The 57,671-nt window shown below is 71.2% G+C and carries 46 protein-coding genes and 4 pseudogenes; 29 read left to right on the forward strand and 21 right to left on the reverse strand.

The window, feature by feature from the left end:
• The 4 genes from ABZ876_RS31415 to ABZ876_RS31430 form a co-directional block, all read left to right on the forward strand.
• Positions 1–1,241: GAF domain-containing protein (locus ABZ876_RS31415; protein ID WP_361788315.1), on the forward strand; the 1,241-nt coding region annotated here is incomplete at its 5' end.
• Between the two features lie 353 nt (positions 1,242–1,594).
• Positions 1,595–4,288 carry a GNAT family N-acetyltransferase gene (locus ABZ876_RS31420; protein WP_361788317.1) on the forward strand — a complete coding sequence of 898 codons (2,694 nt, stop codon included), beginning with the start codon at positions 1,595–1,597 and terminating at the stop codon, positions 4,286–4,288.
• Between the two features lie 13 nt (positions 4,289–4,301).
• Positions 4,302–5,036 carry a CBS domain-containing protein gene (locus ABZ876_RS31425; protein WP_361788319.1) on the forward strand — a complete coding sequence of 245 codons (735 nt, stop codon included), beginning with the start codon at positions 4,302–4,304 and terminating at the stop codon, positions 5,034–5,036.
• A gap of 16 nt (positions 5,037–5,052) precedes the next feature.
• A complete protein-coding gene (locus ABZ876_RS31430; RefSeq protein ID WP_361788321.1) occupies positions 5,053–5,727 on the forward strand; it encodes a pyridoxamine 5'-phosphate oxidase family protein in 675 nt (224 codons plus the stop codon).
• A 46-nt stretch (positions 5,728–5,773) separates the two neighbouring features.
• Here the strand turns inward: ABZ876_RS31430 and ppdK are convergent, their stop codons facing one another.
• A complete protein-coding gene (ppdK, locus tag ABZ876_RS31435; RefSeq protein WP_361788322.1) occupies positions 5,774–8,461 on the reverse strand; it encodes a pyruvate, phosphate dikinase in 2,688 nt (895 codons plus the stop codon).
• Positions 8,462–8,854: 393 nt separating this feature from the next.
• Between ppdK and ABZ876_RS31440 the strand changes: the two genes are divergently transcribed.
• Both ABZ876_RS31440 and ABZ876_RS31445 read left to right on the forward strand, forming a co-directional pair.
• A complete protein-coding gene (locus ABZ876_RS31440; protein WP_361788324.1) occupies positions 8,855–11,224 on the forward strand; it encodes a glycosyl hydrolase family 65 protein in 2,370 nt (789 codons plus the stop codon).
• A gap of 208 nt (positions 11,225–11,432) precedes the next feature.
• Entirely contained in the window at positions 11,433–12,530 is a 1,098-nt protein-coding gene (locus ABZ876_RS31445) for a hypothetical protein (RefSeq protein ID WP_361788326.1), read from the forward strand.
• 50 nt (positions 12,531–12,580) lie between these two features.
• On the opposite strand, the gene ABZ876_RS31450 is transcribed toward ABZ876_RS31445, so the two are convergent.
• From ABZ876_RS31450 to ABZ876_RS31470, 5 genes are all read right to left on the reverse strand, one after another.
• Positions 12,581–14,059, reverse strand: coding sequence for an AAA family ATPase (locus ABZ876_RS31450; protein WP_361788458.1), 1,479 nt, complete (start codon positions 14,057–14,059; stop codon positions 12,581–12,583).
• 103 nt (positions 14,060–14,162) lie between these two features.
• Entirely contained in the window at positions 14,163–15,026 is an 864-nt protein-coding gene (locus tag ABZ876_RS31455) for a universal stress protein (protein WP_361788460.1), read from the reverse strand.
• Between the two features lie 12 nt (positions 15,027–15,038).
• Complete coding sequence (locus ABZ876_RS31460; protein WP_361788328.1) at positions 15,039–15,713, reverse strand: CBS domain-containing protein; 675 nt, start codon at positions 15,711–15,713, stop codon at positions 15,039–15,041.
• A 70-nt stretch (positions 15,714–15,783) separates the two neighbouring features.
• On the reverse strand, positions 15,784–17,619 hold the full coding sequence (locus ABZ876_RS31465) for a glycoside hydrolase family 15 protein (protein ID WP_361788330.1): 1,836 nt from the start codon (positions 17,617–17,619) through the stop codon (positions 15,784–15,786).
• Positions 17,620–17,810: 191 nt separating this feature from the next.
• Positions 17,811–18,590: a DeoR/GlpR family DNA-binding transcription regulator gene (locus ABZ876_RS31470; RefSeq protein ID WP_361788332.1), complete on the reverse strand. Its 780-nt coding sequence runs from the start codon at positions 18,588–18,590 to the stop codon at positions 17,811–17,813.
• Between the two features lie 152 nt (positions 18,591–18,742).
• On the opposite strand from ABZ876_RS31470, the gene ABZ876_RS31475 reads away from it, so the two are divergent.
• Positions 18,743–19,717, forward strand: a complete 975-nt coding sequence (locus ABZ876_RS31475) for a sugar isomerase (protein ID WP_361788334.1) — start codon at positions 18,743–18,745, stop codon at positions 19,715–19,717.
• Positions 19,718–19,729: 12 nt separating this feature from the next.
• Entirely contained in the window at positions 19,730–20,614 is an 885-nt protein-coding gene (locus ABZ876_RS31480; protein WP_361788336.1) for a ketose-bisphosphate aldolase, read from the forward strand.
• Between the two features lie 132 nt (positions 20,615–20,746).
• Here the strand turns inward: ABZ876_RS31480 and ABZ876_RS31485 are convergent, their stop codons facing one another.
• Positions 20,747–21,889, reverse strand: a complete 1,143-nt coding sequence (locus tag ABZ876_RS31485; protein ID WP_361788338.1) for a methyltransferase — start codon at positions 21,887–21,889, stop codon at positions 20,747–20,749.
• Positions 21,890–22,119: 230 nt separating this feature from the next.
• Between ABZ876_RS31485 and ABZ876_RS31490 the strand changes: the two genes are divergently transcribed.
• The 3 genes from ABZ876_RS31490 (at position 22,120) to ABZ876_RS31500 (ending at position 24,839) form a co-directional block, all read left to right on the forward strand.
• The gene (locus tag ABZ876_RS31490; protein ID WP_361788340.1) at positions 22,120–22,809 is read left to right on the forward strand and encodes an alpha-ketoglutarate-dependent dioxygenase AlkB; all 690 of its coding nucleotides are present in this window, start codon (positions 22,120–22,122) and stop codon (positions 22,807–22,809) included.
• Positions 22,806–24,050, forward strand: a complete 1,245-nt coding sequence (locus tag ABZ876_RS31495; RefSeq protein ID WP_361788342.1) for an ROK family protein — start codon at positions 22,806–22,808, stop codon at positions 24,048–24,050. The genes ABZ876_RS31490 and ABZ876_RS31495 overlap by 4 nt, the downstream gene beginning before the upstream one ends.
• Positions 24,051–24,335: 285 nt before the next feature.
• Positions 24,336–24,839 (forward strand): hypothetical protein, encoded by a 504-nt coding sequence (locus ABZ876_RS31500; protein ID WP_361788462.1) that lies wholly within the window; start codon positions 24,336–24,338, stop codon positions 24,837–24,839.
• A gap of 321 nt (positions 24,840–25,160) precedes the next feature.
• Here the strand turns inward: ABZ876_RS31500 and ABZ876_RS31505 are convergent.
• Both ABZ876_RS31505 and ABZ876_RS31510 read right to left on the reverse strand, forming a co-directional pair.
• Positions 25,161–25,746 (reverse strand): annotated as a pseudogene (locus ABZ876_RS31505) (DUF4865 family protein).
• Between the two features lie 15 nt (positions 25,747–25,761).
• Positions 25,762–26,111: pseudogene (locus ABZ876_RS31510) on the reverse strand (TetR/AcrR family transcriptional regulator); the annotation flags it as partial.
• A 153-nt stretch (positions 26,112–26,264) separates the two neighbouring features.
• On the opposite strand from ABZ876_RS31510, the gene ABZ876_RS31515 reads away from it, so the two are divergent.
• Positions 26,265–26,552: an SHOCT domain-containing protein gene (locus tag ABZ876_RS31515; protein ID WP_361788464.1), complete on the forward strand. Its 288-nt coding sequence runs from the start codon at positions 26,265–26,267 to the stop codon at positions 26,550–26,552.
• 145 nt (positions 26,553–26,697) lie between these two features.
• On the opposite strand, the gene ABZ876_RS31520 is transcribed toward ABZ876_RS31515, so the two are convergent.
• Entirely contained in the window at positions 26,698–27,222 is a 525-nt protein-coding gene (locus ABZ876_RS31520) for an ATP-binding protein (RefSeq protein WP_361788344.1), read from the reverse strand.
• Positions 27,223–27,463: 241 nt separating this feature from the next.
• Positions 27,464–27,787, reverse strand: a complete 324-nt coding sequence (locus ABZ876_RS31525; RefSeq protein ID WP_361788346.1) for a hypothetical protein — start codon at positions 27,785–27,787, stop codon at positions 27,464–27,466.
• Positions 27,788–28,193: 406 nt separating this feature from the next.
• Here ABZ876_RS31525 and ABZ876_RS31530 point away from each other — a divergent pair, with 406 nt between their 5' ends.
• Positions 28,194–29,318, forward strand: a complete 1,125-nt coding sequence (locus ABZ876_RS31530; protein WP_361788348.1) for a PLP-dependent cysteine synthase family protein — start codon at positions 28,194–28,196, stop codon at positions 29,316–29,318.
• On the opposite strand, the gene ABZ876_RS31535 is transcribed toward ABZ876_RS31530, so the two are convergent.
• A complete protein-coding gene (locus tag ABZ876_RS31535) occupies positions 29,286–29,804 on the reverse strand; it encodes an SRPBCC family protein (protein WP_361788350.1) in 519 nt (172 codons plus the stop codon). The two genes, ABZ876_RS31530 and ABZ876_RS31535, sit on opposite strands and share 33 nt — an antisense overlap.
• An 81-nt stretch (positions 29,805–29,885) precedes the next feature.
• Positions 29,886–30,734, reverse strand: a complete 849-nt coding sequence (locus ABZ876_RS31540) for a DeoR/GlpR family DNA-binding transcription regulator (protein WP_361788352.1) — start codon at positions 30,732–30,734, stop codon at positions 29,886–29,888.
• Positions 30,735–31,184: 450 nt separating this feature from the next.
• Here ABZ876_RS31540 and ABZ876_RS31545 point away from each other — a divergent pair, with 450 nt between their 5' ends.
• On the forward strand, positions 31,185–33,560 hold the full coding sequence (locus ABZ876_RS31545) for a hypothetical protein (protein ID WP_361788466.1): 2,376 nt from the start codon (positions 31,185–31,187) through the stop codon (positions 33,558–33,560).
• Here the strand turns inward: ABZ876_RS31545 and ABZ876_RS31550 are convergent.
• From ABZ876_RS31550 to ABZ876_RS31565, 4 genes are all read right to left on the reverse strand, one after another.
• Entirely contained in the window at positions 33,530–35,971 is a 2,442-nt protein-coding gene (locus ABZ876_RS31550) for a right-handed parallel beta-helix repeat-containing protein (protein WP_361788354.1), read from the reverse strand. The two genes, ABZ876_RS31545 and ABZ876_RS31550, sit on opposite strands and share 31 nt — an antisense overlap.
• Positions 35,972–36,094: 123 nt before the next feature.
• Positions 36,095–36,700: a hypothetical protein gene (locus ABZ876_RS31555; RefSeq protein WP_361788356.1), complete on the reverse strand. Its 606-nt coding sequence runs from the start codon at positions 36,698–36,700 to the stop codon at positions 36,095–36,097.
• A 201-nt stretch (positions 36,701–36,901) separates the two neighbouring features.
• Complete coding sequence (locus ABZ876_RS31560) at positions 36,902–37,729, reverse strand: MOSC N-terminal beta barrel domain-containing protein (protein ID WP_361788358.1); 828 nt, start codon at positions 37,727–37,729, stop codon at positions 36,902–36,904.
• Between the two features lie 48 nt (positions 37,730–37,777).
• Complete coding sequence (locus ABZ876_RS31565) at positions 37,778–38,221, reverse strand: DUF6643 family protein (RefSeq protein ID WP_361788360.1); 444 nt, start codon at positions 38,219–38,221, stop codon at positions 37,778–37,780.
• A 297-nt stretch (positions 38,222–38,518) separates the two neighbouring features.
• Here ABZ876_RS31565 and ABZ876_RS31570 point away from each other — a divergent pair, with 297 nt between their 5' ends.
• Positions 38,519–39,937, forward strand: coding sequence for a TerD family protein (locus ABZ876_RS31570; protein ID WP_361788362.1), 1,419 nt, complete (start codon positions 38,519–38,521; stop codon positions 39,935–39,937).
• Positions 39,938–39,967: 30 nt separating this feature from the next.
• Here ABZ876_RS31570 and ABZ876_RS31575 read toward each other — a convergent pair whose 3' ends face one another.
• Positions 39,968–41,143 carry a glycosyltransferase gene (locus tag ABZ876_RS31575; protein WP_361788364.1) on the reverse strand — a complete coding sequence of 392 codons (1,176 nt, stop codon included), beginning with the start codon at positions 41,141–41,143 and terminating at the stop codon, positions 39,968–39,970.
• A 57-nt stretch (positions 41,144–41,200) separates the two neighbouring features.
• Between ABZ876_RS31575 and ABZ876_RS31580 the strand changes: the two genes are divergently transcribed.
• Both ABZ876_RS31580 and ABZ876_RS31585 read left to right on the forward strand, forming a co-directional pair.
• Entirely contained in the window at positions 41,201–41,986 is a 786-nt protein-coding gene (locus ABZ876_RS31580) for an aspartate/glutamate racemase family protein (RefSeq protein WP_361788366.1), read from the forward strand.
• Between the two features lie 100 nt (positions 41,987–42,086).
• Entirely contained in the window at positions 42,087–42,632 is a 546-nt protein-coding gene (locus tag ABZ876_RS31585; protein ID WP_361788368.1) for a hypothetical protein, read from the forward strand.
• Between the two features lie 91 nt (positions 42,633–42,723).
• On the opposite strand, the gene ABZ876_RS31590 is transcribed toward ABZ876_RS31585, so the two are convergent.
• Complete coding sequence (locus ABZ876_RS31590) at positions 42,724–43,818, reverse strand: O-antigen ligase family protein (RefSeq protein ID WP_361788370.1); 1,095 nt, start codon at positions 43,816–43,818, stop codon at positions 42,724–42,726.
• A gap of 230 nt (positions 43,819–44,048) precedes the next feature.
• Between ABZ876_RS31590 and lnt the strand changes: the two genes are divergently transcribed.
• The 4 genes from lnt to ABZ876_RS31610 all read left to right on the forward strand — a co-directional run bounded on the left by lnt (position 44,049) and on the right by ABZ876_RS31610 (position 49,048).
• Positions 44,049–45,710, forward strand: coding sequence for an apolipoprotein N-acyltransferase (gene lnt, locus ABZ876_RS31595; RefSeq protein ID WP_361788372.1), 1,662 nt, complete (start codon positions 44,049–44,051; stop codon positions 45,708–45,710).
• Positions 45,711–45,719: 9 nt separating this feature from the next.
• Positions 45,720–46,199, forward strand: a complete 480-nt coding sequence (locus ABZ876_RS31600) for an NUDIX domain-containing protein (protein ID WP_361788374.1) — start codon at positions 45,720–45,722, stop codon at positions 46,197–46,199.
• A 54-nt stretch (positions 46,200–46,253) separates the two neighbouring features.
• Positions 46,254–47,054 carry a 3-hydroxybutyrate dehydrogenase gene (locus ABZ876_RS31605; protein WP_361788376.1) on the forward strand — a complete coding sequence of 267 codons (801 nt, stop codon included), beginning with the start codon at positions 46,254–46,256 and terminating at the stop codon, positions 47,052–47,054.
• Positions 47,055–47,122: 68 nt separating this feature from the next.
• Entirely contained in the window at positions 47,123–49,048 is a 1,926-nt protein-coding gene (locus tag ABZ876_RS31610; protein WP_361788378.1) for a GAF domain-containing protein, read from the forward strand.
• Between the two features lie 129 nt (positions 49,049–49,177).
• Here ABZ876_RS31610 and ABZ876_RS31615 read toward each other — a convergent pair whose 3' ends face one another.
• Complete coding sequence (locus tag ABZ876_RS31615; protein ID WP_361788380.1) at positions 49,178–50,566, reverse strand: MFS transporter; 1,389 nt, start codon at positions 50,564–50,566, stop codon at positions 49,178–49,180.
• A gap of 605 nt (positions 50,567–51,171) precedes the next feature.
• Between ABZ876_RS31615 and ABZ876_RS31620 the strand changes: the two are divergent.
• Positions 51,172–51,273 (forward strand): annotated as a pseudogene (locus ABZ876_RS31620) (sensor histidine kinase); the annotation flags it as partial.
• A gap of 170 nt (positions 51,274–51,443) precedes the next feature.
• Here ABZ876_RS31620 and ABZ876_RS31625 read toward each other — a convergent pair.
• On the reverse strand, positions 51,444–52,652 hold the full coding sequence (locus ABZ876_RS31625; RefSeq protein ID WP_361788382.1) for a PP2C family protein-serine/threonine phosphatase: 1,209 nt from the start codon (positions 52,650–52,652) through the stop codon (positions 51,444–51,446).
• Between the two features lie 511 nt (positions 52,653–53,163).
• Between ABZ876_RS31625 and ABZ876_RS31630 the strand changes: the two genes are divergently transcribed.
• The 7 genes and pseudogenes from ABZ876_RS31630 (at position 53,164) to ABZ876_RS31660 (ending at position 57,612) form a co-directional block, all read left to right on the forward strand.
• Positions 53,164–53,448, forward strand: a complete 285-nt coding sequence (locus ABZ876_RS31630) for a GlsB/YeaQ/YmgE family stress response membrane protein (protein ID WP_361788467.1) — start codon at positions 53,164–53,166, stop codon at positions 53,446–53,448.
• 239 nt (positions 53,449–53,687) lie between these two features.
• The gene (locus ABZ876_RS31635; protein WP_361788384.1) at positions 53,688–53,918 is read left to right on the forward strand and encodes a hypothetical protein; all 231 of its coding nucleotides are present in this window, start codon (positions 53,688–53,690) and stop codon (positions 53,916–53,918) included.
• Positions 53,876–54,112, forward strand: a pseudogene (locus ABZ876_RS31640) (ATP-binding protein); the annotation flags it as partial. The gene ABZ876_RS31635 and the pseudogene ABZ876_RS31640, both read left to right, overlap by 43 nt.
• A gap of 649 nt (positions 54,113–54,761) precedes the next feature.
• A complete protein-coding gene (locus ABZ876_RS31645) occupies positions 54,762–54,965 on the forward strand; it encodes a cold-shock protein (RefSeq protein ID WP_006136369.1) in 204 nt (67 codons plus the stop codon).
• A 344-nt stretch (positions 54,966–55,309) separates the two neighbouring features.
• On the forward strand, positions 55,310–56,803 hold the full coding sequence (locus ABZ876_RS31650; protein WP_361788386.1) for a DEAD/DEAH box helicase: 1,494 nt from the start codon (positions 55,310–55,312) through the stop codon (positions 56,801–56,803).
• Between the two features lie 45 nt (positions 56,804–56,848).
• On the forward strand, positions 56,849–57,253 hold the full coding sequence (locus ABZ876_RS31655; protein ID WP_361788388.1) for a CBS domain-containing protein: 405 nt from the start codon (positions 56,849–56,851) through the stop codon (positions 57,251–57,253).
• 50 nt (positions 57,254–57,303) lie between these two features.
• A complete protein-coding gene (locus tag ABZ876_RS31660) occupies positions 57,304–57,612 on the forward strand; it encodes an SCO5918 family protein (protein ID WP_361788390.1) in 309 nt (102 codons plus the stop codon).
• Positions 57,613–57,671 lie beyond the last annotated feature (59 nt).

Raw genomic sequence — 57,671 nt, forward strand, 5'->3', positions numbered from 1 at the left:
GCGGCGCCGCGGAGTTCGACGCCGAGGACGAGGCGGTGCTGTCCACCCTGGCGGTGGCCGCGGGCGTCGCCGTCGAGAACGCCCGGCTCTACGAGAAGACGCGGCTGCGCGAGCGCTGGTTGAAGGTCAGCTCCCAGGTGACCAATGCGCTGCTGTCCGGTGCTCCGGGTGAGGACGTGCTGGAGCTGATGGTCGAGCAGGCTCAGCACATCGTCTCGGCCGATGTGGGGATGATCGCCGAGCGGGTGTCCGGGGAGGACGTGCTACGGCCGCCGCTCGCGGTCGGCCTCGGGGCGGAGCGGCGGCGCGGCCTCGTGGCGTGCGGGCAGGACGGTTTCGTGAAAGCGGTTCTGAGTGCTGCGGCGCCGGTGGTCAGCGCCGACATCCAGAAGGACGTGAGGATCAACCGGGACTCGGGATTGTGGGCCGGGCTCGGGCCTGTGATCGGTGTGCCGCTGGGCGCGGGCGGCAAATCCCTCGGGGTGCTGCTGCTCGGGCGCACGGCGGGCCGCACCCCGTTCACGGACACCGACGCCGGTCCGCTGCTCGGGTTCGCGGGGCAGGCCGCGCTCGCGCTGGAGCTGGCCGAGCGCCGTCGGGAAGCGGAACATATCGCGCTGCTGCAGGACCACGAGCGGATCGCCCGCGATCTGCACGACCTCGCCATCCAGCGGCTGTTCGCGGCCGGTATGACGCTGCAGAGCACCCAGCGCTTCGTCGACCACCCCGAGGCCGCCGAACGGCTGTCGCGGACCGTCGACGACCTCGACGAGACGATCAAGATCATTCGGTCGACCATCTTCGGGCTGCGGATACCCGGTGGTGCGGCGAAGGAGGGAGCCGGCCTGCGCAGACGAGTGTCCGAGACGGTCATGGCGTCGGCCGCCTCCCTGGGCTTCACGCCCGCGCTGCGCATCGAGGGACTCGTGGACACCGATGTCCCCGACGACGTCGCCGACCAGGTGATCGCCGTCCTCGGCGAGGCCCTGAGCAACACGGCCCGACACGCCTGGGCACGCTCCGCGGATGTCTGTCTGCGTTGCGAGCTGGGGGAGGTGACACTCATGGTCACCGACGACGGCTGCGGGATTCCTGAGGGTGCCGTGCGTAGTGGGCTGAAGAACATGGAAGAACGGGCGCTCGCGCTGGGCGGCACGCTGACCGTCGGGGGACACCGTGGGGGCGGCGGCACGCGGCTGGTGTGGCGTGTTCCCGTGCGTGCAGGGCAGGGGCATGGGTGACGGTTCGGCCCCCGGTGATCAGCCCCTTTTCTCCGACGGACAGACCCCCTTGCCGAGTTCCGTGCCGGTCGGCACCGCCCCGATCAGCGCGTGCGTCGCCGCATGCGTCGCCACTACTTCCCCGTCGGCTCTGCCGCCCGCCCACCGCTGCTGCGACAAGAACCTCCTGGCCGCGCGCCCCACTTCCTGTTCAAGGCAGGGGATCCCGCACCGTGCTTCTGAGGACCCCGCGCGCGACCGCCATCCGATTTCAGGGCCGACCGGCCCCCCGTCCCGTCCCGGACAGCCCATGTGATCACCGTCACGGCAGTCGGATGCTCGAAAGAGTCGAGAGGGCTCGGAGGCGACACGCGATGACGGACGACACGCTCAGCTGCCCCCCGGTCCACGCTCTGCTCGCGGACGGTACCACCGTGTGCATCCGGCCCGTGCAACCGGGCGATCACAAGCGGTTGCGGGAGTTCTACGCCGAGATGTCACCGGAAAACCTTCGGCTGCGGTTCTTCGCTGTGAGCCCGAGTTCCGCCGCCATGGCCGCCGACCGTGCGTGCGCCCCGGCACGTCCCGGCTACCGGGCACTGCTGGCCGAGGCCCAGGGCCGGGTGCTGGGCCTGGCCGACTACGACACAGGGGACGACAAGGACACGGCCGAGGTCTCCATCGCGGTCGCCGACGGACTGCACCACCGCGGTGTCGGCACCCTGCTCATCGAGCATCTTGTCTCGTCGGCACGCACGGAGGGCATCACCACGTTCGAGGCCGACGCGCTCAGCGAGAACCGCGACATGCTCCGGCTCTTCGCCGACCTCGGCCTGTGCACCAGGCGCCACTTCGAGGGGCCCGAGGTCCACTGCACCATCGCACTCGACGAGGACGACACCTACCTCTCGGCCGTGGAGGCACGAGGCAAGGCCGCCGACGTCGCCAGCCTGGAGCCACTGCTGAGGCCGCACGCGGTCGCCGTCGTCGGCGCGGGCCGCAAACCGGGATCGGTGGGGAGGGCCATCCTGCACCACCTGCACGCGGGCGGCTTCACACGACGCCTCTACGCGGTGAACCCGAAGATCACCTCGATCCTGGGCGTGCCCTCGTACTCCTCGGTCCCCGCATTGCCCCAGCCCCCCGACCTCGTGGTCGTGGCTGTGCCCGCCGCCGCCGTCCCGGCCACCGCCGAGGAGTGCGGCAAGGCGGGCGTCAGGGCACTCGTTGTCGTCACCGCCGGCCTCGACCGCCCCCAGGCCCAGAGCCTGATGACCGCATGCCGTACGTACGGCATGCGCCTCGTGGGCCCCAACTGCCTCGGCATCTCCAACACCGATCCCGAGCTGCGCATGGATGCCACCTTCGCTGCCGACCACCCACGCGTCGGCACCGCAGGCGTGGCCGTGCAGTCCGGCGGCGTGGGGATCGCGCTGCTCGACGGTCTGTCCCGGCTGGGCATCGGCGTCTCGTCGTTCGCATCCCTCGGTGACAAATACGACGTCAGCGGCAACGACATGCTCCAGTGGTGGGAGAGCGACGGCCGCACCGACCTGGCCCTGCTGCACCTGGAGTCCTTCGGCAACCCGCGGGCGTTCTCCCGCACCGCCCGGCGCGTCACCCGTCGCATGCCTGTTCTGACCGTCGACGCGGGCCGCACCGACGCGGGCCGCCGCGCCGCCGCCTCGCACACCGCGGCGGCCGCCACCCGTACCATGACCCGGCAGGCGCTGTTCACCCAGGCCGGCATCACCGCCACGCGATCCGTTGGCGAACTCCTCGAGACCGCGGCCTTCCTGCACTCCCGGCCGCTCCCCGCCGGGACGCGCGTCGTGATCGTCGCCAATGCGGGCGGTGTCGGGGTCCTGGCGGCCGACGCCTGCGTCGAGGCCGGGCTTGCCCTGCCGGCGCTCACCCCCGAGGCCATCGACGACCTGCTTGCCGTGCTGCCCCACGGTGCCGCGGCGGGGAACCCCGTCGACACCACCGCCGCCGTCTCCGAAGACCAGCTTCGGGCCTGCTTGGGCCGGATCCTGCGATTCCCGGACATCGACGCCGTGCTGGTGGCACTCGTACCCACGGCGGTCGCCGCGGCGACCGGCGAGGACCTGACCCGCGCCCTCACCGGTGGCACTGGACACCGGGGGCGACCGGTCGTCGCGGTACGCCTCGAACAGGACCTGCCGGTGAAGCTGCTGCCCGCCACCGTCGGCGGACCCGTTCCTTCGTACGCCGACCCCCAGGGGGCGGCACGGGCCCTGGCCCACGCCGCCCGCCGAGCGGCCTGGCTCGCCCGGCCCATGGGGACCGTCCCGGCCCTCGCCGGAATCGACACCCCGCATGCCCACGAGATCGCCGACGCCTACCTCGAGACCCGTGCGGACGGAGGCTGGCTCGAACCGCGCACCTGCGCCGAGCTGCTGGCCTGCTACGGCATCCCCCAACTTACCTGGGCCTGGGCCGAGACGGAGGACGACGCCGTGATCGCCGCGAAGCGGCTGCGCGGACCCGACGGCCGGATCGTCATGAAGGCCCACTGCCCGGGCCTGCTGCACAAGAGCGAGCAGCATGCCGTCCACCTCGATCTCCAGGGTGACGAGCAAGTACGCGCCGCCTTCCGGGACTTCGAAACACGGTTCGCGGGCCGGATGACCGGTGTGGTCGTCCAACCGCTCGCGGCTCGCGGCATCGAGCTGTTCGCCGGTGTCGTCCAGGACGAGGTGTTCGGCCCTCTCGTCCTCTTCGGTCTCGGCGGCACCGCGACCGAGGTGCTCGCCGACCACGCTGCCCGCCTCGCCCCGCTCACCGACCAGGACGTCCACGACCTGATCACGGCACCCCGCTGCGCTCGGCTCCTGTTCGGTGTGCACGGGGGCGGACCCGTCGACCTGGAAGCTCTGGAGCAACTGCTCCTGCGTGTATCCGGCATGGCGAGCGATCTGCCGCAGCTCGCGGAGGCCGACTTCAACCCCGTCCTTGCCGCGCCGACCGGGGTCACCGTGCTCGACGCACGCGTACGCCTGCTTCCCCGCAGGCACCAGGACCCGTATCTGCGCCGACTCCGCTGAGGAGGGAACGGACATGAAACACAACAAGGTCGGCTCCGTGATGACCATGGATGTCGTCCGCGCCGAGTACCGCACTCCATTCAAGGAGGTCGCGCGGCTCCTTTCGGACCGCCGGATCAGCGGACTGCCCGTCGTGGACGACGACGACAAGGTCATCGGCGTCATCTCCGAGACGGACCTGGTGACCAGGCAGTCGGAAGCCCTGGACGCGCACGAGCCCAGGCCCCGCTTCCGGCTCGCCGGGCTGACGTCCAGTGCACGGCGACAGGCTGCGAAGTCCAGGGCCTTCACCGCCGGTCAGGTGATGACCGCGCCGCCCGTCACCGTGCACGCCGAGGAGACCATCGCCGAAGCCGCACGGACCATGGTGCAGCGGCATGTGGAGCGGCTGCCTGTACTGGATGAGGAGGAGCGGCTCGTCGGCATCGTCACCCGCCGGGACCTGCTCCAGGTCTTTCTGCGGCCCGACACGGAGATCCGTGGCGAGGTGATCGAGGAAGTGCTGACCCGTACGCTTAGGCTGCCGCCCAGGACCATCGATGTCTTCGTGGCTGAAGGCGTGGTCACCCTCACCGGCCGGCTGGAACGAAAGAGCGAGACGGAGATCGCCGTCTCCATGACCAGGCAGATCGACGGCGTGGTCACGGTGATCGACCAGCTCACCTGCCGTTTCGACGACTCCCGCCTGCCGGCCGGCGAGCGGCCACCGTACGGCATCGCCGATGACCGGCTGCGCAGACCATCATGAGCGGAGGTGACGGGCCATGGCCGCACAGGCCGCATCGAACACCGGGGGAGAGCGTCCTACGGGCGACCTCGGCCGCCGCATCGCCCTGCGCCGAGAGGAACTCGGCCTGACCCGAGAGGACGCGGCCGAACGGGCCGGTATGGCTTCCAGCTACCTCCAGTACCTGGAGGAGCAGCCCACCGCCGCGCCCGGCGCGGCCTCCCTCCTCAGGCTGGCCGGGGCACTCGGGACCACCGTCCGGGACCTCTCCGGCGGCGACGTCGATCTTCCACCCGGCCTCGGGCAGGCGGGCCGACGCCCGAAGTTCACGGAACTGACCGCGCAGGAATGCCGCGACCTGCTCTCGACGCACGGTGTGGGAAGACTCGCGATGCACACCGCCTCGGGACCGGTGATCGTCCCCGTGAACTACAGTGTCGTCCAGGGGACGCTGGTCTTCAGGACGCGCCCCCACGCGGTACCCGCGCAGGCCGCGGGCGCTCAAGTGGCCTTCGAGGTCGACCATCTCGACGAAGCCCTGAGCCAGGGCTGGAGCGTCCTGGTGAGCGGCCACGCCCAAGCCGTGACGGATCCCGAGACCGTACGCCGGCTGGAGGAACAGGCGTACAGCACGCCCTGGGCGGGCGGACAGCGCGAGTTGTGGATCCGCATCGAGCCGCTCGGTATCACCGGGCGCCGGATCACCGTGTGACGAGACCGACCGCTCCCCGTAGCCCGGTGGGGGCCCGGGGTGCCGCTCACCGGCTGTCCCCGGCCTCGATCCCCGACAACGCTGCCCGGCCGGCCTCCAGGCGGGCCACCGGGACGCGGAACGGCGAGCAGGAGACATAGTCCAGTCCGGCGGCGTCGAAGAAGTGCACGGACTCGGGATCGCCGCCGTGTTCACCGCAGACTCCGATCTTCAGGCCGGGACGTGCCGCACGGCCCTCGGTCACCGCAATCCGGACCAGTCGGCCCACGCCCTCACGGTCGATCCTCTCGAACGGGGACGTGGCGAAGACTCCCCTGTCGAGATAGGCGGAGAAGAACGCCGCCTCCACATCGTCGCGGGAGAAACCCCATGTGGTCTGGGTCAGGTCGTTCGTGCCGAAGGAGAAGAACTCCGCCTCTTCGGCGATCCGGCCGGCCGTGAGGGCCGCCCGGGGCAACTCGATCATGGTGCCGACGGGGCACCGCACGGGGAGGCCGTATTCCTTGGAGACGTCGGCCAGCACATGCTCCACCTCCTCGCGGGCGAGCCGGAGTTCCTCCACGGCGCCGACCAACGGCACCATGATCTCCGCTTTCGGAGTCCCGCCCGCCCTTGTGCGTTCCACGATCGCCTCGGCGACGGCTCGTACCTGCATCGCGACCAGACCCGGGACCACCAGGCCGAGGCGCACACCGCGCAGGCCGAGCATCGGATTCTCCTCGTGCATGCGGTTCACCGCGTCGAGTACTTCCGCATCGTGTGGGTCCGGCTCGTTGCCGGCGACTTCGGCGGAGGCGATGCGGACGGCCAGCTCGGTGCGGTCGGGCAGGAACTCGTGCAGCGGCGGGTCCAGCAGGCGGATGGTGACGGGCAGGCCGTCCATCGCCTCCAGAATGCCGGTGAAGTCCCGTCGCTGGAGGGGCAGCAGCGCCTCCAGCGCGTGGGCCCGCTCGTCGCCCGTGCGGGCCAGGATCATCTCCTCGACCAGCTTCCGGCGCTCACCGAGGAACATGTGTTCGGTGCGGCACAGCCCGATGCCCTGCGCCCCGAAGCGGCGGGCACGGGCAGCGTCCTCGGGTGTATCCGCGTTGGCCCGCACCTCCAACCTCCGTACGGCGTCGGCCTGCCGCAGGGCGCGGGCCACCGCGTCGACCACCCCGGCCGATCGCTCACCGGTCTCCAGGTACCGCATGACCGCCGAGTCGATCAGCGGGGCCGCGCCGGAGTAGACGGCGCCGGTGGAGCCGTCCACCGAGATCACCGTTCCCTCCTCGACCACGGTGCCGTCGCCGGTGGTGAAGCGTCGGCTCTCGGTGTCCACGGAGAGTTTCTCGGCACCGCACACGCAGACCCTGCCCATGCCACGGGCGACAACGGCCGCATGACTCGTCTTGCCGCCCCGGCTGGTCAGCACGGCCTGGGCGGCGACCATGCCGGGCAGGTCTTCCGGGGTCGTCTCCTGGCGTACGAGGACGACGCTCTCGCCCGCCGCAGCACGTCGGCCGGCCTCCACGGAGCCGAAGACCGCCGCGCCGACGGCGGCGCCCGGCGAGGCCGGGATCCCATGCGCGAGCGCCTCGCCGGTCGCGGAGGTGTCGAAGCGCGGGAACATCAACTGCGCGAGCCCGTCCCCGTTCACCCGCGCCAGGCCCTCGCCGGGGGTGATGAGGCCCCCGTCGACCAGTTCGGCGGCGATGGCGAACGCCGCCTCGGCGGTGCGCTTGCCCACCCGGGTCTGCAGCATCCACAGGGTGCCGCGCTCGATGGTGAACTCGATGTCGCACAGATCGCGGTAGTGCCTCTCCAGGGTCCGCATGTGGTCGCGCAGCTGCGCGAACGAGGGCGGGTCCAGGCCCTCCAGGTCGGCCAGGGGCACGGGGTTCCGGACGCCGGAGACGACGTCCTCACCCTGTGCGTTGGGCAGGTAGTCGCCGTACAGGCCCTGCCGTCCGGTGGCCGGGTCGCGGGTGAAGGCGACCCCGCTCCCGGAGTCGGCGCCCAGATTGCCGAAGACCATGCGCTGCACGGTGACCGCGGTGCCCAGGTCGTCGGGGATGTGTTCACGCCGCCTGTACAGGCGGGCGCGTCCGGCGTTCCAGGACCGGAAGACCGCGAGGATCGCCCGGCGCAGCTGTTCGGCGGGGGATTGCGGGAAGGGCTCTCCGGTCTCCTGCCGGATCAGGCTCTTGTAGTTGTTCACGAGCGAGGCGAGATCGCTCGCGTCCAGACGCAGATCGTCCGGGGCGTTGCGCGCTTTCTTGAGGAGCGTCATGGCCTCCTCGAAGAAAGCGGTGTCGACACCCATGACCGTACTGCCGAACATTTGTACAAGTCGGCGGTACGAGTCCCAGGCGAAGCGTTCACTCCCGGACGTCTTGGCCAGACCCAGGACGGAGTTGTCGTTCAGGCCGATGTCGAGGACTGTCTCCATCATGCCGGGCATCGAGAAGCGCGCACCTGAGCGTACGGACAGCAGGAGCGGGTCGTCGGGCTGCCCCAGCAGGCGCCCGGCGGCGGCCTCCACGGTCGCCAGATGGCGGGAGACCTCCTCGGACATACCGTCCGGCTCGGTGCCGGTGGACAGAAAGGTTCGGCAGGCGTCCGTGGTGATGACGAATCCCGGTGGCACCGGCAGGCCCAGTCGGACCATCTCCGCGAGGTTCGCACCCTTGCCGCCGAGCAGGTCCGCCTTGCCACGGTCCCCCTCCGAGAAGTCGTACACATAACGTGCCATGACGCGGCTCCTCGGCTCCATGGGCAGGTGCCTTCCCAGCGTCGGACGCGGGCGGGCCGCGTGACAGGTGCTGGATGTCCCGGCGCGGGGGCCGATCGGCCTTACAAGCAACCTCTCGGCGGCCTGCGAACACGGTGCGTCCTCAGGGACTGAACCCTGCGGCCTTGCAGGCGGATGGACAGGCCCCCGCCAGGCGTCACCGAACGCCCTTTCCCGATGCCGTCGTGGCTGCTGAGGAACGAGGGCGGGGCCAGCCGATGGTACTGCCAGACACCCGGCTCGCCCTCGTCCGTCGGCGTGGATCGCGCGGCGGCCCGGGATCCGGCGCGAGACTGGTGCCGGTGCCGACGTCGTCGTACGCCCCGGAGGACCGCTCGTGGGAGGAGCGCCGCAGTGACGGGCTGGACCTGGCAGTACGAGGGCTACGAGCCCGTCGAGGAACGCCTGCGGGAGTCCCTGTGCACGCTGGGCAACGGCTACTTCGCCACGCGCGGAGCCCTTCCCGAGTGCCCCGCGGACGAGGTGCACTACCCCGGCACCTACGTGGCCGGCTGCTACAACAGGCTCACCTCACTCGTGGCGGGCCGCCGGGTCGAGAACGAGGACATGGTCAACCTTCCCAACTGGCTGCCGCTGCGCTTCCGCCTCCCCGGGCAGCCGTGGCTCACCCCGGACACGGGGACCGTGCTCGACCACGGTCAGGTCCTGCACCTGTCCACGGGCCTGCTGGAACGTCGCACCCGGTACGGGCTCGGCGACGGGCGCGCGCTGTCGGTGCGCCAGCAGCGCCTGGTGCATATGGCCGACCCCCATGTCGCGGCCCTGCGTACCGAGTTCACGGCCGAGGGGTGCGCCGTCGCACTGGAGGTCGAGGCCGCACTGGACGGCGGTGTCACCAATGCCGGCGTGGCGCGGTACCGGGACCTGGACGGCCGCCACCTCACCCATGTGCACACCGGTACCGACGCCGCGGACACGGTCTGGCTGCGCTGTCGTACGCGCACCTCCGACATCCGGATCGGCCTGGCCGGCAGGCTGACCGCCGACGTGCCCGTCGTCACGGGGCATCCGTTCCCCCGCGTCGTCCAGAGCCTGCGTCTCGATCTGGCGCCCGACCTGACCGTCACCGTCGACAAGACCGTCGCCCTGCACACCTCCCGCGACCCGGCGATCAGCGACCCACTCCAGGCCGTGATCGACCGTGTCCGCCAGGCCCCCGGCTTCGAAGCGCTGCTGGAAAGCCATCGCACCGCCTGGCGCCTGCTGTGGCGGCGGGCCGACCTCGAGATCCCCGGGGAGGCCGGAGGGGTGCTGCGGCTGCACCTCTTCCACGTCCTGCAGACCCTCTCGCCGCACACCGCCGACCTGGACGTGGGCGTGCCCGCGCGGGGCCTGCACGGAGAGGCCTACCGCGGGCACGTCTTCTGGGACGAGCTGTTCGTGCTGCCGTACCTCAACCTGCACTTCCCCGAGGTCTCCCGTGCGCTGCTCCACTACCGCCACCGCCGCCTGGACCGCGCCCGGGCCGCCGCCCGCGCGATCGGCCGACGGGGGGCGCTGTACCCGTGGCAGAGCGGCAGCGACGGACGCGAGGAGACCCCGGAGCTGCACCTCAACCCTCGCTCCGGGCGCTGGCTGCCGGACCGCACCCGGCTCCAGCGGCATGTCGGCTCCGCCGTCGCGTACAACGTGTGGCAGTACTGCGAGGCCAGCGGCGACGACGAGTTCCTGCACACCAAGGGCGCCGAGATGCTTCTGCAGACCGCCCGGTTCTGGGCGGACTCGGCCACCTACGACAACACCCTCGGGCGGCACCGCGTCCGCGGCGTGGTCGGCCCGGACGAGTACCACGACGCCTACCCCGGCGCGTCCGAGCCCGGCCTGGACGACAACGCGTACACCAACGTCACCGCTGTCTGGGTACTGACCCGCACCCTGGAGCTGCTGCGCGCCCTGCCCGAACCCCGGCGCCTCGAACTCGTCGAGCGCACCGGCCTGGACGGCGGCGAACTCGACCGCTGGGAGGAGATCTCCCGCACGCTCCACGTGCCGTTCCACGACGACGTCATCAGCCAGTTCGAGGGCTACGGAGACCTCGCCGAGCTCGACTGGGACGGCTACCGGAAGCGCTACGGCGACATCCGGCGTCTCGACCGGATCCTGGAGGCGGAGGGCGACTCCGTCAACCGCTACCGGGCGTCCAAGCAGGCGGACGTGCTGATGCTGGGCTATCTGTTCGCACCGTCCGAGCTCCAGGCCCTCTTCCGGCGCCTGGGCCACAGGCTCGACGACGAGATCTGGCGCCGCACCGTCGACTACTACCTCGCCCGCACCAGCCACGGGTCCACACTCAGCGGCCTGGTCCACGGCTGGGTTCTGGCCCGGGCCCGGCGCGCCGAGGCGTGGGCGTTCTGCCTGGAGACCCTGCGGGGCGACATCGCCGACGTGCAGGGCGGCACCACCGGGGAGGGCATCCACCTCGGTGCCATGGCGGGCACCCTGGACCTCGTCCAGCGAGGACTGACCGGGCTCGAGACCCGGTCCGGAGCGCTGTGGCTCGATCCCGTGCCGCTGCCGGAGCTGTCGTCGTACGGGTTCTCCATCCGGTACCAGGGGCACTGGGGAGTGAGGCTGCGGCTGGAACGGGGCCGTCTGGAGATCGCGGTACCGTCGTCCGACCGGTCTCCCATCGACATCCGGCTGCCGGACCGCGCCGTGCGGCTCCAGCCTGGGGAGACGGGCCGGCTGGTCGTCCCGGAGTGACGGCGGCCATCGAAGAGGCCGGGCTTCCGACCGGCACCGCTGACTTGAGCAGGTTGCGGCGGAGTCGCCCGGTCGGGCGGGGAAGTGCACCATGGGAAGTAATCGGAGCGCACTCCTCGCGGAGGTGAACGGCGACGACCCTGTCCGCAGGCATCATGAGAGCGCGGCCTCCCGCCCCGAGACGCCGGCACCGTGCGCGGGAGTGACCATGAGACTTTCGTTTCTGGAACCTCTGTACAAACAGCCGGGCCCCTTCGCGTCGGTCTACCTGGACACTTCTCGCGATATCCAGGATCCCGACGCCGCCGTGGAACTGCGCTGGCGGCATCTGCGGGACGCTCTGATGTCCGAAGGAGCGGATCAGGACTCCATCAGCACGGTGGCGCGTATGGTGGGCTGCGACACGGACGTCCCCGGCACCCACGGGCAGGCCGTGTTCACGGCACACGGCCGGCTGGCCCTGATGGATGAGCTGCCCGCCCCTCCCGCACGGGACACGGCACGCTTCGGAACGCTGCCGGACACCATGCCGATGGTCGTCCAGCACGCGCCCGGTATCCCGTACCTGGCGGTCCACGTCCACTACGGCGGCCGCCACTCCACGGACGCCACCGGCACCGTGCGCATCGACGCCGAGGCCGGCATCTGGCCCCTGACCAAGGTCATGTCGGGGTACCGCCTGTACGAGGAGGTCCCCGTGTCCGACTGGCTATACGCCGCCGAGGTCATCGGCCGGGAACTGGAGGGCCACGCACGGCGCATCGACGGCGAAGCGGTGGTCGTCGCCGGAGACGTCTGGGCCCGCGGCATCCTCGTCAACCGACTCCCCGCCTTCCTGCAAGGCCAGGTCACCACGGTCGAAGGCGCCGGTGAGTCCCAGCCTGGGCGGGCGCTGCTCGAGCACCGGCTCGAAGGTCTCTTCGGCGGGCGCATGGCGGCGCACGACCGGGCCCTGCTGGACGCTTTCCTCGCACAGCAGGCACGCGACGGAGCGTCGGCCGAGGGCCTCTCCGCTGCCGTATCGGCCTTGCAGCGTGGTCGCGTCAAGGCCCTGTTCCTCAACAACCATCCCGAGTCGACGCTGCGACTGTGGGTCGGTCCGGAACCGGGACAACTCTCCCTCACCGAACAGGAACTGCGCTCCTACGGCGCCCAGGACGTCCGCGAGGAACGCGCCGACGCGGCCCTGACCCGTGCCCTGGTCGGCACGAAGGCCGAACTGGTCGTGGTGCCCGAGCAGCAGCTGCGGCTGCGCGAGGGCGTGGGCGTACTGCTGCGCTACGCCGACCCCACGACCCACAGTTGAACAGCCTGCCGCGGAACAGTGCGCCTTCGGCCAGCGGTGAGCAACCCGGCTCAGTCCGGCTCCATCCGGGGGCGGCGGAAGATCGGGAGCTGGCCGGTGCTCCACGGGCGTACGACCGCCAGTGCCTGGACGACCGCGGATTCCAGAGGGCCACTGGTGTCGATCGCGACAGCCTCCGCCCACGCCGGCTCCTTGGCCGCCATGGCGGTGGCCACGTCGCGGTCGGCGTCCGACGCCCCCGGGGCGCGGGTGGTCAGGCGGGCCGCCGATACATCGCCGGGCACCTGGCAGTGCAGGGCCACCAGATCGGCGCTGGTCCGCTCGGCCATGCGCAGGGCGGATTCGCGCTGTCCCGCGTCGGACCAGGTGGCGTCCAGCACCACCGACTCGCCGCAGGCAAGCAGGGCCGATGCGCGGTCGAGCAGGGCCTCGTAGGTCCTGGCGGTCCATTCGGCCGAGTAAAGGCCCTCGCCGTACCCGGCCGCCGCGGACTGCTCCGCCGGGATGCCTGCCAGTTCCTTGCGGAGGCGGTCGCTGCTGAGCAGCGTGACACCCAGGCGATCGGCCAGTGCTCCGGAGAGGGTGGACTTGCCGCTACCCGGCAGCCCGCCCACGAGCGTCACGCCGACGGCGGAGGCGCGCAGATGGCGCAGAGCCGTCGCGACCAGCCGACGTGACGCCGCCTCCGCGCCGGGTGCGCCCTGCAGTGCCTGGATCAGGGAGACCTTTGCGCGGACGAACGCGCGGTAGGCGACGTAGTGGTGCCACAGGGACGGCGGTGCCGGATCGCCGGAGTACTCGCTGTACTCGGCGAGGAAGAACGCCGCGGCCTCCGGTGCTCCCAGCTGTTCCAGGTCCATGGCCAGGAACGCCGCGTCGTCGAGGCCGTCGACGTAGCGCAGAAGGTCGTCGAACTCCAGACAGTCGAGGATGCGGGGCCCGTCGTCGAGGCAGAACACGTCCTCGGCGAGCAGGTCCCCGTGCCCGTCCACGATCCGCCCCTGCTCGATACGGCTGTCGAACAGCTGCTTGCGTCCGGCCAGATAGCGGCGAACGAGCCGTTCGACCTCCTCCACGCCCTCGGGCACGGATCGGTCGTCGGCCGTCAACGCGTGGACCTGCGCGAAGCCGGCCTCCCACCGCGAGGACAGCGCGTCCCTGGTCCCTTGCTCATCGACCTCCCGGCTGCGAGCTGCGCCTGCGTGGCATGCGGCCAGCTGCCGGGCCACGGCCCGCACGACGTCTTCGATCCCCGCACGTTCCCGCACCAGCAGGGACAGGCGCCGGTCCGCCGGCATACGGCGCATCACCACGATGGGCTCGGACGTCTCCCGGTCCGGGCTGCGGATCTCTCCCAGGCCCAGGTAGACGTCGGGCGCGAAGCGGCGGTTGAGCTCTATTTCGCGCTCACACGCGGCCAGGCGAGCCGCCACGGTGGAGTAGTCCAGGAATCCCAGATCGACCGGTTTCTTGATCTTGTAGGCGCGGTCACCGGCGAAGAACACGGTCGCGGTGTGGGTCTCGCGCACCTCGGCGCGCGGAAGCGAAGGAGCGTGAACCCCGGTACCCGACCGCAGCACCGAGGCGTCCGAGGCATGCACCGACATCCCCGGCTCTCCGTGGTGGCCCGGGTCAGTCATGGGGTACGACGGCGACAGCGCAGCGCGCATGATGGATGGCGGCCTGGGTCACGGGGCCCAGGTGCGGTGCGAGGGCGGGACGGTGCCTCCGTCGGCCGAGCACCGGCACTCCGGCGCCCTCGCCCGCGCGTACAGCGGCCTTGGCGGGGCTTTCCAGAGCGATGCTCTCGATGACCTCGACACGCTGGAACCTCTCGTGCCAGGGGCGGAGCGCCTGGCTGAGCTGATGCAGTCCGTCCTGCGTGATCTCCTCGGTGACGGCGTGGTCTACCCCCCAGGGCAGGTGCGCATGCAGGGGCACGCTTCGGCCGTGGACGGCCACAAGGGCCACGTTCCTCGCCGCTATGGTGGCGAAGGCGAATGCGAGCAGTCCGTCGCACGATCCGTGCAGTTTCACCATCACGCGGCCCGAGGGGGCGGGCGGAGTGCCCTCTTCCCGGATATCGGCACGGACCAGCACCACCGGTCGCTCGCACCGTGCCACGACGGGCATGCTGATGTCGCCGAGGAAGTAGCTCTCGACGGGCTCCAGCCCACGTGAACCGAGCACGGTCATCTCGGACTCCGATGCCGCTTGGAGCAGTGCGTGCCGGGCGTCGTCGGCGACCAGGCTGTCGACGACGGTGAGGCTCGGATGGCATGGAGAAAGCTTCGCCCGCGCGTCTTGCACCAGTCGCTTCGCCCAGTAGTTCTGATCGACCTCACAGGGGAGGCTGGTGGGTTCGGGCGCCAGCAGCGGCCAGGCGTGCAGCAGATACAGCGTGAGGTTACGCCGCTCGGCTTCGTCGGTGGCCCAGTGCGCGGCGGCGAGGCTCTCGGGCGAGCCGTCGAGGCCCACCGTGACGACTTGCCCCACGGTCACTGCCTCCTAGGCGCCGGTGGGAGACGGCCGGGAATCGCCGGTCCGGTACGCGATGTGCTCGGACACCGAGACCACGCCGTCAACACTCCTGCACAATCGTTCGAGGATGGGGATCAAGCTCTTGGACTCGACGGATCCGCCGAGGGCGACCTGACCCTCACGTACGTCGACGGTCACCTCCGAGGCGGCGGGGCCCAGCGTGCCCTCCAGCACGTCCTGCGTGATCTCGTCGCGGATGGCCTCGTCCCGTCGCAGGAAGATGCGCAGCAGGTCCGCGCGGCTGACGATGCCCACGAGCCGGTCCGCCTCGTCCACCACGGGAAGCCTCTTCACCTTCTGCACCTCCATGAGGCGAGCCGCCTCGACCACGTTCCACTCCGGACGCGCGCACACCGCGGGTGCCGACATGAGTTCCTCGGCCCTGGCGACCTCGGCCTTGGCCCGCTCCCACGCCTCCAGGTGCGGAATGGGTGCCAGGCCGGACGGGTCGGCCTGCTCCGCGGACTTGCGGAGCAGGTCGGCCTCCGACACCACGCCCATCGGGCGGTCCAGGTCGTCCACCACCGGCACGGCGGTGACATCGTTCTCCGCCAGCAGCTTGACGATCTCCTTGAACGGCATGTCGCGCCGAGCCCGGACGACCGCCCGGGTCATGAGCTCCGCGACCGTTCGATGGTGCATGTCCGGGCTCCCTTCCATCCATGCCGGCCAGTCGTTTCCACAAGCCCACCGTGCTTCGAAGACGGCGGGCTCAGCCCAGGGCCCGGTCCAGGATGAACGCCGCGCTGATCAGCGCGAAGTGCGTGAACGCCTGCGGGAAGTTGCCCTGCTGCTCACCGGTGTGGCTGATCTCCTCGGCGTACAGGCCTACGTGGTTGGCATAGGTGAGCATCTTCTCGAAGGCCAGCCGCGCCTCGTCGAGGCGGCCGGCCCGCACCAGCGCCTCGACGTACCAGAACGAGCAGATGGAGAACGTGCCCTCGTCGCCGCGCAGGCCGTCGGGGCTCGCCTGTGGGTCGTAGCGGTAGACCAGCGAGTCGGACACCAGGTCCTGGGTGAGGGTGTCCAGTGTGGACAGCCACTTGGGATCGGTGGGCGCGATGAACTTGGCCAGCGGCATCATCAGCAGGGCCGCGTCGAGCACGTCGCCGTCCTCGTGCTGGACGAAGGCCCGGCGTTCGTCGGACCAGCCGCGCTGCATGATCCGCCGGTAGATCGTGTCCCGGCACTGCCGCCAGCGGGGCAGCTCGGCGGGCAGGCCACGGTGGTTGGCGAGCCGGATGGCCCGTTCGATCGCCACCCAGCACATGAGCCGCGAGTACAGGAAGTTCTTACGGCCGCCGCGGGTCTCCCAGATGCCCTCGTCGGGCCGGTCCCAGTGGTCGCAGACCCAGTTCACCAGGGCGCAGACCTGGTCCCACTGGTCGCTGGAGATGGGCTGGGCCCACTTGTCGTAGAGGTAGATGGAGTCGATGAGGGCCCCGTAGATGTCGAGCTGGAGCTGGCCGGCGGCGGCGTTGCCCACACGCACCGGTGCGGATCCCTGGTGGCCGTCCAGATGGTCGAGTTCGCGCTCGGGCAGGTCGGTACGGCCGTCGATCCCGTACATGATCTGCAGCGGTCCGGACGGCCCGCCGTCGCCGGGAATGACGTGCCGGGTCACGAAGGTCATGAACGCCTCGGCCTCGCCGGTGAAGCCCAGCCGGAGCAGCGCGTAGACGCAGAAGGCAGCGTCCCGAACCCAGACGTAGCGGTAGTCCCAGTTGCGTTCGCCGCCGAGTTGCTCGGGCAGGCTGGTGGTCGGGGCGGCGACGATCGCGCCGGTCGGAGCGTAGGTGAGCAGCTTCAGGGTGAGGGCGGAGCGGTGCACCATCTCGCGCCACCGGCCGCGGTAGCGGGAGGCGGACAGCCAGTGCCGCCAGTACGCAACGGTGCCGGCAAACTGCCTCTCCGCCTCCAGGTGCGCGCAGATAAGCGGAGGCAGCGACTCACCGAGCTGGTCCAGCGCGAACACGGCGGACTCTCCCTCGGCGAGCTTGAAGTCCGCCCATACGTCGCGGTCGTCGCCCTCCAGGGGGATGGTGGCGGTCAGGGCCAGCGTCAGGCTTTCGGACTCGAAGACGGCCACGTCGCCGAGCAGACGGAGGACGTGCGGCTCGGCGCCGTACCCGAACCGCGGGGCGACCCGTACCCGGAACGGGATGGAACCGCGCACGCACAGCACCCGCCGGATCAGCCGGTGGCGCTCGGTCTCGACACATCCCTCGCCGACGGGCATGAAGTCCTGTACCTCCCCGACGCCGTCCTCGGTGAAGAACCGCGTGATCAGCACATTGGTGTCGGGAAAGTAGAACTGCTTGGTCCGGCCGGGCACCGTCGCCGTCAGCTCGAAGGACCCGCCCCTGTCCGCGTCCAGGATCGACGCGAACACGCTCGGGCAGTCGAACGCCGGGCAGCAGTACCAGTCGATGGTGCCGTTGGTGCCCACCAGGGCGACGGTGCGGAGGTCACCGATGAGCCCGTGGTCGGCGATCGGCAGGTACCGGGAGCCTCCGGGAGCGTATACATCACGCGGTGTCTCGGCCATCACAGCCTCCCTGAGCACCCGGCACGCCCGACTGCAGGTCCCAGCTTAGGCGCGGGGGAGGGAGGGGGCATGGGGAGCGAAGCGGGCGGGTGCGTGGTCCTGCGCCGGGCCCGTCAGGGCGGGTACGTGGTCCTTCGCCGGGCCCGTCAGGGCGGGTACGTGGTCCTTCGCCGGGCCCGTCCGGGCGTGCGTCAGACCGTCACCACGTGCACACCCGCCTCCTCGAACCGCCGCACCACGTCCACTCCCACCGCGGTGTCGGTGACCAGCGTGTCCACCGACTCCACCCCGCAGATCCACGCGAATGCGCGCTGCCCCAGCTTGCTGGAGTCCGCCGCGACGACCACACGTTCGGCACGCTCGCACAGCAGCCGGTTGATCGCGGCCTCCGCCTCGTCGTGCGCCGCCGCGCCATGCGTGACGTCGAGGGCCACCACACCGAGCACGGCCACGTCCAGGGTGATCCGGCCGAGCACCCCGTCCGCGAGCGGGCCGATCAGCTCGTACGACTGCGGGCGCGCGACCCCGCCCGTCACCACGATCTTGAACTGTGGCCGCACGGCCAGTTCGTTCGCGATGTTCAGTGCGTTGGTGACCACGGTCAGCGCGGGGGAGCCCGTCGCCAGGTCGCCGCGCACCGCCAGGGCGCGAGCCACCTCCGTGGTCGTCGTGCCGCCGGTGAGGCCCACCGCCTCCCCGGGCGCGATCAGACGCGCCACCGCCTGGGCGATGCGCTGCTTCTCCGATGCGCGGCGGGCCGTCTTGTAGCGCAGTGGCAGCTCGTAGGAGACGCCGTGCACCACGGCGCCGCCCCGTGTGCGCACCAGCATCTGCTGCTCCGCGAGCTGGTCGAAGTCGCGGCGGATGGTCGCGGCGGACACCCGCAGTTCGGTCGCGGCTTCCTCGACATCCAGCCGGCCCCGCTCGACGAGCAGCTCCAGCAGCGCTTTCCAGCGGGCGTCGCGCGACATCCGCGTGTCTCCGTTCCCCGGCCTTCGTTCCTCGGCCGCTGCCGTGACCCTAGCGCACCTCACCCTCCGTCCGAATGCTTGATTCTGCTTGAAAGTTGACTATATCTTGCAGAAAATCGCACAGTGTTCGTGCGCCTCTGGAAGGGGTGGCCATGACCTATGTCGAGGACGAGCTGAGCAGTCAGCCCGAGTGCTGGACCCGCGCCGCCGTGGAGGCGGCGGCGCACAAAGGGGCGCTGCCGGCGGCGGGGGAGCGGGTCGCGATCGTGGGATGCGGGACGTCGTTGTTCATGGCGCAGTCCGCCGCCGCCTTGCGCGAGCGGTCCGGACAGGGCGAGACGGACGCCTTCGCCGCCTCCGAGTTCCCCCACGGTCGTCCCTACGACCGGATCGTCGCCCTCACCCGGTCCGGCACCACCACCGAGGTGCTCGACCTCCTCGGCCGGCTCCGGGGGCGGACCCGGACCACCGCGGTCACCGCCGACCCCCGCACGCCCGTGGCGGAGTCCGCCGACGACGTGGTCGTGCTCGGCTTCGCCGACGAGCGGTCCGTCGTCCAGACCCGCTTCGCCACCACCGCGCTCACCCTGCTACGGGCCCACCTCGGCCTGCACACGGACGCCGTGGCCGCCGACGCCCGTACCGCACTCGAGACCCCGCTGCCCGAGGGGCTGGCCGACTGCACACAGTTCACCTTCCTGGGCCGCGGCTGGACGGTCGGGCTGGCGAGCGAGGCCGGACTCAAGATGCGTGAGGCCGCACGGGCGTGGACGGAGGCCTATCCGGCGATGGAGTACCGGCACGGCCCCATCAGCATCACCACACACGGCACCGCCACCTGGATGCTCGGCGAGGCGCCCGAGGGGCTGGCCCGTCAGGTGCGGGACACGGGCGGACTGTGGGTGGCCGGCGAACTCGACCCGCTCGCCGAACTCGTCCGCGTCCAGCGGCTCGCCGTCGCCGTCGCCGCCGCCCGGGGGTTCGACCCCGACCGGCCGCGCCATCTGACCCGCTCGGTGATCCTCACCCCGAGCGCGAGTCCAAGCCCAAGCCCAAGCCCAAATCCGGGTCCGGGTCCGGGCGCGACTCCCGGTCAGAGCCCGGGCCCCGAGCAGCGGTCCCGGTGAGAAGGAGGAGCCGTGCCCCTCGCAGCCACCGGTGAGCTGATCGCCGCTGCCGCCGCGGCCCGCCGTGCGGTGCCCGCGTTCAACATCATCACCCTCGAGCACGTCGAGGCCGTCATCGCGGGAGCCGAGCACGTGGACGCCCCGGTCGTGCTCCAGGTCAGCGAGAACGCGGTCAAGTTCCGCTACGGACGTCTGCTCCCCCTCGCCCGTGCCGCCGCCGAGGCCGCCGCGCGCGCCGCCGTGCCCGTCGCCCTCCACCTCGACCACGTCCACAGCGACGGCCTGCTCCGGCAGGCGCCCGGTGCCGGGTTCAGCTCCGTGATGTACGACGCGGCCCGGCTGCCGTACGAGCAGAACCTCGCCGCCACCCGTGCCGCCGCCGACTGGGCGCATGCCCAAGGGCTGTGGATCGAGGCTGAGTTGGGGCAGGTCGGCGGCAAGAGCGGTGAGCCGCCGCCCGACCCGCACGCTCCCGGCGCCCGGACCGACCCCGGCGAGGCCGCCGCCTTCGTGGCCGACTCCGGCGTCGACGCCCTCGCCGTCGCCGTCGGCAGTACACACGCGATGACCGCGCGTACGGCCGCGCTCGACCACGGCCTGCTCAAGCGGCTGAGCGCCGCGCTGGACGTACCCCTCGTCCTGCACGGCTCCTCCGGGCTGCCCGACCACGAGCTGAAGGCGGCCGTCGCGGGCGGCATCGCGAAGGTCAACATCGGTACCGCGCTGAACGTCGCGATGACCGGCGCGATCCGGCAGTTCCTCGCCGCGCATCCCGAGGCGGCCGACTCGCGCCGCTATCTCGGCGTGGGAAGGGAGGCGATGGTCCGGACCGTGGCCCGCCTGATCACCGTGCTCGGGGACGGCGGCGAGCAATCACCCGCGGACGAGTCCCGATGAGCACCGTCGGGGGGTTCCACTGGTGCGCGAGACGGGCATCCACCTCGGGGGCGTCGGCCGCATGCGCCGCCGCGGGACGGCACACGCCCTCCATCCGCCGCGCCGCGCCCGGCGCGGGAGCCGGCGGCTCCGCTACTTCCTGAGGGCCCTCAGAACCACGAACTTCGCATCGCTCGCGACGACTTCGCTGTTGCCGAAGAGACGGCGCAGTTTCACGTGGTAGCCCAGATGGCGATTGCCGATCACCCACAGCTCGCCACCCGGCCGCAACGCGCGCCGCGCCCCGGTGAACATGCGCCACGCGGTGGCGTCCGTCGTCGCCTGATGGGAGTGGAACGGAGGGTTGTTGAGAACCAGGTCCACGCTTCCGGCGGGCACCCCGGACAGGCCGTCTCCCACCCGGAACTCCGCCTTCCCCTGCGCGTTGTCCCGGTACGTCGCCTCCGCCGAGGCCACCGCCTGGTACGACTCGTCGACGAACAGCACCTCGGCTCCGGGGTCGCGCAGGGCGGCCGCCAGACCGACCACTCCGTTGCCGCAGCCGAGGTCCACGATGCGCTCGGCGCCCCGGCCGTGCGGAAGGTGCCCGAGGAAGAACCGGGTCCCGATGTCGAGGCGGTCGGCGCAGAAGACACCGGCGTGGTTGGTGACGGTCCGGCCGGACAACGCGCCGATTCCGTCGGGGAGTCGATACCGGTACGGCCACGGGTTGGTGCCCCGTTCGAGTGCCGGGTCGGGGGTGCAGAAGATCAGCCGGGCCTTCTGCTCGGCGAGCGAGGTACGGGTCGGGCCGAGGATCCGCTCGAACAGCTCCAGCGTCGAGGTGTGGATCTCCTTGACCATGCCGGTGCCCACGACCACCGTGCCCTCGTGCACACCGGGGGCCAGCCGGTGCAGCTGGTCCTCCAGCAGCGCGAGGCTCTTCGGGATCCGCACGAGCAGGACGTCGATCCGGGACGGCGGGGCGTCCTGCGTCGTCAGGAGCCGTACGGCGTCCGTGCCGACGCCGTTGCGGGCGAGATTCGCGCGGGTCGCCCCGCGGGCCAGGAACGAGTCGCTGATCTGCGTCGGGCGGTGCGCGGCGAGCGCGGTGGTGAGCGCGCCCCACCGGTCGCCGAACACCACGACCCCAGCGTCGAGCGCGGTGCCGCTCGCCGCGAGGTGCCGCAGCAGATACGCGTCGGCCGCGTCCCAGGCGCGCAGCCGGTCGCGGGGATCCTCGGGGAAGCGGGTCAGCGTGTACGCGCCCCACGGCGTGGTCATACGGTCGTTCATCGTGCGTCCAGGCTAGCGGAGCCGCAGCTCAGCGCCTGTCCCCGGCCGCCACTTGACGTCCGTCGTCGGCCGCCCGACGTCCGTCTTCGGCCGCCGCCTGCGGAGTCGTCGCCCACTGCCGAGGATCCGCGGCCGGGTCGCGGACCCCGGTGGCCGGAACCGTGGACCCGGCTCTCGCCCGAGGCCCTCGCGCGGCTCCGCCCCCTGGCCGGATACGTGATGATGGGGCCATGGACGCCGAGCTGTTCCCGCGAAGCCGCGTACAGGTCGCACTCGGCGCGGTCCACGTGCCCGACTGGCTGGACGCGAACCGGCAGCACCGGCTCCTCGAAGCCTGCCGGGAGTGGGCCCGGCCGCCCGCGGGACTGCGGACCGTGCGCACCCCCGGCGGTGGCACCATGACCTCCCGCCAGGTCTGTCTCGGCCTGCACTGGTACCCGAACGGCTACGCCCGCACCGTCGTCGACGGCGACGGCGCCCCCGTCAAACCCCTCCCGGACTGGCTTGCGACGCTGGCCCGCGAGGGGGTGGAGGCCGCCCTCGGGCCTGGGGAGGTGCCGCCGGAACCCTACGACATCGCCCTGATCAACTACTACGACGCGGACGCCCGCATGGGCATGCACCGCGACAGCGACGAGAAGTCCCCTGCCCCCGTGGTGTCGCTGAGCCTCGGCGACACCTGTGTGTTCCGCTTCGGCAACACCGAGAGCAGGGCGCGCCCCTACACGGACGTGGAACTGCACAGCGGAGACCTGTTCGTCTTCGGAGGCCCGGCGCGGTTCGCGTACCACGGAGTGCCGCGGGTGCGCCCGGGCACGGCACCGCCCTCGCTCGGGCTGACGGGCCGGCTGAACATCACGCTGAGGGTCGGCGGCTTCGGGCCGAAGCCGGAGCGGATCATGGGAGACTCGCCCTCATGACTGGCAAGGCGGCCCCCCGGACGGCAGGGGAAGGGAACACACGGACGCGGCTGGACCGGGGGCGCGGTGCGCTCGGCCCCGCGCTGGAACTGGTGCACACCGGACGTGCGCCGACGCGTGCCGTGCTCACCGCCGAGCTGGGCGTCACCCGTGCCACCGCCGGCGCGGTGGCCGCCGAACTTGAGGCACTCGGTCTGATCCGGGTCGACGCGCATCCGGGCGCCGCCGCCGGTGCGCAGGGCCGGCCCTCGCACCGGCTCGAGGTCGCCGAGGACGGGCCCGTGGCACTCGCCGCACAGGTGCACGCTGACGGCTTCCGGGCCGCGCTCGTCGGGCTCGGCGGCCGGATCGTCGCGACCGCGCCCGGCTGCGAGACCATCGACGCCGACCCGGCGAAGGTGCTCGGCTCGGTGGTCGAGGCGGGCGCCGAGCTGCTGCGCGAGACCGGTCGGCGCTGTGTGGGCGCGGGGCTCGCCGTGCCGTCCGCGGTCGCCGAACCGGAGGGGCTCGCGCTCAACCCGCTGCACCTGGCCTGGCCGGCGGGCGCACCCGTCCGGGAGATCTTCGCCGAGCAGGTGCGCGCCGCGGGCATCACCGGGCCCGCCTTCGCCGCCAACGACGTCAATCTCGCGGCGCTGGCCGAACACCGGCACGGCGCGGGCCGCGGCTCCCGGGACCTGTTGTGCGTGGCCACCGGCCACCGGGGCGTGGGCGGTGCGCTGGTGCTCGACGGGCGGCTGCACACCGGTAGTTCGGGCCTCGCGCTGGAGGTGGGGCACCTCACCGTCAACCCCGAGGGCCGTCCCTGCCACTGCGGCAGTCGCGGCTGTCTGGACGTGGAGGCGGATCCGCTGGCCTTCCTGACGGCGGCCGGCCGCGATCCGGGCCCCGAGGTGTCACTGCTCCAACAGGCCAACGATCTGATCCATGACGGGCATCCCACCGATCCGGCCGTCCGTACCGCCGTCGAGGTCCTGATCGACCGGCTCGGCCTCGGGCTCGCCGGGCTGGTCAACATCCTCAACCCGGACCGGATCATCCTCGGCGGACTGCACCGCACGCTGCTCGACGCCGACCCGGAGCGGCTGCGCGCCGTCGTCGCCGACCGCAGCCTGTGGGGCCGCAGCGGCGGCGTTCCCATCCTCCCGTGCACGCTCGACCACAACAGCCTGGTGGGGGCGGCCGAGCTGGCGTGGCAGCCGGTGCTCGACGACCCGCCGGCAGCACTGGCCGGGCTCTGAGAGGTCATCGCCTTCGGGGAGTCCGCGAGGCGACGGAACCTGGCCCACACTCCGGCCTTGGTAATTCGCCTGCCATAGACCCGGCCCGGGCAATTGCAACCGGCCCGGGCCGGGTTGCCTGGTGTATGCAACTATGCGAGATACATCCGATTCAGCAGAGTTGACCTCGCGTAAGAACCGTCCGTCGATGCAAAGTTCACCATTGCGTATACATGACCCCACTGGTAGCGTCGTCCTCGCTCTGACCAAGCGATTTCTGAATACTGGGGGAACGACTTCGTGAACATGCGAAGCAAAGGGATTTCCGCCGTCATCGCCTGCGCCATGACCGGCGCAATATGCGGCATCGGCGCGAACACGGCATACGCGGCTGCGGAGGAAAACGGGGAAAGCGTGGCGGCCACGCGGGCGGCAGCGGACGTGCAACTCCGCGCCGGAGCCGATGAAATCTGCGCAGTCCTGGGAATCGGCAGTGGCGCCGCAGGCCTTACCAAGGCGCTGGCCAAGGGAGCGTCGTGGGTGGGAATCGGCGCCAGCATCGGGTGCTACCTGTACACGAAGGCGAAGCAGGTAACGCCTCGGGAAAAGCAGGCGGCCATGATCAAGGCGTACAACGAATACCAGCGAAAGAGTGATCTCAAGAAGCTCGAGGCACTCGGTTATTACTGCCACAAAAAGAGCAGTGGCGGTGGTGGCGGCGGCGATGTCGCGCCCGTTGACCCGAGGATAGGCTACCGGGATATCAAAATGAAAGGCGTGACGTACAAGTGCACCGCCACCGGGGACTGACCGGCCGCGGCCCGGGTTATGGAGAGCGATTCCTGTTCGCCATAGCACTGGCCGTGGTGAGCCTTCTGTGGATCACACAGGACATGGCCGCATGGGCGACAGCGCTGTGTGGCGCCGGTGCCGTCGTAGGGGTGTCAGGGATGCTCTACTTCGGATGGCGCTTCATTCGCTCACGCGGGGTTTCGCAATGAGCGGCGCGCCGGACGGCTTGCGCGAGGGGTGCGGCTGATCCTCCGCAAGGAGGGGCCGCACCCCCATGCCCGCAAACAGCCGGCTCACCGGCCGGGCCACGCACGTCCCCGAGGGCTGTACGGACACACGTCACCACTGCCGCCCGCGGGGCAGGCGGGCTCTCCCCGGTGCCGACACATGCAGCACCTGGAAGACGTCACCCGGACGCCTCGGGCGCCTCGCGGTCCCAGAGCGAGAAGTGGACCACTTCCCAGCCCTGTGTGTCGATGGCCGCCGCCGCGAGCACCGCGCCGTCCGCCGCGGCCAGCCGCCGGGTCTCGCGCACCAGGTCCTCCACGGTCCCGGACAGTGGCAGGCCGTCAGGGACCCGCCGGCGGCTGCGCACGGCGACCACGGCGGGTGAGCCCGCGGCGACCCCCTCTTCGTACGCCAGCCCCGCCCACTGCCGGACCAGCGGCCGCCCGAAGTCGTCGGCGAGCCCTTGGAAGGCGCCTGCCCACAGGAAGGTGTTCATGCCCTCCACGGTGTTCCAGAGGCAGAACGGCGCGTACTGGTTGACCGGCGAGCCGTGCAGCCCGCGCTCTCGCATCAGGTACGCCTTGAAGCCGAGGCCGTCCCAGTCGTCCAACAGGTGCCCGACGCGGGACACTCGGCCGCGGACGATGTCCATGTCGTAGTCGGCGGGCAGGGTCAGCTCGTACCGCATGGGGTGCATCGAGTCCTGGCTCCTTCAGGAGGTCGGCCGGAGGAGGGAGAGCAGACCCCGGATCCCTGTGTCGAAGGCCGCCGACGAGCCCGACGCGCGGGCCAGTACATAGCCGCCCTGAACGGTCGCGAGGGTCGTCGCCGCGATCTCCCCGGCGTCCAGGGACCGCGCGAACTGGCCCTGTTCTTGCCCTCTTCGACGAGCTGGGCGAGCTGTTCGCGCAGCCAGTCCAGCGTCTCGTCGACGGGCTCCCGCAGAGCGTCACTGGCGATCACTTCGGGATCCATCGTCAGACGGCCGACGGGGCAGCCGCGCAACACGTCGCGCTCGCGCCGCAGATACGCCTCGATGCGCTCGTAGGGGGTCCCGGGACCGGCGAACACGGCGTGGGCACCTCAGAAGCATCTGCAGAGTGGCGAGTACTCCCCGCGGGGTACGCGCACTGCCGCCGGCCGTACGACGACCCGGGGCCCCTCCCCGCGGGAGCCTCGAGGCATCACCGAGAAACCATCGAGGAGATGACCGAGATGCAGACACTGGCTCACGCAGACGGCGTCCCCGGCCCCTGGATCCTGTTCTTCCCGCTGATCTGGGCGGCCGTCGTGTTCGGCGTCGTGACCGTCGTGCGCCGCACCGCCTGGCGCGGGCGCGGCGCCCCGCGGCGCGGCATGGACGGCCGTCCGGCGGGCGAATCGCCGATCGCCGTGCTCGGCCGCCGCTTCGCCTCCGGCGAGATCGACGAGGACGAGTACTGGCGCCGTCTTTCCGTCCTGGACGAGCAGTTCGGCCGCAAGGGCAAGGATCGTGTGAGGTGAGTGATCCGATCACCGCCCAGGCGGTGATCGGGAGACGGGGGACCTGTGCGGTCAGCGCCCGGAGTGCCGGGCCGGGAGCCGAGTCGGTACGGCGGGAGGCTTGGACCCTGGGCTGCAGCGCGCGGTCCTTGACCTCACCGCCCGGTCAGCCGGCAACGGCGGACCGGGCGGGAGCGTGTCGCGCCTTGCGTTCGTCGACCGCAAGCGCGCGGGCCGGTGCCTCGAGGGCCTTCTCGTAGGGCGTGAGGCTGGGGAGCGGGCGGGTCGGTGCCGGTGCCGGCGCGGGCAGTGCGAACCAGACGACCTTGCCCGAGTCGCCGTCCGGTCGCACCCCCCAGCTGTCGGCGATCGCGGCGACCAGCGCCAGGCCGCGTCCGCTGGTTGCGGTGGGATCCGACGCGCGCAGTTCCGGCAGGCGCGGGTCGTGGTCGTGCACCGAGACCGTGAGCCGGTCGAGGAGCAGTTCCATCTCCACGGTGCACATCTTGTCGGGCTGTGCGTGCAGGTGGACGTTGGTCAACAGCTCCGTCACACCCAGGGACGCCCGATCTATCAAGGGATCGAGGTGCCAGTAGCGCAACTGCGCCGATACGATTCTGCGGACCTGGCCGATCCGCGACGGCAGGGCTTGGAGCTCCACCGTGCAGTGCCTGCTTGGCTGGCTGATCACGGCTGCGACTCCCCGAATTGAGGTCCGGAAGAAGACGGAGATCGGATCCAGCAGGGGGCCGGGGCGTACCCGCCGACTGCTGTGCGGCTGAGTACTCCGGCCGCTTCGTGCGGTACGGCTTCGTACGGGGGCCGCCCGCTGTCGTACCGGCGGGCTGGTTCTTCAGCGTCATCGCCGGTAAACCCAGAGTGATGTGAGACCAGCGTGACGCAAGGGCTGATACGCCGCAACTCGCGCCCGGTCAGCCGCCTCGCCCGGCCGCCCTTCGCACCGCCTCGATGAACCGCCGCGCCGACGGAGGCCCCGGCTGCCCGGGCGCGGGGTCGTGGTCGCCGAGGGTGAGCGAATAGCGGGTGCCGTTGAGGTCCGCCAAAGCCCGGTCGTCGGGCGCGAACCAGGGTTTCGACGCGCGCACCGTCTGCACCGGCGCGCTGTCGATCACGCTGCCGTAGCTGGTGAGCAGACGCAGCCTGCCGTCGCTGATCCGGACCTCTCCTGCCCGAGTGAGCGACCGCAGTCTTTTCCCGATCCGCACACCGGTGGCCGTGAACTCCGGTTCGCCCATGATGCCCTGCCCCTCGTCCGTTCGGCTGTACTCGCTCCGGATCCCGCGCGGGGCGCAATCCGGCGTGGCGCTGATCGAGTCCGGTCGTGGTCGAGTACCCGATTCCGCGCAGGCCGGTGCCGCGGTGACGCCAGGCTGCACCGACCGGCGTTCCTCGCCGTGCAGTCTGCCCGGACGCGGCGCCTTGCACCAGTGCGCACGGCGGGGTGGCGCCGGTCAACCGGCGCACTCGCGCGGATGCGCCCCCACCGTTTTCCGCCGGTGCGCGGGGGCCTGCGCAAGGGACGCCTTTGAGCGCCTCAAAGATGCGTTTATGCAGGTGAGAAGGTGTACGCAAGCTGCTTATGATGCGAGGCGTCCGACCGCGTGAACCCGGCCTCGGCACACCCCGCTAAGGAGCCCCGCCGTGAGCACCCCCCAGATCACCCGCCCCGGCGAGACGCTCGACGTCGACCGCAGCGACGCCGAGTACCGTACGTGGCTCAAAGAAGCCGTCCGCAAGGTACAGGCCGACGCCAACCGCTCGGCCGACACGCACCTCCTGCGCTTCCCGCTGCCCGACCACTGGGGCATCGACCTGTATCTCAAGGACGAGTCGACACACCCCACCGGCAGCCTCAAGCACCGCCTCGCCCGCTCCCTGTTCCTGTACGGACTGTGCAACGGCTGGATCCGTCCGGGGCGCCCGGTGATCGAGGCGTCCAGCGGTTCGACGGCCGTCTCCGAGGCGTACTTCGCGGGACTCATCGGGGTGCCCTTCATCGCCGTCATGCCGCGTACGACCAGCGCCGAGAAGTGCCGGCTCATCGAATTCCACGGCGGGCGGTGCCACTTCGTGGACGACCCGCGCAAGATGTACGAGGCCTCGGCCGCCCTCGCGGCGGAGACCGGCGGCCACTACATGGACCAGTTCACCTACGCCGAACGGGCCACCGACTGGCGCGGCAACAACAACATCGCCGAATCCGTCTTCCGCCAGCTGGAGCTGGAGCGGTTCCCGGTGCCCGCGTGGATCGTCGCCACGGCCGGCACCGGCGGCACCTCGGCGACCATCGCGCGGTATGTGCACTACATGGGGTACGACACCCGCATCTGTGTCGCCGATCCGGAGAACTCGTGTTTCTTCGCGGGGTGGACGGCGGGCGATCCGGACGTCACCTGTGACAGCGGCTCACGCATCGAAGGAATCGGCCGGCCCCGCATGGAGCCCAGCTTCGTGCCCGGCGCCATCGACCGGATGATGAAGGTCCCGGACGCCGCCGCCATCGCAGCCGTACGGGCCCTGGAGCGGGCCATCGGCCGCAAGGCGGGCGGCTCGACCGGCACCGGGCTGTGGAGCGCGCTGAAGATCGTTGCGCAGATGGTGTCCGAGGAGCGTACGGGCAGCGTGGTGACCCTGCTGTGCGACCCGGGCGACCGCTACCTCGACAAGTACTACTCGGACGCGTGGCTCGCCGAGCAGCGACTCGACATCGCGCCGTACTCGGCGGCGATCACTTCACTGCTGACGACCGGGGTGTGGCCGGACTGACCCCGGCCCGGCACCACCCGGGGCCAGCCTGCGGTCCAGGGCCGTCACGGCGCCCGTGAACGCGCGCCCGAGACCCCCGCGTGCCCGTTTCAGCAGAAACAGGAAGACACCGGACCCGTCGGCCGTGAAGGTCCACTGCACCCGGGTGCCCGTGCCGGCGGGCGTCAGCCGCCATTCCTCCAAAAGCGCGCGGATCCCGGGCGCGTTGGTCTCGTCGACCCGGTACGCGTACACCTCGTGCGGCGTGGCCGCGACGACCGTCTCCCGGAAGCGGGTGCCGCCCGTGAGGCGCACCTCGCGGCCGGCGCCCCCGTCGACCGCGCGGGCCGAGGTCACCGCGGCGAACCACTCACTCCAGCCGGAGACGTCTTCCGCAAGGGCCCGGAAGACCTCTTCCGGGGGCGCGGCGACCTCCCGGGCGAACACCAGCCGCACGGGGGCGGTCCGCGTGAAGTCGAGTTCCACCGGGCGCAGACGGCGTGCCATGGACGACAACCTCCTCTGAGGACACCGGCGCCCCGCACACACGGGTCGGTCCGGGTCGGCGTCACCCTAGCTGGCAGGCCGTCAGATGTCTGTAGTGTCCCCGGTCTCCGCGGTCTCCCCGGTCTCTCCGGCCAGCACCAGCCGCCGCAGATGCTCCGAGATCTCCGAGCGCGCCTCGGACGGCAGCCCCGCGTCGGTCACCAGCGTGTCGACCTGCTCCAGCGCGGCGAACGAACTAAGGCCCACCGTGCCCCACTTGGTGTGGTCGGCGACCACCACGACCCGCCGCGCGGACTGCACGAGCCGCCGGTTGGTCTCCGCCTCCGCGAGGTTCGGCGTCGACAGACCCGCCTCCACCGATATCCCGTGCACGCCGAGGAACAGCACGTCGAAGTGGAGGGAGGCGATCGCCTGGTCGGCCACGGGCCCCACCAGCGAGTCGGACGGTGTGCGCACCCCGCCGGTCAGCACGACGGTCGCGGCACCCTGCCGCGGTCCCGAGGTGCGCTGAGCCGAGTGGAAGACGTCCGCCACCCGCACCGAGTTGGTGACGACGGTCAGTTCGGGCACGTCGACCAGGTGGTGGGCCAGCGCATACGTCGTCGTGCCACCGGACAGGGCGATCGCCGTGCCCGGCGAGACGAGCTCCGCCGCGGCCCGCGCGATGTCCTCCTTGGCCGTCAGTTCCAGACCCGACTTGGCTTCGAAACCCGGCTCATGCGTGCTCGCCTCGACCACCGGCACCGCGCCGCCGTGCACCTTCTCGAGGACGCCCTGGCGGGCGAGCGCGTCGAGGTCGCGACGGACCGTCATGTCGGAGACACCGAGCTTGCGCGTCAGCTCGTTCACGCGGACACCGCCGCGCCGCCGCACCTCGTCCAGGATCAGGGCACGGCGCTGCTCCGCGAGGAGGTTCTGATTCTCGCTCACGTCCGCTCCGTTCTCCTTCATCCCGACTTCACCCGCACCCTTGCCGAAGGACCGTCCGCACCGGCTGCCACGAGGCCATTCTCCCGTCACCGGCGCCCAGGACGTCTCATCCTCGCACGGGTGGCCACGGCAGGCGTCACCGCCCGTATCACGGGCATTCCCGTCCGCCTGACCCCGCACGCGGCGGTCCGCCGCGCCCCGGACGCTGCCGTCCGCCGTCCTCGTTGTCACACGTATCGGGGAGATTCCGCGGCAAGGGGTGTGCACCGCCGTGCCGGAGGAGATCCTCTGCCTGCGGACACACCGTACGCGGCACGGGGGAAGTGCGGAACAGTGGAACGTGCACGGAAACACGAGGGGGAACGCGGCGCCGCCGGACAGGCGTCCGCGGAGGCCGCGACGGCCCTGGAACTCCTGGTGCACGGCGTCGGCGGCACCACGCCCGCGGAGATGCTCGGCGATCCACGTACGGTCAGGGTCGCCGGCGACGACACGGCCGCCGTGTACCGGCGCGCCGACGACGCCGACGCGGAGCCGCGCCCGGGGGACGGGCGCGGCCGCCCGGTGCCCGAGGCGTACGTCTGGTGCAACCTCACCTCGGGAAACGCCACACGCGCCCTGTGGCTGTTGCTGCTGCCGTTCATGGTGGCGAACCTGGCCCACTGGATGCGGCCCACGACCACGGACCGGCCGCTGACCATACGTCTGTACGGGCTGATCGTGCGGCTCATCGGACTCACCCTGACCGTGCTGCTGGTCGCCGCCGCCTGCGAGGTGGCCATGGACCTCGCGGCCTGGCAGTGCGCGGGAACCCCCGCGTGCGCCCGCCGTCACGCCTGGCTCGGATTTCTCTCTCCCGTCGGCTCCCAGGGCGGCTGGTGGAGTCTGCCCGGGCGGCGCCTGGCCCTGGCGGCCCTGGTGCCCACGGCGCTCACCGGCCTGCTCTGGTACCTGTCGCACCGCACCTGGTGCGCCTACGAGTCCCAGCGGCCGATCCCTCGCCCGCCGGAGCCCGGCGAGCAGCCGCACCGCTGCGCGCTCGGCCGCCCCGGGTTCTGGTACGGGCGCCGCATCGTGGCCCGGCTCCGCGCCGCCCACACCGCCGCGGGCTTTCTCACCGTGGCCGCCGCGCTCACCGTCTCGACCGCACACGACGACCACCGCCACGGCGAGGACGCGCTGCGCTTCCCCGGCCTTCTGCTGGAGGCCGCCCTGGTCGCGGTCGCGGTGCTGGTGGTGGCGGTGGTGTGCCGACGGGGACGCACCGAGAACCGGCTCGACCAGCAACTCGACCGGGCGGTGGTGCGCCTGCTGCCCGCGGGCGCGCTCGCGCTGCTCGCCGTGACCATGGTCTACGCGGGATGGCCGCGTGCCGGCCGGCGGTCGGAAGGACGGCTGCCGGGCGCCTCGGCGTTCGGCGCGCTGACCCTGGCGCAGGGCCTTCTCGTCCTGGCCCTCGGCGTCGTCGCCCAGGTCCTGTACCGCGCCCACCCCGACACCCGCACCGCGCTGCGCGGACTGGCCGGACCCGCCGTCGCACTGCTGGCCTGTGCGCTCGGCGGGGTGATGTCCGGCGGAGTGGCCCAGCGCATCGCCGACTGGCTGGACGGCCCGGACCACTCGCTGGACGGCCCGCCGGTCCTGCTCACCTGGCAGGCGTCCACCATCCCGCCGCTGCTGCTCGTCCTGCTGGGCCTGGCCGGCCGGCTGGCCCGGCGCACCTGGCTGCTGCGGCGCGCCGAGGCCGCCGAGGTCGAACGCGAGCACCCGGGCGAGCCCACGGAGACAGCCCGCACCCTGCGCATAGCGGGTACGCGCGCGATGGCCACGCTCACCGACCGGGCCCCGCTCGTCGTCGGCGTCACATCCGCGATGACCCTGCTCCTCGGCGCGGCCGCCCTGGTGGGCGCCTCAGCCACCGACGACACGCCGGCGGGCGGCGCGCACGCCGCGCAGCCCTACGTCCGGGGCGCCGTCGAGACCGCGCAGGCGCTCGGCTCCTGGCTGATCGGTGTCGGGTTCCTCGCCTTCGTCACCTGGGGCCGCCGCGCCTACAAGGACGCGTCCGCGCGCCGCACCGTCGGCATCCTGTGGGACGTCGGCACCTTCTGGCCGCGCGCCGCCCACCCCTTCGCCCCACCTTGCTACGCCGAGCGTGCCGTGCCGGACCTGACCTGGCGGATGACCACCTGGACGCGCCGCACCGGCGGGCGGATCGTGCTGTCCGGCCACTCCCAGGGCAGTGTGCTCGCGGCCGCCGCGGCCTGGCAGCTGAAGCCCTCACTGCGCAGAAGGGTGGGCCTGCTGACATACGGCTCACCACTCGAGCGGCTGTACGGGCGCTGGTTTCCGGCGTACTTCGGCCCGGCCGCGCTGAGCTCCCTGCACCGCGACGTCGACTGCTGGCGCAATCTCCACCGCCCCACGGACCCGATCGGCGGGCCAATTCGGCTGCCCGGCGAGTGCGGCCCGCAGGTGGACCGCGCACCGCTCCGGGACCCGCTCGCCTACGGCCGCACCACACGTCATCCGCTGCCCGCGCCGATTCTCGGGCACGGCGACTACCAGGCGGACCCGGCATTCGCCGAGGAGCGCGCACGGCTGCTGGCACGACTGCGGCCCGGACTGCCCGGTCCGCGTCCCGCCGACGCACCGCCAGACCGGGGCGGGGATCCTGGGGGCGTGTCCTTCGGTCCGTCTGGTCCGCGCGAGGGAAGCGGGCGCGAGTCCTCGGAGCCGGCCGAGCCCGGATCGGCCGCTCCCGGTCCGGATGACGAGGGCCCCGGGGGCGCCGCTCAGGGCAGTTCCGGCAGATCCTCCGGGTAGAGCAGGGTCAAGTCCTCCGTACTGGGCTCCGCCAGCTGGGCGACCCGGCCGGCGTGCCGCTCCACCATCGCCTCGAAGGTCTGGCGCGCGGTGCGTCCGTTGCCGAACGCCGGTCCCTTGGGGATCTCCGTGAAGTACTTCAGCAGCCCCTCGGTGGTTCCCGGGCCCAGCCGGTACTCGTGCTCCTCGGCCTGCTGCTCCACGATCCGCAGCAGCTCCTCGGGCCCGTAGTCACCGAAGGTGATCGTCCGAGAGAAGCGGGAGGCAACACCGGGGTTGACGGAAAGGAACCGCTCCATCTCGGCCGTGTAGCCCGCGACGATCACCACGACCGCCTCCCGGTGGTCCTCCATCAGCTTCACCAGCGTGTCGATCGCCTCACGACCGAAGTCGCGCCCGGAGTCCTCCGGTGACAGCGCGTACGCCTCGTCGATGAACAGCACTCCGCCGCGCGCCCGGTCGAAGGCCTCCTGGGTGCGGATGGCGGTGGAGCCGATGTGCTCGCCGACCAGGTCGACCCGTGACACCTCGACGAGATGGCCCTTCTCCAGCACACCGAGCGACGCCAGGATCTCGCCGTAGAGCCGGGCGACCGTCGTCTTGCCGGTGCCGGGGGAGCCCGTGAACACCAGATGCCGCCGCACGGAGGCCGCCTTCAGGCCCGCCTGCTGTCGACGCCGCCCCACCTCGATCATGTCGGTGAGGGCACGCACCTCGCGCTTGACGCTCTCCAGGCCCACCAGCGCGTCGAGTTCCCCGAGTACCGCCTTCGACGTGCGCGCCTGCTGCTCGGCCTCGGGGGCGGCCGTGACGAAAGGCTCCTGCTCGGTGGCGCGCTGGCCGGGGATCGCGCCAAGCAGACCGGCCGACTGGGTCGTCGGCTGCGCGGCGGTCTCCTGGGCCACCACCGGCCGCAGCCCGGCGCTCTGGTCGCTGGTGCAGTCCTCCACGATCGCGCCACCGCCACCGGGTGCGCCGGGGCCGCCGTCCGCGAACTCGTAGCCTCCGCGCGCGCAGCGCTCCGTGCGGCACTTCCTCAGCGTGGCACGGCAGCCGTCGATCACATGGAACCCGTAGCCACCGCTGTCCGTGACCCGGCAGTTCAGGAAGCTGCCCCGGCCGCCGGCCGAGACGTAGAAGCCCGCTTCCGCCGGTGAGGTCACCGTGCACCGCTCGATGGTGGGATCGGCGCCCTTGGTGACGATCACGCCCGTCTGCGTGCCGTCGATGGTGCAGCCCGACAGCGTGCCGCCGCTGCCGTGGTCCCGGAACCAGGCACCCGTCGCAGCGTCACGGATCCGGCAGTCGTCCAGCTGCGCGGTGGCGCCGTCGCTCACCGACACCGCGGTGTTGCGCACCTGAGCGAGGTCGCTGTCCACGACGTCCGCGCGTGAGCCGCGGTCGAGGACGAACAGCGCGTCCGGCACGTCGTGCACCCGGCAGGCATCCAGGACCGCGGTGGCGCCGTCGCTGACCCACACCGCCGGATAGTCGCCGGTGCTGTCGAAGATCTCGCACTGGTTGGCGTCCACGCGGGTGCCCGGGTCCCACACCGACAGGCCGTTGCGCCCGAACTGCCGCACCGTGGTGCGGGTGAGCGTGAGTACCGAACGGGAGCGCAGGTCGACCGCGTTCTCCGGGATGTCGTGGATACGGCAGTCGGCGAGTGTCAGCACCGCGTCGGTGTCGAGCGTGACGCCGTCCGCGGTGGTCCGGTGTACATCGCAGTCCGTCAGATGTGCCGTGGCATGGCCCGTGATCTGTACTCCTGAGCCCCGGACCTCGTACACCTCGCAACCCACCGCTTCCAGCGCGGAGTTCTCGCCGGTCGCTGACAGACCCGCGCCCGAGGTGTGGTGCACCCGGCAGCGCTCAAGGCGCGGGTGCGCGCCGCCGCGGACCGCGACGCCGGACTGGGCGGCCGCCACGATCTCGCACTCCTCGAACACACCGCCGCCGCCGTCGACGACGGCGATGCCGATGCCGGCCGGGTTGTCCACCGTGCAGCGGCGGACCGTGGGCCGAGCGCCGCCGCGGACCTCGATGCCTGCCGCGGAGCGCGTCATGATCCGCACGTCCACCAGCTCCGGGGTGCCCCCTTCCACCAGGAGCGCGGGGGCGGCCGCGTCCTGGCCCTCGATATGCAGGTCCCGGACCACGGCGGAAGCCCGCACGGTCAGCGGCACACCGTCCACCGGCGCGATGCGCACGGAACCGGGGGAGCCCTCGGGACCGCGCAGCGTCACCGCCCGCTGCACGAGGAGGTTCTCCCGGTAGGTGCCGGGAGCGACGGTGAGGACGTCGCCGTCGCCGGCGGCCTCCAGGGCGGCGGCGAGCGATGCGTACTCACCCGTGCGGCGCCGCCACCGCGATGTGCCGGTGTGCGTCACCTGGACCGTGCCCTGTGCCATGGCGCTGCTGTGCCCCCACCTCTGCTCACGCGGGTTCTCGCGAAGATGCCGGGCGGCCGAACAGCCCGGCCGGTCCACCGTAGCGTGCGTGGACGCGGCTGGTTGACGGGAGCCCGCAGGCCGTCAACTGCCCGTTCCCATGCGGCCCCAGTCCGGGCCGGCCTTGTCCCACGCCTGGTCCCAGCGGGCGTACCGGCGCCGGACCATACGCCAGACGATCAGGCGGCGGCCGCCTTCCATGAGCCCCACGGTCGCAAGGGCCGTGCCGAAGCCGGCCAGCACCGCGTGCGTCGTCGCGGTGGCGCCGTCCAACGGGCGGGACACTATTCGGCCGTGGTCGTCGGTCCAGAGGCCGAAGTGGTCGCCCCGGTCAGGAGAGTCGAGGTCGGCCAGGACCGTGCCGTGGCGCGCGGTGCCGTCGGGGGCGGTCCAGTCGGCGAGCACGCGGCTCTGTCTCTGCCGCTTCGTGGGCGATTCCGGATCAGGCTCCATCGGGGCGCGGTTGAGCCGCTTGACGACGGTGGCCGCCACCAGGTGGTGGGTGCGTTGCTGCTCCCGCACGGATCGCTGCAAGGAGTTCTGAGCGAAGGTTCCGATCATGACTCCCGCCACCGGTGCGGTGACGAGGGCGAGTACAAGGGCGACCAGCGCCAACCAGGCCTCGACGAGATCGGTCGTACGGCGCAGCGGATTGTGCCGCCAGCGCCACAGGCCGCCGATTGCTCGCACCGTCCCGCACCCCCTTCAGCGTCCGTCGTGACCCCCGTGTACGCCCGCTTCTGTGCGCGGCCGGTGAAGAGAGAGGGTGATGCCCCCACCCCCTGCTCCACACAGGCCCCTCATGAATGTCTCACACAGACTCAACGACCGCGCCCGTTGTCCGGGTTCCCGTCCACAGGACGTATCACGGACCGCGCTCGCTGGCGTGGATCATCCGAGGAGCACGACCGGATCGCCGACGCGGACCGTGCCGCGGGTCAGGGGCACCAGATTCTGGCCGAAGATCAGCCTGCCGCCGATGCGCCGATGCCGGCCGAGGGTGAGCAGGGGTTCCTTGCCGCGTGCGGCGGTGGCCTGGTCCGTGGTCGTCACGACACAGCGCCCTGACATCTTGGCGACCCGGAACTCGACCTCGCCGATGGCGATGCGCTCCCAGCCGTCCTCCGCCCAGGGCGTTGTGCCGGAGACGACGACGTTCGGCCGGAACCGGTTCATGGGCAGCGGGCCCTCGTCGGGGTGATCGCCCTCGGCGATCAGGGAGTTGAGGGCGTCCAGGGAGGCGAGGGTGGTGAGCAGCAGGGGATACCTGTCGGCCAGGCTGACGGTCTCACCCGGAAGCCCGTACGGCGGGTCGTCGATGGGGCGGCGGTACGTGGGGTCGTCGAGGTGGACAAGGGTCACGCGCTCACCGAGGTACGAGCTGAACCACTCGCTCGCCCCGGGTGCGGCCGGGACCGTCTCGATCTTCTCTCCCAACCATGTCGCGGTCGTCGTGCCGACCGGTTCGGGCACGGGCACGGTCAGCGGCTCCCGGCCGGAGGCGGACACCCGGATACCGCCGCCGGGCAGGGATGCAGCACAGGCCAGCGCAAGGCGTGGCCGCTCGCGCTGGGTCACGATCCTGCCCGCCTCGTCGATCAGCGCCCAGCGCCGGTCCCCGGCCAGCCCCCATGGCTCCACCCCGGCCTCGTGGAGGTCCTGGCCCCGCAGAGCCTTGACCGGGTGGATGTGAATCGAGTGCAGCACTGGTGTCGGCATGAGGCCATCGTGCCATCGCGTACCGACGGCCTCACGTCACGAGGTGGATCAGTATCCGCGGTACTGCTGCCCGTTGTTGTACGGATCCTGGTAGGGCGCCGGAGCCGGGCGCGGCGCCGCCGGGCGCATCGCCTCGTAGCCGGTGCCGGCGGCCATCGGGCGCGGCGGCTGCATCTGCTGGGGGCCCGGGTAGCCGCGCGGACCCGCCTGCTGCGGGATGTACGCGGCCGGGGCCTGCTGCAGGGGTGCGGGCTGCGGAGTCTGGGGATAGCCGTAGGCCGGGGCCTGGTAGGACGGGCCGGCGGGCAGCGCGGGAAGCGCCGACGGCAGAGCGGGCAGGTTGCTGCCCGGCATGTCGTACGCGGAGGGGACCCGGATCGGTGCGATCTGCGGGGTGCCCCGCTCGGCGACGAGCCTGTCGTAGATCGGAGTGTCCGGGAAGGGCGACGCGGAGTAGTAACCGCCGCCATAGGTGGAGCGGGGGGAGGTCATGGCACATAAGTTAAGCCCACGATGTGCTGGTTGGGGAGACCGATAAGAGGGTTGTTTTCCGTGCCCGGGGTGACGCCGGATCCCCAATGCGAGCGAACTTGGCAAAAAAGGGCAGCGTTCGTGGTTTGGATCGCGTAAAGGCCGAGTTCCCTGGGGGTTACCGGCGGTTGAGCACCGGTCTTCGGTGGGGGGTTGTGGGAGTTCGGCGCCCGGAAGAATAAGTTGGCCGGGACGGATGCGACCGACCGCCCGGATCCCTTCCCGGCGGAGCGACACATGATCGGGGTGGACATGTCAATGCCGAAAGGATCCAACCTTCAGGTGCCGACGACGGCCCTGCGCGTCGAATTGGGGTGGCGTTCCGGACCGGGCGTCCCCGACGTGGACGCCTCGGCGCTCCTGCTGCTCTCCGGGAAGGTCCGTACCGACGGCGATTTCGTCTTCTACAACCAGCCGGCCCACTCCTCCGGGGCGCTGCGCCACGAGGGCAAGCGGGACGATGGCGGCCGGGTGACCGACACTCTCCTTGTCGACCTCGCGCGCGTCGAGCCCGCGATCGATACCGTGGTGCTCGCCGCCTCCGCCGACGGCGGATCGTTTGGGCAGGTGCCGGGCCTCTACATCCGGGTGCTCGACGCCCGGCAGGGCACGGAGGCGGCGCGCTTCGAGCCCACGGCGACCGTCGAAACCGCTTTCGTGCTCGGCGAGTTCTACCGTCGCCAGGGCGCCTGGAAGTTCCGGGCCGTCGGACAGGGCTACAGCAGCGGGCTGGAGGGCCTCGCCACCGACTACGGGATCACGGTGGACGAGCCGCAGCACGCCGCGCCGCCGGTCACCGCCCCGGTCCCGCCCGTGGCCCCGCCCCCGCCGCCGGTGACCGTCCCGGTCCCGCCCGTGGCCCCGCCCCCGCCGCCGGTGACCGTCCCGGTCCTGCCCGTGGCCCCGCCCCCGCCGCCGGTGACCGTCCCGGTCCTGCCCGTGGCCCCGCCCCCGCCGCCGGTGACCGTCCCGGCCCCCTCGGGCGCCCACGGCGCTCCGGTCCCGCCCCAGGATCCGCCGGCCGCCCCGTCCGCCCCGGTCCGCCTCACGAAGGTCACGCTCACCAAGCAGGCCCCGTCGGTCTCGCTGGCCAAGCAGGGCGGCACCTCCGGCACCCTGCGGGTGAACCTCAACTGGCAGATGCGCAAGCAGTTCTCGGGATGGGGCAGCAAGCGCGGCCGGGCGGTGGCCCAGCACACGGATCTGGACCTGGATCTGTGTGCCCTCTACGAGCTGTCCGACGGCAGCAAGGGGGTCGTCCAGGCCCTGGGCAACGCCTTCGGGGCGCTGCACCGGCCGCCGTACATCCACCTCGACGGCGACGACCGCACCGGGGCCGTGGACACCGGCGAGAACCTCACCGTCAATCTCGACCACAAGCAGAGCTTCCGGCGCATCCTCGTCTTCGTCACCATCTACGCGGGCGCCCGCTCCTTCGCCGACCTGCACGCCACGGTCACGCTCCGCCCGCAGCACGGCGCCCCCATCGAGTTCTTCCTCGACGAGTGCACGGTGCCCTCGACCGTCTGTGCGCTCGCCCTCATCACGAACACCGGAGGTGATCTGGTCGTGCAGCGCGAGGCCCGCTATCTGGTGGCCGAGCGGGGCGTGAGCCCCCAGCGCACCATCGACGGCGCCTACGGCTGGGGCATGCAATGGACCCCCGGCAGGAAGTGACCGGCCGGCCCGCCCCGGCCGGCGGCCCGCTCACGTTTCGTCGAGCGCCGCGTCGGGGCGGGCGTAGGTGCGGCCCTTCCAGGCCGCACCGCGCCCCCGGTAGTGCTGCACGGCCGAATCGACCGTCATCAGGAGGTAGAGGAGGGCGGTCAGCGGGAGGGGCAGCGCGAGCCACAGTGGCTGGCGGTAGTAACGCAGCATCGGGATGTACGTCGCCGTCATCACCACCTTCGCGAGTCCGCCGACCACCAGCGCGGCCATGTCCCCCTTGACGAGCCCCGCGACGAGCGCGACAGAAGGCATCAGGTAGACGACGGCGAGTGCGAGCACCGTGCCGACGAGCAGCAGGGGACTGTGCCGCAACTGCGCGTAGGCACTGCGCGAGACCATCCGCCACAGATCGTGCAGCCGGGGATACGGACGCACGCTGTCGACCCGGTCGGCCAGCCCCAGCCAGATATGGCCGCCGCCGGCCTTGACCGCCCGAGCGAGCGCCACGTCGTCGATCACGGCCTGCCGGATGGCGTCGGGAATCCGTGCGCGCTCGGCCGCCTCGGTACGCAGCAGCACACAGCCGCCGGCGGCTGCCGCGGTCCGCGATCCCCTCGCCGCGATCCACCGGAAGGGGTAGAGCTGTGCGAAGAAGTACACGAAGGCGGGCACGACGAGCCGTTCCCAGACGCTGTCGATCCGCAACCGGGCCATCTGCGAGACCAGGTCGAAACCGCCGGTCCGTGCCGCCGCCACCAGTTCCCGCAGACTGTCGGGCGCATGCGCGATGTCGGCGTCCGTCAGAAGGAGGTATTCGGGGGCACGCGCGCGTGCGAGAGCGATTCCGTGCCGCACGGCCCACAGCTTGCCCGTCCACCCGGGGGGAGGTTCGCCGGGGGAGCCGACGGTGAGCGGCAGCCCGCCGTACCGCTCGGCCAGTGTCCGGGCGAGCTCTCCGGTGCCGTCCGAGCTGCCGTCGTCGATCAGGAAGATCTCGGCCTGTCCGGGATAGTCCTGCCCGAGCAACGACGGAAGGCTGTGGGGGAGGACCGGGGCCTCGTCCCGCGCCGGTACGACGACACAGACCGACGGCCACGACTCCGGTTCCCGGCGCGGCGGCAGCCGTAGATCGGTGCGCCAGAAGAAGCCCTGGCCGACGAGCAGCCACAGCCAGGAGGCCAGTGACACGAGGGCGATCCACACAAGGGCACTCACCCGTCGCAGTCTGCCCCAAGGAAAGGGCTGTCCGGGCCCATCGACTATGGTTGCCGGGTGAAGATCGCGCTGATGGACTCCGGAATCGGACTGCTGCCGGCCGCCGTGGCGGTGCGGCGTCTGCGGCCTGACGCTGATCTCGTGCTCTCGCTGGACCCCGACGGCATGCCCTGGGGGCCGCGCACACCCGATGATCTCACCCGGCGGGCCCTGGCCGTCGCCGAGGCCGCCGCCGCCCAGCGGCCCGACGCCCTCATCGTCGGCTGCAACACGGCCTCCGTGCACGCCCTGACCGCGCTGCGCGCCCTCCTGGAGCCCGGTCTGCCGGTCATCGGCACGGTCCCGGCGATCAAGCCGGCCGCTGCGGGCGGCGGACCGGTCGCCATCTGGGCGACACCCGCCACCACCGGCAGCCCCTATCAGCGCGGCCTGATCCGGGAGTTCGCGGACGGGGTGGAGGTCATCGAGGTCCCGTGCCCCGGGCTCGCGGACGCCGTGGAGAAGGCGGACGACGCGGCCATCGACGCTGCCGTCGCCGCGGCCGCGGCGCGCACGCCGGCCGAGGTGACGACCCTGGTCCTGGGCTGCACCCACTACGAACTGGTCGCCGAGCGGATCCGCGCCGCGGTGCAGCAGCCGGACCGGCCGCCGCTCGTTCTGCACGGTTCCGCCGGCGCCGTCGCCGCGCAGGCGCTGCGTCGCATCGGTGCGGACGTGGCTCCGCAGGCCACCGGGAGTGCCGGGATGACGGTACTGCTCAGCGGACGCCAGGGCGTCCTGCCGGCCGCGGCGCTGGCGTACGCCGAGGGCAACCTCCTGCAGGCGGTCAGCACGGCCGGGTGAGGACGAACCCGAGACCGGCTCGGCTTCGTGGGCCGTCACCCGGACCGGTGACGCTGCGCAACGCCATGCCCGCACTGCGAAACATAGGTACCCTCAAGGCATGAGGGACCACCTCGACGGTGACAGGGCCCGGCAGCCCGAGATCTGGACCGGACGCGCGACGAACCGTGCGCAGTGGCTCGTGGCGCTCGTCGGTGCCGCCTGTATGGCGCTCGGGATCGAGCTCGCCGTCGACTCCGCGTGGTCGTCCGGCGTCGTCCCGCTGGTCATGTCCGTCGTGGGCTGTATCGCGGCCGGACTGCTGGTCCTCTTCGGCACGCTCGCTTTCGTGCATGTCGCCGTGAAGGTCGACAAGGAGTGTCTCGAGGTGCGCTGCGGCCACATCGGTGTGCCGCGTCGCCGCATCCCTCTCTCGCTTGTCGCCGGAGCCGAATTCGTCCCCCGGGTCACTCCGCGTCAGTGGGGCGGCTGGGGTTACCGCTGGCGCCCCGAGAAAGGCACGGCCGTCGTCGTACGCCGTGGTGAGGGGTTCGTTCTGCGCCTGTGGGACGGCCACACCTTCACGATCACCGTGGACAACGCCGAGTCCGCGGTACGGGTCATCCGGGCCCGGTTGCATCCGAGCCTGCCGGGCGCCACCCACTGACCGGGGACCCTGCCGTCCGCCCTTGCTCCTTATCTACTGGATGAGTCCTTATCTACTTGGGTGACTCCTTGTCTACTGGGTGACTCCTTGCCTATCGGGAGTGCTCTTCCGTCTCTGAGGTGCTCTCCGCCCGATTCACAACGTGCTGTCCGCCCGGCCCCTCGCCGTCCCACAGCGGTCGCGCCGTCGCGATCCCGGCCAGCGTGCCCGCGCCGGCCGTCACCGCGGCGAAGCTCAGCGCGTCGCCGACCGACGCGATCACCGCCAGCGCCGTCAGAGCCGCGCCCGCCGTGAGGGCGATCGACGTGGGCCGCTGTGTGCGCCGGAGGGCGTGCAGGAACCAGCAGAAGACGGCCGTGAGCAGTGCCAGACCGATCAGTCCCTGTTCCGCGGCCTGCTGCAGGGGTGCGGAATGGGGCTTGCCGTCGGGCAGCAGTGACTGGCCGGCCATGGGGCTCAGCTCGCCGAAGCGCCCGGGCCCCGCACCGAGCGCGGGATGCTCGCGGGCCAGGGCGAGCGCGTCGTGCCAGAGCAGGACTCGGTGGCCGCCGAGCTGGTCCTCGAGCAGAGCCGAGGGGGCGCCGGGCGTGACGTTCCCGGCCATGGCCCAGGTCGCCGCGGTCACCAGGGCCGCCACGAGGGCGAACACGGTCAGCACTCGGGCGCGATGGCGTGTCCGGTCCGCTGCGAGCGAGTACAGCAGTACGCCGATGGACGCGAGGAGGCCCGCCATCGAGCCCAGTGCCGCCGCCACCCCCGCGATCCCGGCGACCGACAGCCGGAGCGCGAACCGTGGCGCGGGGCCCCGGGCCGCCCACGCCGCACAGCACGCCGCTCCCGAGGAGAGTGTCAGCAGGGCGGCGACCGCACCGCTGTGTCCGAGCGGGACCGGAGGCTGCGGGCCCGGCGTCGTGTGCGGTGCCGCGACGGTGAATCCGACTCCCATCAGGGCACCCACGGCGGGTGCGGTCACCGGCAGCAGAGCCCCGAAGATGCGTCCCGAGGCGTAGCCGGCGGCGACTGCCAGCACCGCGAGGAGGATGCCCTCGGGCCGCCCGCCGTGCGCGGCGGCCGTGATCAGCGACCAGGTCGCGCATGCGGCGAGCAGAAGAAAGCCCGCCGCATCCGAAACGTTTCGTCTCTCGTCTTCGGAGTCCGCGGCCCCGGCCGCGGACTCCGTCCCCATGGATCCCACCCCGCCGCCCCCTTGTGACGGGCCCCACGTCCCGGCCGTGTCCGGCCGCACGTCAGAGGCTCGCGCACACCGTAACGGGTGATGCGCCGGGTTGTGGACGAGTTGCGCAGAAACGTTGCAGCAGAAGGGTGGAGCAAAACGGAATAAATGCGTGTGGGAGCCATGGGGTGCCGAGCGGACCGAGCTGTCCGGGGCCTGGTCACGCCCCGTACACTCCCCGGGTGACCGTCACCGCAACTCCCGTGGGCGAGCCGGAACAGCTCGAACCCCAGGCCGCACCCGCACCCCGTGGTGCCCGCCGGGTACGGCGCCTCCTTCCGGCCGCCGTGGCCGCGCTCTCCGGAGTGCTGCTCTACGTCAGCTTTCCGCCCCGGAGCCTGTGGTGGCTGGCCCTCCCGGCCTTCGCCGTCTTCGGCTGGACCCTGCGCGGCCGTACCTGGAAGGCGGGTCTCGGCCTCGGCTATCTGTTCGGCCTCGGTTTCCTGCTGCCACTGCTGGTGTGGACCGGCGTCGAGGTCGGCTCGGGCCCCTGGCTCGCTCTGGTCGCGGTGGAGGCCGTCTTCGTCGCGCTCGTCGGCGCGGGCATCGCGCTGGTCTCCCGGCTCCCCGCCTGGCCCCTGTGGGCGGCCGCCGTATGGATCGCGGGAGAAGCGGCACGCGCGCGTGCGCCCTTCGGCGGCTTCCCCTGGGGGAAGATCGCCTTCGGCCAGGCGGACGGCGTCTTCCTGCCGCTCGCGGCGGTGGGCGGCACCCCGGTGCTCGGCTTCGCCGTCGTACTGTGCGGCTTCGGTGTCGCCGAGACCGTACGCGTGGTCGCGGACGGGCGGCGCAACGCCGGTGTCCTGCGGCGCGGAGCCGCCGTCGTGGCCCTGCTGAGCGTCGGGGCCCCCGTGCTGGGCGCCGTCGCCGCGCGCTCCCTGGTCAGCGACAAGGCCGAGAACGGGACCGCGACCGTCGCCGTCATCCAGGGCAACGTGCCGCGTTCGGGGCTCGAGTTCAACGCCCAGCGGCGTGCCGTTCTCGACTTCCACGCGCGTGAGACCGAGCGCCTGGCCGAGAAGGTCAGGGCGGGCAAGGTCCCGCGGCCCGACCTGGTGCTGTGGCCGGAGAACTCCTCCGACATCGACCCCTTCGCCAACGCCGACGCCGCCGCGGTCATCAGCGGGGCCGCCCGCGCGATCGGCGCACCCGTCTCGGTGGGCGGTGTCGTCGAGCGTGACGGCAAGCTCTACAACGAGCAGATCCTGTGGGACCCGGACAAGGGCCCGGTCGACACCTACGACAAGCGGCAGGTCCAGCCGTTCGGCGAATACCTCCCGCTGCGCCCGCTGCTGGGCGCCATCAACAAGAACTGGACGTCGATGGTGCGCCAGGACTTCAGCCGGGGCCGCAAGCCGGGCGTGTTCACCATGGCGGACGCCAAGGTCGGACTGGTCACCTGCTACGAGGCCGCCTTCGACTGGACGGTGCGCTCCACCGTCACGGACGGCGCCCAGCTGATCTCGGTGCCCAGCAACAACGCGACCTTCGACCGCAGCGAGATGACCTACCAGCAGCTCGCCATGTCCCGGGTGCGCGCGGTCGAGCACAGCCGGACCGTCACCGTCCCGGTGACCAGCGGCGTCAGCGCGGTCATCATGCCGGACGGGAAGATCACCCAGCGGACCGGGATGTTCGTGGCCGACTCGCTCGTCCAGAAGGTGCCGCTACGTTCCTCCGAGACCCCCGCCACACGGCTCGGCACCCTGCCCGAGACGGTGCTCGTGGTCATCGCGCTCGGCGGTCTCGCCTGGGCGGTGGCGTCGGCGGCACGCGGTCGCCGCGACCGCGCCGTCCAGGATGTCCGTCCGGAGGGCACGGAGATCTCGGCACCGGCCCCATAGGGTCGCTCCATGTCCACTCCCGAATTCATCAGAACCATCCGCGCCTTGGCGGGCCATCAGCTGCTCTGGCTCCCCGGGGTCACCGCCGTGGTCTTCGACGACGACGGCAGAGTCCTGCTGGGGCGCCGGGCCGACGACGGGAAGTGGTCGCTGATCGGCGGCATTCCGGAGCCGGGGGAGCAGCCTGCCGCCTGCGCCGTGCGTGAGGTGTACGAGGAGACGGCCGTGCGGTGTGTCGCCGAGCGGGTCGTCCTCGTCCAGGCGCTGGCCCCGGTGACGTACGAGAACGGCGACACATGCCAGTACATGGACATCACGTTCCGCTGCCGCGCCGTCGGCGGCGAGGCGCGTGTCAATGACGACGAGTCGCTCGACGTGGGCTGGTTCCCGGTGGATGCGCTGCCGGCACTGAACGGGCTCGCGCTGCTGCGGATCAAGCAGGCACTGTCCGACGCACCCACATGGTTCGACCCCACTAATCTCCTGTGAAGTGTGGGTGTTGACCATATGAGGCATGGGTGGGGCGCTGCCTAGGGTTGACACATGACCGAGCCCCGCCCCCTGCCGGCCCACCACGTCCTCTCGCTCGATCTCGACGGTCGTACCGCCCTCGTCACCGGTGCCGCCGGCGGCATCGGCCGTGCCTGTGCGCTGCGGCTGGCGGCCGCCGGGGCCAAGGTGAGAGCGGTGGACCGGGACACCGCCGGTCTCGACGCCCTCGCCGAAGCGGCGGACGGCCTTCCGGGCACCGTCGAGCCGCACTGCCTCGACCTCACCGACCTCGACGCGGCCGAGCTCGCCGCCGCCGGCACCGATGTCCTGGTCAACAACGCCGGACTCCAACTGGTGCGGCCGCTGGAGGAGTTCCCGCCCGACGTCTTCCACACCGTCCTGACGGTGATGCTCGAGGCGCCGTTCCGGCTCATCCGCGGAGCACTGCCCCACATGTACGGCCAGGGATGGGGCCGTATCGTCAATGTGTCGTCGGTCCACGGGCTGCGCGCCTCGGCCTTCAAGTCGGCCTACGTCGCCGCCAAGCACGGGCTCGAAGGGCTCTCGAAGACCGCGGCCCTGGAGGGCGCGCCCCACGGTGTCACATCGAACTGCGTGAACCCGGCGTATGTGCGCACGCCCCTCGTGGAGAAGCAGCTCGCGGACCAGGCGAGGGCGCACGGAATCCCCGAGGAGCGCGTGCTGTCCGAGGTGCTGCTCCAGGACGCGGCCGTCAAACGGCTCATCGAACCGGAGGAGGTCGCCGAGGCGGTCGCCTATCTCTGCAGCCCAGGCGCCTCCTTCATCACCGGTACCTCGCTGGTGCTGGACGGCGGCTGGACGGCCCACTGAGCGGGAACATGCCAGGAGTTGTCCACAGGGCCGGTGGAGCCGGCCCTGTGGTGGGCCATCCTGGGGGCATGTCACGCGATCACGTACAGTCCGCGGCACCTCCCGGCACCCATGCCGAGGCCCCGTTCCTGGAGCTCCTGGCCCGGGGCGCATCGGCCGACGCCTACGAGCAGCCGGTGCTGCTGGCGCGCGCCGAGGGACTGCCTCCCGAGCCTATCGACGCGCTCGAACAGGCGAAGCGTCTCGCGCTGCGCGTGCGTGCGGAGATGGAGGGCAGACGCCGGCGGGAGGCCGAGCTGTCCGCGCTCTTCGAGACCGCCCACGACCTGGCGGGGCTGCGTGACCTCGACGCCGTCCTCCCGGCGATCGTCCAGCGCGCCAGGTCGCTGCTGAGCACCGATGTCGCGTATCTGACCCTGCACGACGAGGCCGCCGGCGACACCTATATGAGGGTCACCGAGGGCTCGGTCGCCGCGCGGTTCCAGCAGCTGCGCCTCGGCATGGGCGAGGGACTGGGAGGACTCGTCGCCCAGACCGCCCGTCCCTACGTGACGCCCGACTACTTCCACGACGGCCGCTTCCAGCACACCCGGACGATCGACTCCGGTGTCCGTGACGAAGGGCTCGTGGCGATCCTCGGAGTGCCCCTGATGATCGGCCCGCAGGTCATCGGGGTGCTGTTCGCCGCCGACCGGCGTGCCCGGGTCTTCGAGCGGGAGGAGATCGCGCTTCTCGGCTCGTTCGCAGCGCTGGCCGCCGCCGCCATCGACACCGCGAACCTGCTCACCGAGACCCGTTCGGCCCTCGACAGGCTCGCGAGCGCCAACGAGATCATCCGTGACCGCAGCGCGGTCATCGAGCGGGCCTCCGATGTGCACGACCGGCTCGCCGAACTCGTCCTGCGCGGCGGCGGCGTCCACGACGTGGCCGCGGCGGTCTCCGAAGTCCTCGACGGCACGGTGGAGTTCGCCGAGGCGGACGCCGCCCCTGCCGCGGCCCTGGAAGTGTCCCGTGCCGAGGGTCATGCCGTTCGGCGCGGGGACGACTGGGTCGCCGCCGTGGCGGCCGGTGGCGAACTGCTCGGTGCGCTGGTACTGCGCGGCCACCCACGGCTCGACCCGGTCGACCAGCGCACCCTGGAGCGCGCCGCGATGGTCACCTCCCTGCTGCTGCTCGCCCGCCGCTCGGCAGCGGAGGCCGAACAACGCGTGCGCGGCGAGCTGCTGGACGACCTCCTGGACGCCCGCGACCGCGACCCACGCGTCCTGCGCGAGCGTGCCGCGCGGCTACACGCCGATCTCGACGCCACCCATGTCGTGCTCGCCGCCCGCTCCGACGGCGCGTCGCCCGACGCCGACCAGGAGGCGGCCGCTCGCCGCCGTCTGGCGTCCGCCGCGTCCCACCTCGCGGCCACCTGTCACGGGCTCGCAGCCGCCCGCGACGGAGGTACGGTCCTGCTGCTGCCCCTGGAAGGCGGCGCCACCGCAACGCGGTTGGCCCGCCGCACGGCCCGCCAGCTGAGCACCGCCGTCCACGAAACGGTCACCGTCGGCGCCTCCGCACCCGTCGAGGACCTCGCCGCCCGCCCGGACAGGGTGGCCGCGGCCTACACGGAGGCGCAGCGCTGCCTGGAGGCCCTGCGCCTGCTGGGACGGGCGGGCGACGGTGCCGCGGCGGGGGACCTCGGCTTCCTGGGGCTGCTGCTCGCCGGGGACAGAGACATTTCCGGGTACGTCGACCGTACGATCGGCCAGGTCGTCTCCTACGACGAGCGGCGTGGCACCGATCTCGTCCGCACCCTCGACGCCTACTTCGAGTCGGGGATGAGCCCGGCCCGCACCAAGGACCGGCTGCATGTCCATGTGAACACGGTGGCGCAGCGGCTGGAGCGGGTGAGCCGGCTCCTCGGCGACGACTGGCAGTGCCCGGCCCGCGCGCTGGAGATACAACTGGCCCTGCGGCTGCACCGGTTGTCGTCGGCGCCCCACCACTGACCCCGGAACGCGCGAGCGGCCGGGCGCCCCCGCCGCACCGCGCACGGGGACCGATCCCACGAATCCGACCCGGACGCGACCCGGTCCCGTACGCCGCGACGCACGGGACCGGAGAAAGGAACCGGGGGATCAGGCGGTACGGGCATCCGCCGGCCGGGTCCCCGCGGACTCGGTGTCCGCCGGGTCGTCGATCCGAGCCAGATCGCGGTCGCGTGTCTCCTTCGCGACGCCCACCGCGACCAGCGTCAGCACGGCGGCGGCGATCACATACAGGGCGATCGGCGTGGAACTGCCGTAGTCGGACAGCAGCGCGGTGGCGATGAGCGGGGCCGGGGCGCCGGCCGCCACGGAGGCGAACTGGGCGCCGATGGAGGCACCGGAGTACCGCATGCGGGTGGCGAACATCTCGGCGAAGAAGGCCGCCTGGGGTGCGTACATCGCCCCGTGCAGCACCAGACCGACGGTCACGGCGAGGACGAGGTTGCCGAAGCCGCCCGTGTCGATGAGCGAGAAGAACGGGAACATCCACAGGCCGACTCCGGCCGCGCCCAGCAGATACACGGGCCGGCGGCCGATCCTGTCCGACAGCGCGCCCCACGCCGGGATGACGGCGAAGTGCACCGCGGACGCGATGAGCACGGCGTTCAGGGCCGTCTGCTTGGACACGCCGGCCGACGTGGTGGCATAGACGAGGATGAAGGCGGTGATCACGTAGTAGCTGATGTTCTCCGCCATCCGCGCGCCCATCGCGACCAGTACGTCCCGCCAGTGGTGCCGCAGGACGGACACCAGCGGCAGCTTCCCCGCGTCGGTGTCCTTGGCCGCCTTGCGCGCCTCGGCCTGCGCCAACGCCTGCTGGAAGACAGGCGATTCATCGACAGAGAGACGAATCCACAAGCCGACGACCACCAGCACTCCGGACAGCAGGAACGGTATGCGCCATCCCCAGGTCCCGAACGCACTGTCGGAGAGGACCGCGGTCAGCAGTGACAGCACACCCGTGGCGAGCAGTTGCCCGGCCGGCGCGCCGGTCTGCGGCCAGGAGGCCCAGAAGCCGCGCCGCCGTGCGTCGCCATGCTCCGAGACGAGCAGTACGGCGCCACCCCACTCGCCGCCGAGCGCGAACCCCTGCACCAGCCGCAGCGTGGTGAGCAGCACGGGGGCGGCGGTGCCGACGGTCGCGTGCGTCGGCAGCAGACCGATGGCGAAGGTCGCTCCGCCCATCAGCAGCAGGCTCAGCACCAGCAGCTTCTTGCGCCCGAGCCGGTCACCGTAGTGCCCGAAGACCAGAGCACCGATCGGCCGGGCGGCAAACCCCACCGCGTACGTCAGAAACGAAAGGAGGGTACCGACCAGAGGGTCGGAGTCCGGGAAGAACAGCTTGTTGAAGACGAGCGCGGCGGCGGATCCGTACAGGAAGAAGTCGTACCACTCGATGGTGGTGCCGATGAGGCTGGCGGCGACGATGCGGGGGAGGCTGGCGGGGGTTGGGGGAGCGGATGATGCTTCGGATGCCATGTGCGCCACTTCCTCGTGTGCGGTGGGGACGGGTACGTGTCGGCACACGGTAGGAAGGTGCAGGTCAGGGGCCCATGTGGCGGGACACCATAGTTCGGGTGTTGGCTATGCGGGCGGCCACCATGCCAGCTCGCGGAAGGGCGGTTCAGGGGCTCGAAGGTGGTCGAAACGAGTGCTGTCCGGGACGCGCAGTTCGGGGTGATCTGACGGTGCGGTGCTGACTCCCGTGCTGGTTTGGTGCTGACTAAAAGCCCACGTCATCACCCGTGCTCACTCCTCCCGTGCTGACTTGGTGCTGACTATGCTCCGTTGAACTCGGACATCTATCGAGACCGCTGAGCTGCTCGTCTCGGAACTGATCACCGATGCCATCCGCCACGGCTCCGGCCCGCCCCTGATCCAGCTCCCCTGGAACGGGCGGTGGCTGCACATAGCCGTCAGCGATTCCAGCGACCGTCGGCCCCGCAAACGCGCCACTGCGAACACCGAGCCCGGAGGTTTTGGCATCCAGCTCCTCGACCGACTCGCCCGACGCTGGGGCGTCACCCCGGCTCAGCCCGGCAAAACGGTCTGGGCCGAACTCGGCCTCGACTCCTGAGCGCGGTGCGGAGCTGACCACCAACAGCGTCGTCCACGGCGCCGGTTCGGGGACGCTGCGGATCTGGGCCGAGAGCGACCGGATCGTCTGCGAGGTCCACGACGGCGGACTCGCGCGACACCGCATCACGGCCGGGCCACGTTTCAACCACCCCCGAGAGAGTTACCGATCAACGTCTTCCCCACCGCTCACCGGCACGTGAGTGACGCTCAAAGACTGTGCATCGCCGTGCTCATCCCTGCCACCCCACCGTCGAGCAGGCCCGCTCCCAGCAGGGACTCAGGAGTAGGCCATCATGGCTGCGGGGTCGGGGCTCGGTCCGGCCGGACGGCTGCGATTGCTGTGCCAGTCCAGTATCAGGACGGTGGCGTCGTCCTTGAGGTTGCCGTGGCAGGCGTCGAGCACCGCGGCGGTCAGGGTCCGGACGGCTTCTCGCGGGTGCAGCGCGCGGGTGTCGTGAATGACCGAGGCCAGGTCGACGGCCGCGGCACCGCGTTCCTGCATTCCGTCGGTGAGCAGGACCAGGCGGTCCCCGGGTCTCAGGAGTAGTTTCTGTAGGCGGTAGGTGGTGGGTGCCACCACACCGAAGGGCAGGTTGACGGCGAGTTTCACCTCTTCGACGGCGTTGTCACGCAGCAGCAGGGGCCGGGGGTGGCCGGCGTTGACCAGTTCGCACAGGCCCGTTGCGAGGTCGACGCACAGCAGCTGTCCGGTGGCCAGGCCGCGGCTGTGGCTCAGCAGGGCCTCGTGGGCGTGGTGGGCCTGCTTGAGGGCGTCACAGCCGCTGCGACGTGCCCGCCGCAGCGCGCCGACCAGCAAGCTGGCCAACAGAGCAGAGTTCGTGTCGTGACCCATGGCATCGGTGATCGACAGGTGCAGAGTGTCGCGGTCCAGCGTGTAGTCGTAGGTGTCGCCACCGATGTCGTCGGCCGGGACCAGTCCGGCGGCCAGAGTGAACTGGGCCGCCTCGCAGCAGGAGGCCGAGGGAAGCAACTGGTGCTGGATCTCCGCCGCCAGGCTGGTCTCGGTAGTGCGCCGGCCCTGGTGGTACAGATCGGTGAAGCGGCGGTCCGTGACGATGATGTAGGCCAGCGCGTGGGCCGCGTGGCGGACCTGGCGCAGCACGGTGTCGTCTGCGGACTGCAGGCTCACCTCCAGGACGCCGATGCAGTCGCCGCGGTTGGTGACGGGCGTGATGACGCGTCGTCCGCCTTGGCCGTCCGGTTCCACATTCTGGCGCTGGCTTTGCAGAACGCTGTCGTAGACGCTGCCCTGCAGGTCGATCGGCTCGCCAAGGTCGGCGGCCTTGTCACCGGTCGCGGCGAGGCGTACCAGCCGCTGACCGATGAGGTCGACGAACAGGAAGGAGACGGCCTCGGCACCGAACCGCTTCTGCAGGTCGTGTGCCACCACGTCGACGGACTCACCGGGCGGGGCCGCTTCCGCAGCGGCCAGCAACTCGCCCAGTTCCAGATCTCCACCCCTCACAGCAACCTCCTGTCGGTTGCCGCACCTTCTTCCCCGAGTCTGTGCAACCTCACATACTTTTCCCATCTTGCCTGGTCAGGGCGGGATTCCAGATCGGTGCGAGCACGTCCCGCCTTCGTCAGGCGGCGTTCGTGGGCGATCGTGCGGCCGGTGCGTCGGCGGACATGGATGCGGAGGAACCAGCATGTCGACTGCATGGCGAGCGATCCGGGAACGGGCCGATGCCGCTCCGGTCCACGGTGGTTGCTCGACTCGGTGCCGGTGCGGCCCTGTTCGGCCAGGTTTGGTTGCCAGTGGAGGTGGGCGACGCCCGATCCCAAAAGCCGGCGCCCGCGTGTCCGACCGAAAGATCATTACGGGGCCGTTCGCCGCCTGACGTCGCGGCCGCGACGACGGCGGGAGATGGTGTCAGGAGCTGGCACGGCCGGGTTCGGGGAAGATGTTTGTTCGGGCGTGATCGGTGCAGACGATGAGCTGACACAGCCTTTATATGACGAAGTGGAAAGGCACCATGGGCATCATCGCGTGGATCATCATCGGCCTGCTCGCCGGCGCCATCGCCAAGGCTTTGATGCCGGGCAAGGACCCGGGCGGCATCATCGTCACCATGCTCATCGGCATCGTCGGCGGTCTGCTCGGCGGCTGGCTCGGCAAGGTCATCTTCGGTGTCGACTCCATCGACGGGTTCTTCGATCTCTCCACCTGGGTCGCCGCGATCGCCGGCTCCGTCATCCTGCTCGCCCTCTACCGCCTCGTCACCGGCAACCGGCATTCGCACCGTCACGCGACCCGCTGAGGGCACAACGTCTCCGGACACACCTGGACGGCTCCCTTCCTGTTCGCAGGACGGGAGCCGGCCAGGTGTGTCCGGCCGGGCCCCGTGGCCCATCCGCCGGTTGCCGTCGTCCGGGGTCCACCGCGTCGTTCCACCGTCCGAACAGGCGTGTGTGCAGGCCGGTGGCATGATCGTGCTCCTCGTGGGCGGGCGACCGGCGTGTCGTGCGTCCCGGCTGAACTCGTGTCCCGGGTGAGCTCTTGCCGGTCCAGGCCGGCTTTGAGGTGCTGGGCGACGCGGACACCGGGATTCCGGGGCTGCGGGTGACCGAGGTGACCGCGGGCGCGCTGGTCAGCTGGACGGCCTCGGACGGGTTCATCGCGCTCGCCCGTGACCAGGCAGGCCGTGCGGCGAGCAACGACAGCATGAGAGTGATCGTGCAGACGGCAACGCCATCCGCTACGGCGACGCCCCAGTGGGCCTGCGGCTGATTCGGGGTCAACCTGTGATCTGCGAGGTCTCCGATCCCAGCCAGACGCAGGCGCATCTGCGACGGGCCCGGTGGACGGACGAAGGTGGCAGCGGTCTGTTCCTGGTGGCGCGACTGACCCATCGTTGGGGCAGCCGCTACACCGTTGCGGGCGAAACCATCTGGACCGAAAAACTGCTGGAAGAAGTGCTCTGACCTATCGGCTCGGTTGGCTGACGTGATGGCGCTTCAGCCGACGGTCACCAGCACACGTCGCACCGTCGGCCTGCCTGGCCACTCTGTCGGAGTAGTACACGAAGACGTCCCGTCGGCATGCGCGGGTACGAACGGTGCATCCAGCAGTCCGAGAGCCTGATCACCTGGGCCGCCATCACCTTCATGACCAGACGCCTCACCCACACTGAGGAGGTGGGCTCGCTCGTCCGGGACCGGGAACGGCAGCCGCTGCGTGGTCATCACCCAAGTCTCGCAGCTGCATTTCCTGGGCGGCAGCGGATTTACTCCAGCCGTCGCGCAGCGTGCCGGTTGGCAACTCTTCCTGAGACACTAAGCTCCGAGTGAATCAATATCTGTTCCCGGGGGATCAGATTTTGGGGGGTCCGTGCAGTGGGATTTTTGCCGCGAAGAGCAGAGTGGAATTATCCACCGCACGCGGGCCGCTCCGGCGTGCTACTGTCTATCTCAGTTGCAGTTGTGGTTCCCGAAACTTCAAGTGCCCCCACCAGGCTTCTGCCGGTCGGGAGCACTTTTGTATTTCCGGTCATTTCCGGGCGGGGTGATCATCGCGGCGACACGGCGTCCGCGTGGTGCGGACGCCGATGCACTGCCCCAAGGGAGATATGACATGGCTACTGGTACCGTGAAGTGGTTCAACGCGGAAAAGGGCTTCGGCTTCATCGAGCAGGACGGCGGCGGCGCCGACGTGTTCGCCCACTACTCGAACATTGCCGCGCAGGGCTTCCGTGAGCTGCTCGAGGGTCAGAAGGTGACCTTCGACATCGCGCAGGGCCAGAAGGGCCCGACGGCCGAGAACATCGTTCCGGCCTGACGCTCACGCGCAATCCGTAGCTGGGGCCCGCATCCTTCGGGGTGCGGGCCCCAGCTGCATGCGTATCCCGCAGCGGCTTTCACCCGCGGGATGCCCCGGAGGAATCCGCAGTACCACCACAAGCGGTTCAGCCCTCAGGGCGCAGGCGCATCCTGAAGCGCTGCACCGCAGCCGGCGCCTGGATCGCAAGGTCCCATCGCGTCACCCATTTCAGGACCTGTGCCCACGGATGTTTTCGCCGGCCAGATCTGCTTTCTTTTGCCACCGGTCCATACTTGTAATTCTCCGTGCCATTCATCGCGGCGGGAATTCCTTGATATGTGCCACATCGAGGAAGGTTCCGCATGAACCGCGCGTACAGGAACGACCGCCCCGCCCGCCCCCGTGACGGCCGTGCCGACGCCGGAAGGGGCGGCAGCGGCTACGGCTCGCAGGCACCGCGCCGTACCGGCGGGCCCGTCCGCTCCGGCGGTTACGGCCGTCGGCCCGCCGCAGTGCAGGGTGAGTTCGCGCTGCCCAGGACGATCACCCCCGCGTTGCCCGCCGTTGAGGGCTTCGCCGATCTCGACATGCCCGAGCAACTGCTGGCCGAACTCGGCAGGCAGGGGGTGACCGCACCGTTCCCGATACAGGGAGCGACGCTGCCGAACTCCCTGGCGGGCCGTGACGTCCTGGGCCGCGGCCGCACCGGTTCCGGCAAGACCCTCGCCTTCGGCCTCGCCCTGCTCGCCCGCACCGCCGGACAGCGTGCCGAGCCCCGCCGGCCGCTGGGGCTGATCCTCGTACCCACGCGTGAGCTGGCACAGCAGGTGACCGACGCGCTCACCCCGTACGCCCGCTCCGTGCGGCTGCGGCTGGCCACGGTGGTGGGCGGCATGTCGATCGGCAGGCAGGCCGGCGCGCTGCGCGGCGGAGCCGAGGTCGTCGTCGCGACACCGGGGCGGCTCAAGGACCTCATCGACCGCGGCGACTGCCGGCTGAACCACGTCGGCATCACCGTGCTGGACGAGGCCGACCAGATGGCCGACATGGGCTTCATGCCCCAGGTCACCGCGCTGCTCGACCAGGTGCGCCCGGAGGGGCAGCGCATGCTGTTCTCCGCCACCCTGGACCGCAACGTCGACCTGCTGGTGCGCCGCTATCTGACCGACCCCGTCGTGCATTCGGTCGACCCGTCGGCCGGTGCGGTCACCACGATGGAGCACCACGTCCTGCACGTCCATGGCGCCGACAAGCACGCCGCCACGATCGAGATCGCCGCCCGCGACGGCCGCGTGATCATGTTCCTGGACACCAAGCACGCCGTCGACCGGCTGACCCAGGACCTGCTCAACAGCGGGGTGCGCGCCGCCGCGCTGCACGGCGGCAAGTCGCAGCCGCAGCGCACCCGCACGCTGGCGCAGTTCAAGACCGGGCACGTCACCGTGCTGGTGGCGACCAATGTCGCGGCGCGTGGCATCCACGTCGACAACCTCGACCTGGTCGTCAACGTCGATCCGCCGACCGACCACAAGGACTACCTCCACCGCGGCGGCCGTACCGCCCGCGCCGGCGAGTCCGGCAGCGTAGTCACGCTCGTCACGCCGAACCAGCGCCGCGGCATGGCCCGCCTCATGTCGGACGCCGGAATCCGGCCGCAGACCACCCAGATCCGCTCGGGCGACGAGGCCCTGAGCCGGATCACCGGCGCCCAGGCCCCGTCCGGCATCCCGGTCGTCATCACCGCACCGGTGGTCGAACGCCCCAAGCGCGGCGCCACCTCCCGAGGCCGACGCCGCCCTTCCTCGGCGACCCGGCGCGCCGGCGTACGCCAGCCCGTCCTCGACACGGTGGCCTAGAACCTTCGCGATCAGGAAGCCGGCCCATCTCGCAGGAGGCACCTTTTGACGCTGATTCAGACGCAGCCCCGTCCGGCGGGCGCCAACCCCGCTCACAGGACGGCGGTGGAGGGCATGGACGAGGCCGGACCGCAGGTCTGTGACGACATGAGCGTCGAGGTGGCGCTGGCCGTCATGGCCGCCGCACGCACGGGCCGACTGGTCGTCTGCGACCAGGACGACCAGTGCACCGGCCTGGTAGCCCGTACCGAACTCGCCGCCGTCCGCGACAGCTCCGACTACACGGACCGTGTCCGCCTGCGCGACATCCTCGGCGACCACGGTTCGTTCGCCTCACCCGTGACCACGATGGCCGAAGCCGGGCAGGCGATGCGCTCCCGTCGGCTCGGTGTCCTGCCGGTGGTCGACGAGCAAGGCAGCGGCCTGGGCATCCTCGCCCTCTCCCGCTGAAACACCTCGCCCCTGGTCGGACCGTTCTTCCCTTCTCCCCGTGAGGCCACATGCGCTGCGTCATCGCCCGCTTCCACTTCGAGCTCACCAGGGGCGGAGTGCTGGAATCGATGAAGGGCACCAAGCCTGAACCGGTCACCGGAGCTTCGGTGATCATCGGCCGCCGCCACTACCCCCTCAAGCAAGTCGGCCAAGTCATCACCCGCCAGGACCGCCGAGACTTCAGCGCCGCCGAAGTCCTGCGGGCCATGACTCAGCTCGGCTTCACCTGCCGCGCCGTTCCCAAGACAGCGTCCCCGGGCATTCTCAGCCCGATGCAGCACGCCTCCGTGATGCTCGGCACCCCCGTCACGGTCTGACCGGGTAAACAGACACGAGCCGTCGCCTGACCAGCAGTGTGGGCCCGACCGGTACGCCG

It is taken from the genome of Streptomyces sp. NPDC046931 (genome assembly GCF_040644655.1).
Taxonomy (GTDB): domain Bacteria; phylum Actinomycetota; class Actinomycetes; order Streptomycetales; family Streptomycetaceae; genus Streptomyces.

Bases quoted from the DNA above. Each gene is read 5' to 3' on its own strand.
- ABZ876_RS31420 (WP_361788317.1), top strand. From the start codon at position 1,595: ATGACGGACGACACGCTCAGCTGCCCCCCGGTCCACGCTCTGCTCGCG.
- ABZ876_RS31425 (WP_361788319.1), top strand. From the start codon at position 4,302: ATGAAACACAACAAGGTCGGCTCCGTGATGACCATGGATGTCGTCCGC.
- ABZ876_RS31430 (WP_361788321.1), top strand. From the start codon at position 5,053: ATGGCCGCACAGGCCGCATCGAACACCGGGGGAGAGCGTCCTACGGGC.
- ppdK (WP_361788322.1), bottom strand. From the start codon at position 8,461: ATGGCACGTTATGTGTACGACTTCTCGGAGGGGGACCGTGGCAAGGCG.
- ABZ876_RS31445 (WP_361788326.1), top strand. From the start codon at position 11,433: ATGAGACTTTCGTTTCTGGAACCTCTGTACAAACAGCCGGGCCCCTTC.
- ABZ876_RS31460 (WP_361788328.1), bottom strand. From the start codon at position 15,713: ATGCACCATCGAACGGTCGCGGAGCTCATGACCCGGGCGGTCGTCCGG.
- ABZ876_RS31465 (WP_361788330.1), bottom strand. From the start codon at position 17,619: ATGGCCGAGACACCGCGTGATGTATACGCTCCCGGAGGCTCCCGGTAC.
- ABZ876_RS31470 (WP_361788332.1), bottom strand. From the start codon at position 18,590: ATGTCGCGCGACGCCCGCTGGAAAGCGCTGCTGGAGCTGCTCGTCGAG.
- ABZ876_RS31475 (WP_361788334.1), top strand. From the start codon at position 18,743: ATGACCTATGTCGAGGACGAGCTGAGCAGTCAGCCCGAGTGCTGGACC.
- ABZ876_RS31485 (WP_361788338.1), bottom strand. From the start codon at position 21,889: ATGAACGACCGTATGACCACGCCGTGGGGCGCGTACACGCTGACCCGC.
- ABZ876_RS31490 (WP_361788340.1), top strand. From the start codon at position 22,120: ATGGACGCCGAGCTGTTCCCGCGAAGCCGCGTACAGGTCGCACTCGGC.
- ABZ876_RS31495 (WP_361788342.1), top strand. From the start codon at position 22,806: ATGACTGGCAAGGCGGCCCCCCGGACGGCAGGGGAAGGGAACACACGG.
- ABZ876_RS31500 (WP_361788462.1), top strand. From the start codon at position 24,336: ATGCGAAGCAAAGGGATTTCCGCCGTCATCGCCTGCGCCATGACCGGC.
- ABZ876_RS31515 (WP_361788464.1), top strand. From the start codon at position 26,265: ATGCAGACACTGGCTCACGCAGACGGCGTCCCCGGCCCCTGGATCCTG.
- ABZ876_RS31525 (WP_361788346.1), bottom strand. From the start codon at position 27,787: ATGGGCGAACCGGAGTTCACGGCCACCGGTGTGCGGATCGGGAAAAGA.
- ABZ876_RS31535 (WP_361788350.1), bottom strand. From the start codon at position 29,804: ATGGCACGCCGTCTGCGCCCGGTGGAACTCGACTTCACGCGGACCGCC.
- ABZ876_RS31545 (WP_361788466.1), top strand. From the start codon at position 31,185: ATGCTCGGCGATCCACGTACGGTCAGGGTCGCCGGCGACGACACGGCC.
- ABZ876_RS31550 (WP_361788354.1), bottom strand. From the start codon at position 35,971: ATGGCACAGGGCACGGTCCAGGTGACGCACACCGGCACATCGCGGTGG.
- ABZ876_RS31560 (WP_361788358.1), bottom strand. From the start codon at position 37,729: ATGCCGACACCAGTGCTGCACTCGATTCACATCCACCCGGTCAAGGCT.
- ABZ876_RS31565 (WP_361788360.1), bottom strand. From the start codon at position 38,221: ATGACCTCCCCCCGCTCCACCTATGGCGGCGGTTACTACTCCGCGTCG.
- ABZ876_RS31570 (WP_361788362.1), top strand. From the start codon at position 38,519: ATGCCGAAAGGATCCAACCTTCAGGTGCCGACGACGGCCCTGCGCGTC.
- ABZ876_RS31585 (WP_361788368.1), top strand. From the start codon at position 42,087: ATGAGGGACCACCTCGACGGTGACAGGGCCCGGCAGCCCGAGATCTGG.
- ABZ876_RS31590 (WP_361788370.1), bottom strand. From the start codon at position 43,818: ATGGGGACGGAGTCCGCGGCCGGGGCCGCGGACTCCGAAGACGAGAGA.
- ABZ876_RS31600 (WP_361788374.1), top strand. From the start codon at position 45,720: ATGTCCACTCCCGAATTCATCAGAACCATCCGCGCCTTGGCGGGCCAT.
- ABZ876_RS31605 (WP_361788376.1), top strand. From the start codon at position 46,254: ATGACCGAGCCCCGCCCCCTGCCGGCCCACCACGTCCTCTCGCTCGAT.
- ABZ876_RS31610 (WP_361788378.1), top strand. From the start codon at position 47,123: ATGTCACGCGATCACGTACAGTCCGCGGCACCTCCCGGCACCCATGCC.
- ABZ876_RS31615 (WP_361788380.1), bottom strand. From the start codon at position 50,566: ATGGCATCCGAAGCATCATCCGCTCCCCCAACCCCCGCCAGCCTCCCC.
- ABZ876_RS31630 (WP_361788467.1), top strand. From the start codon at position 53,164: ATGGGCATCATCGCGTGGATCATCATCGGCCTGCTCGCCGGCGCCATC.
- ABZ876_RS31645 (WP_006136369.1), top strand. From the start codon at position 54,762: ATGGCTACTGGTACCGTGAAGTGGTTCAACGCGGAAAAGGGCTTCGGC.
- ABZ876_RS31650 (WP_361788386.1), top strand. From the start codon at position 55,310: ATGAACCGCGCGTACAGGAACGACCGCCCCGCCCGCCCCCGTGACGGC.
- ABZ876_RS31660 (WP_361788390.1), top strand. From the start codon at position 57,304: ATGCGCTGCGTCATCGCCCGCTTCCACTTCGAGCTCACCAGGGGCGGA.